This is a genomic window from Weissella sagaensis (assembly GCF_005405285.1).
GTDB lineage: Bacteria > Bacillota > Bacilli > Lactobacillales > Lactobacillaceae > Weissella > Weissella sagaensis.
Genome location: NZ_BJDT01000010.1, coordinates 1 through 57671, shown reverse-complemented (window position 1 = coordinate 57671; position 57671 = coordinate 1). Strand labels below are relative to the sequence as shown.

At 36.0% G+C, this 57671-nt stretch carries 47 protein-coding genes and 1 pseudogene (1 of these 48 running past the window's edge); 41 read left to right on the top strand and 7 right to left on the bottom strand.

What is annotated here, in order from left to right:
- Positions 1 to 509: the 3' portion of a hemolysin family protein gene (locus FFM55_RS08615; RefSeq protein WP_042494516.1), read on the top strand. Its footprint begins 859 nt before the window's first position; only the last 509 of its 1368 coding nucleotides appear in the window; its start codon lies off the left edge, out of view; it ends in the stop codon at positions 507 to 509.
- Between the two features lie 190 nt (positions 510 to 699).
- A complete protein-coding gene (locus FFM55_RS08610; protein WP_042494518.1) occupies positions 700 to 2043 on the top strand; it encodes a hemolysin family protein in 1344 nt (447 codons plus the stop codon).
- Between the two features lie 73 nt (positions 2044 to 2116).
- On the opposite strand, the gene FFM55_RS08605 is transcribed toward FFM55_RS08610, so the two are convergent.
- Positions 2117 to 2350 carry a Veg family protein gene (locus FFM55_RS08605; protein ID WP_042494519.1) on the bottom strand — a complete coding sequence of 78 codons (234 nt, stop codon included), beginning with the start codon at positions 2348 to 2350 and terminating at the stop codon, positions 2117 to 2119.
- Between the two features lie 246 nt (positions 2351 to 2596).
- On the opposite strand from FFM55_RS08605, the gene FFM55_RS08600 reads away from it, so the two are divergent.
- The 11 genes from FFM55_RS08600 (at position 2597) to FFM55_RS08550 (ending at position 18683) form a co-directional block, all read left to right on the top strand.
- Entirely contained in the window at positions 2597 to 3070 is a 474-nt protein-coding gene (locus FFM55_RS08600) for a deaminase (protein ID WP_042494521.1), read from the top strand.
- Positions 3071 to 3092: 22 nt separating this feature from the next.
- Positions 3093 to 4049 (top strand): thymidylate synthase, encoded by a 957-nt coding sequence (locus tag FFM55_RS08595; RefSeq protein WP_042494523.1) that lies wholly within the window; start codon positions 3093 to 3095, stop codon positions 4047 to 4049.
- A 178-nt stretch (positions 4050 to 4227) separates the two neighbouring features.
- Positions 4228 to 5502 carry an LCP family protein gene (locus FFM55_RS08590; RefSeq protein WP_042494525.1) on the top strand — a complete coding sequence of 425 codons (1275 nt, stop codon included), beginning with the start codon at positions 4228 to 4230 and terminating at the stop codon, positions 5500 to 5502.
- Positions 5503 to 6035: 533 nt separating this feature from the next.
- Positions 6036 to 12128, top strand: coding sequence for a DUF1542 domain-containing protein (locus tag FFM55_RS08585; RefSeq protein WP_170999686.1), 6093 nt, complete (start codon positions 6036 to 6038; stop codon positions 12126 to 12128).
- 249 nt (positions 12129 to 12377) lie between these two features.
- A complete protein-coding gene (locus tag FFM55_RS08580; protein WP_042494529.1) occupies positions 12378 to 13310 on the top strand; it encodes a phosphate/phosphite/phosphonate ABC transporter substrate-binding protein in 933 nt (310 codons plus the stop codon).
- A gap of 114 nt (positions 13311 to 13424) precedes the next feature.
- Positions 13425 to 14189 (top strand): phosphonate ABC transporter ATP-binding protein, encoded by a 765-nt coding sequence (gene phnC / locus FFM55_RS08575; RefSeq protein ID WP_042494531.1) that lies wholly within the window; start codon positions 13425 to 13427, stop codon positions 14187 to 14189.
- A gap of 3 nt (positions 14190 to 14192) precedes the next feature.
- Positions 14193 to 14975 (top strand): phosphonate ABC transporter, permease protein PhnE, encoded by a 783-nt coding sequence (gene phnE / locus FFM55_RS08570; RefSeq protein ID WP_042494533.1) that lies wholly within the window; start codon positions 14193 to 14195, stop codon positions 14973 to 14975.
- Positions 14975 to 15769 carry a phosphonate ABC transporter, permease protein PhnE gene (gene phnE, locus FFM55_RS08565; protein WP_170999685.1) on the top strand — a complete coding sequence of 265 codons (795 nt, stop codon included), beginning with the start codon at positions 14975 to 14977 and terminating at the stop codon, positions 15767 to 15769. Before phnE (FFM55_RS08570) ends, phnE (FFM55_RS08565) begins: the two co-directional genes overlap by 1 nt.
- Before the next feature lie 68 nt (positions 15770 to 15837).
- Positions 15838 to 17388 carry a bifunctional metallophosphatase/5'-nucleotidase gene (locus FFM55_RS08560; protein ID WP_137600919.1) on the top strand — a complete coding sequence of 517 codons (1551 nt, stop codon included), beginning with the start codon at positions 15838 to 15840 and terminating at the stop codon, positions 17386 to 17388.
- Positions 17389 to 17510: 122 nt separating this feature from the next.
- Positions 17511 to 18251: a threonine/serine exporter family protein gene (locus tag FFM55_RS08555; RefSeq protein WP_042494600.1), complete on the top strand. Its 741-nt coding sequence runs from the start codon at positions 17511 to 17513 to the stop codon at positions 18249 to 18251.
- Positions 18252 to 18683 carry a threonine/serine exporter family protein gene (locus tag FFM55_RS08550; protein ID WP_042494539.1) on the top strand — a complete coding sequence of 144 codons (432 nt, stop codon included), beginning with the start codon at positions 18252 to 18254 and terminating at the stop codon, positions 18681 to 18683.
- A gap of 51 nt (positions 18684 to 18734) precedes the next feature.
- Here the strand turns inward: FFM55_RS08550 and FFM55_RS08545 are convergent, their stop codons facing one another.
- Positions 18735 to 19022 carry a PspC domain-containing protein gene (locus FFM55_RS08545; RefSeq protein ID WP_042494541.1) on the bottom strand — a complete coding sequence of 96 codons (288 nt, stop codon included), beginning with the start codon at positions 19020 to 19022 and terminating at the stop codon, positions 18735 to 18737.
- Between the two features lie 118 nt (positions 19023 to 19140).
- Between FFM55_RS08545 and FFM55_RS08540 the strand changes: the two genes are divergently transcribed.
- The 3 genes from FFM55_RS08540 to FFM55_RS08530 are packed head-to-tail and all read left to right on the top strand — an operon-like array spanning position 19141 to position 21014.
- Positions 19141 to 19464 (top strand): PadR family transcriptional regulator, encoded by a 324-nt coding sequence (locus FFM55_RS08540; protein ID WP_042494542.1) that lies wholly within the window; start codon positions 19141 to 19143, stop codon positions 19462 to 19464.
- Positions 19454 to 20083: a DUF1700 domain-containing protein gene (locus tag FFM55_RS08535; protein WP_042494544.1), complete on the top strand. Its 630-nt coding sequence runs from the start codon at positions 19454 to 19456 to the stop codon at positions 20081 to 20083. The genes FFM55_RS08540 and FFM55_RS08535 overlap by 11 nt, the downstream gene beginning before the upstream one ends.
- Positions 20076 to 21014, top strand: a complete 939-nt coding sequence (locus FFM55_RS08530) for a DUF4097 family beta strand repeat-containing protein (protein WP_042494545.1) — start codon at positions 20076 to 20078, stop codon at positions 21012 to 21014. Before FFM55_RS08535 ends, FFM55_RS08530 begins: the two co-directional genes overlap by 8 nt.
- A gap of 257 nt (positions 21015 to 21271) precedes the next feature.
- On the opposite strand, the gene FFM55_RS08525 is transcribed toward FFM55_RS08530, so the two are convergent.
- Entirely contained in the window at positions 21272 to 22171 is a 900-nt protein-coding gene (locus FFM55_RS08525) for a YihY/virulence factor BrkB family protein (RefSeq protein ID WP_240006018.1), read from the bottom strand.
- Between the two features lie 113 nt (positions 22172 to 22284).
- Between FFM55_RS08525 and FFM55_RS08520 the strand changes: the two genes are divergently transcribed.
- The 7 genes from FFM55_RS08520 (at position 22285) to FFM55_RS08490 (ending at position 30413) form a co-directional block, all read left to right on the top strand.
- Positions 22285 to 22680 carry a LysM peptidoglycan-binding domain-containing protein gene (locus FFM55_RS08520; RefSeq protein WP_042494549.1) on the top strand — a complete coding sequence of 132 codons (396 nt, stop codon included), beginning with the start codon at positions 22285 to 22287 and terminating at the stop codon, positions 22678 to 22680.
- 129 nt (positions 22681 to 22809) lie between these two features.
- Entirely contained in the window at positions 22810 to 24195 is a 1386-nt protein-coding gene (locus tag FFM55_RS08515; protein ID WP_042494551.1) for an MFS transporter, read from the top strand.
- Between the two features lie 499 nt (positions 24196 to 24694).
- On the top strand, positions 24695 to 25438 hold the full coding sequence (locus FFM55_RS08510) for a hypothetical protein (protein ID WP_042494553.1): 744 nt from the start codon (positions 24695 to 24697) through the stop codon (positions 25436 to 25438).
- A 10-nt stretch (positions 25439 to 25448) separates the two neighbouring features.
- Positions 25449 to 26111, top strand: a complete 663-nt coding sequence (locus tag FFM55_RS08505; protein WP_052348465.1) for an ATP-binding cassette domain-containing protein — start codon at positions 25449 to 25451, stop codon at positions 26109 to 26111.
- Positions 26112 to 26375: 264 nt separating this feature from the next.
- Positions 26376 to 26744, top strand: coding sequence for a hypothetical protein (locus FFM55_RS08500; protein WP_042494555.1), 369 nt, complete (start codon positions 26376 to 26378; stop codon positions 26742 to 26744).
- Between the two features lie 1608 nt (positions 26745 to 28352).
- On the top strand, positions 28353 to 29297 hold the full coding sequence (rbsK, locus tag FFM55_RS08495) for a ribokinase (protein ID WP_042494559.1): 945 nt from the start codon (positions 28353 to 28355) through the stop codon (positions 29295 to 29297).
- A 294-nt stretch (positions 29298 to 29591) separates the two neighbouring features.
- Positions 29592 to 30413: an HAD family hydrolase gene (locus FFM55_RS08490; RefSeq protein WP_042494561.1), complete on the top strand. Its 822-nt coding sequence runs from the start codon at positions 29592 to 29594 to the stop codon at positions 30411 to 30413.
- Positions 30414 to 30487: 74 nt separating this feature from the next.
- Here FFM55_RS08490 and FFM55_RS08485 read toward each other — a convergent pair whose 3' ends face one another.
- Entirely contained in the window at positions 30488 to 31408 is a 921-nt protein-coding gene (locus tag FFM55_RS08485; RefSeq protein ID WP_042494563.1) for a hypothetical protein, read from the bottom strand.
- A gap of 270 nt (positions 31409 to 31678) precedes the next feature.
- Between FFM55_RS08485 and FFM55_RS08480 the strand changes: the two genes are divergently transcribed.
- A complete protein-coding gene (locus FFM55_RS08480) occupies positions 31679 to 32128 on the top strand; it encodes a DUF3290 family protein (RefSeq protein ID WP_042494564.1) in 450 nt (149 codons plus the stop codon).
- 3 nt (positions 32129 to 32131) lie between these two features.
- A complete protein-coding gene (locus tag FFM55_RS08475; protein ID WP_137600917.1) occupies positions 32132 to 32761 on the top strand; it encodes a DUF421 domain-containing protein in 630 nt (209 codons plus the stop codon).
- Between the two features lie 70 nt (positions 32762 to 32831).
- Here the strand turns inward: FFM55_RS08475 and FFM55_RS08470 are convergent, their stop codons facing one another.
- Entirely contained in the window at positions 32832 to 33803 is a 972-nt protein-coding gene (locus tag FFM55_RS08470; protein WP_042494568.1) for an AEC family transporter, read from the bottom strand.
- A 190-nt stretch (positions 33804 to 33993) separates the two neighbouring features.
- Here FFM55_RS08470 and FFM55_RS08465 point away from each other — a divergent pair, with 190 nt between their 5' ends.
- Complete coding sequence (locus tag FFM55_RS08465) at positions 33994 to 34416, top strand: cytidine deaminase family protein (RefSeq protein WP_042494570.1); 423 nt, start codon at positions 33994 to 33996, stop codon at positions 34414 to 34416.
- A gap of 295 nt (positions 34417 to 34711) precedes the next feature.
- On the opposite strand, the pseudogene FFM55_RS10195 reads toward FFM55_RS08465, so the two are convergent.
- Positions 34712 to 36124 (bottom strand): annotated as a pseudogene (locus FFM55_RS10195) (oligosaccharide flippase family protein).
- A gap of 269 nt (positions 36125 to 36393) precedes the next feature.
- On the opposite strand from FFM55_RS10195, the gene cbpA reads away from it, so the two are divergent.
- Positions 36394 to 37038, top strand: coding sequence for a cyclic di-AMP binding protein CbpA (gene cbpA / locus FFM55_RS08450; protein ID WP_042494573.1), 645 nt, complete (start codon positions 36394 to 36396; stop codon positions 37036 to 37038).
- A 73-nt stretch (positions 37039 to 37111) separates the two neighbouring features.
- On the top strand, positions 37112 to 37837 hold the full coding sequence (locus FFM55_RS08445) for a TatD family hydrolase (protein ID WP_042494574.1): 726 nt from the start codon (positions 37112 to 37114) through the stop codon (positions 37835 to 37837).
- Between the two features lie 64 nt (positions 37838 to 37901).
- Here FFM55_RS08445 and FFM55_RS08440 read toward each other — a convergent pair whose 3' ends face one another.
- Positions 37902 to 38504, bottom strand: coding sequence for a TetR/AcrR family transcriptional regulator C-terminal domain-containing protein (locus tag FFM55_RS08440; RefSeq protein ID WP_137600914.1), 603 nt, complete (start codon positions 38502 to 38504; stop codon positions 37902 to 37904).
- 137 nt (positions 38505 to 38641) lie between these two features.
- Here FFM55_RS08440 and FFM55_RS08435 point away from each other — a divergent pair, with 137 nt between their 5' ends.
- The 13 genes from FFM55_RS08435 to lysS all read left to right on the top strand — a co-directional run bounded on the left by FFM55_RS08435 (position 38642) and on the right by lysS (position 57130).
- Positions 38642 to 41164 carry a YhgE/Pip domain-containing protein gene (locus tag FFM55_RS08435; RefSeq protein WP_137600913.1) on the top strand — a complete coding sequence of 841 codons (2523 nt, stop codon included), beginning with the start codon at positions 38642 to 38644 and terminating at the stop codon, positions 41162 to 41164.
- Between the two features lie 123 nt (positions 41165 to 41287).
- Complete coding sequence (locus FFM55_RS08430) at positions 41288 to 42244, top strand: TerC/Alx family metal homeostasis membrane protein (RefSeq protein WP_042494580.1); 957 nt, start codon at positions 41288 to 41290, stop codon at positions 42242 to 42244.
- 227 nt (positions 42245 to 42471) lie between these two features.
- The gene (locus FFM55_RS08425) at positions 42472 to 44052 is read left to right on the top strand and encodes an amidase family protein (RefSeq protein WP_042494582.1); all 1581 of its coding nucleotides are present in this window, start codon (positions 42472 to 42474) and stop codon (positions 44050 to 44052) included.
- Between the two features lie 146 nt (positions 44053 to 44198).
- Complete coding sequence (pth, locus tag FFM55_RS08420) at positions 44199 to 44765, top strand: aminoacyl-tRNA hydrolase (protein WP_042494583.1); 567 nt, start codon at positions 44199 to 44201, stop codon at positions 44763 to 44765.
- 17 nt (positions 44766 to 44782) lie between these two features.
- Entirely contained in the window at positions 44783 to 48283 is a 3501-nt protein-coding gene (mfd, locus tag FFM55_RS08415) for a transcription-repair coupling factor (RefSeq protein WP_137600912.1), read from the top strand.
- A 4-nt stretch (positions 48284 to 48287) separates the two neighbouring features.
- The gene (locus FFM55_RS08410) at positions 48288 to 49877 is read left to right on the top strand and encodes a polysaccharide biosynthesis protein (protein WP_137600911.1); all 1590 of its coding nucleotides are present in this window, start codon (positions 48288 to 48290) and stop codon (positions 49875 to 49877) included.
- Complete coding sequence (locus FFM55_RS08405) at positions 49877 to 50155, top strand: RNA-binding S4 domain-containing protein (RefSeq protein WP_042494586.1); 279 nt, start codon at positions 49877 to 49879, stop codon at positions 50153 to 50155. Before FFM55_RS08410 ends, FFM55_RS08405 begins: the two co-directional genes overlap by 1 nt.
- Positions 50156 to 50285: 130 nt before the next feature.
- Positions 50286 to 50657, top strand: a complete 372-nt coding sequence (locus FFM55_RS08400) for an FtsB family cell division protein (RefSeq protein WP_042494588.1) — start codon at positions 50286 to 50288, stop codon at positions 50655 to 50657.
- A 110-nt stretch (positions 50658 to 50767) separates the two neighbouring features.
- Positions 50768 to 51742 (top strand): tRNA lysidine(34) synthetase TilS, encoded by a 975-nt coding sequence (gene tilS, locus FFM55_RS08395; RefSeq protein WP_042494590.1) that lies wholly within the window; start codon positions 50768 to 50770, stop codon positions 51740 to 51742.
- A gap of 95 nt (positions 51743 to 51837) precedes the next feature.
- Complete coding sequence (hpt, locus tag FFM55_RS08390; protein WP_081839349.1) at positions 51838 to 52434, top strand: hypoxanthine phosphoribosyltransferase; 597 nt, start codon at positions 51838 to 51840, stop codon at positions 52432 to 52434.
- Positions 52435 to 52491: 57 nt separating this feature from the next.
- On the top strand, positions 52492 to 54534 hold the full coding sequence (gene ftsH / locus FFM55_RS08385) for an ATP-dependent zinc metalloprotease FtsH (RefSeq protein WP_137600910.1): 2043 nt from the start codon (positions 52492 to 52494) through the stop codon (positions 54532 to 54534).
- Positions 54535 to 54640: 106 nt separating this feature from the next.
- Positions 54641 to 55534 (top strand): Hsp33 family molecular chaperone HslO, encoded by an 894-nt coding sequence (hslO, locus tag FFM55_RS08380; protein WP_042494594.1) that lies wholly within the window; start codon positions 54641 to 54643, stop codon positions 55532 to 55534.
- Positions 55535 to 55645: 111 nt separating this feature from the next.
- A complete protein-coding gene (lysS, locus tag FFM55_RS08375) occupies positions 55646 to 57130 on the top strand; it encodes a lysine--tRNA ligase (RefSeq protein ID WP_137600909.1) in 1485 nt (494 codons plus the stop codon).
- Positions 57131 to 57671: the final 541 nt, after the last annotated feature.

Sequence of the window (57671 nt, the reverse complement as noted above, 5' to 3'; positions counted from 1 at the left end):
GAACAGTCTTACGTAATTTGCCAGTTGTTTCTGAAACACAACCTATTACGGAAGTGCTACAAGAGATGATTGAACACCGTGCACCGATTGTTGTGGTTAAAGACGAATTTGGTGGTACATCAGGTATTGTGACGGACAAAGATATTTATGAGGAACTATTTGGTTCTGTTCGTGATGAAATTGATGATGTGGCTGATGATATGGTCGAGAAGATGGGATCAGATGATGCAGGCAATATGCATTATCGTGTATCCGGAAAAATGACGTTATATGATTTTGAGCGATTCTTTAAGACTGAACTTAAATCTTTTGAAAAATCAGAAAAGGTGACTTTGACTGGTTATGTGTTGGATGAACATCCAGATTTCCATGTTGGCCAAGCTATTCGTATTGCTAACTTTGAGATTACAGCACTTGATTTTAAAGATGCGTACATTGAAAAATTTGAAGTTGTTGCTTTTCCAGAATCAGAGATTGATATAGCAGATAATGATGATGAAAAACATTAAGATTAATGATTGATGTTTTTTGATAAAATAAAAGCGCTACTAAATTCTCCGGATAGAATTTAGTAGCGCTTTTATCAAATTGTCCAAATATTAGGTTTAATAAGTGTTATAACCTGTTATCAACACATATGATAAAGTTTGATATAATATGGATAATCGATACCATTATATTTGAAAGTAGGAAATTAATTTGAGTGAAGGAAGATTTATCATATCAATTATTGTGATAATCTTGGTGTTAATATTTGCGGCGTTATGTGTTTCTGCTGAATTTGCGCTAGTGAAGGTTAGAAGAAGTGCATTAGTAGAACTACAAGAGGCACGTGAACGACCATCACGCAAGATCGCAACAACGATTCACATGGTTGATAATTTAAACGAGTATTTATCAACGACCCAAGTTGGTATTACAGTGACTGGTTTGTTATTAGGTTGGATGGGTGAAGAAACAATTGCCCACTTACTATTAGCTGGTGGTTTCTTAAAAGAAATGACAGGGCCTAGTTCAGCAGCGATTGCATCAGTTATTGCGTTGATATTGTTGACTTATATTGAGGTTGTCCTAACGGAGTTGGTACCTAAAAATGTATCAATTGAATTCCCAGTTAAGGTAGCTTTGTTCGTTTCAGGGCCATTGCGCCTATTCCATGTGCTATTTTATCCATTTGTGTGGTTGTTGAACAAGTCCGCAACTGGATTTACGCACTTACTAGGGTTACGCACAGCATCTGAAGATAATGAAGTTTATTCAGAAGCAGAAATTTTGAGCTTATCACGTAATGCGGCTCGTTTAGGTCAATTGCAAAATGAAGATTATGTCTTTATGGAACGCGCATTTGAAATGAATGATAAGGTTGCAAATGATATTATGATTGATCGTACGCAATTATTTGTCGTCGATGTTAGAAGTGATATTGATGACGCATTGCATGCTTATTTTGAAACAAAACATTCACGTTTCCCAGTTGTTGCTGATGGTGACAAAGATAAAATTTTAGGTTACGTATTTAATTACGATATTATGCGTCAAGCAGAAATCGATCGTACCGTACCTGTACGAAAGATAATTCGTAATATGCCAACTGTACCTGAAAATATGCCAATCCAAGATGTTTTGAAATTGATGATTTCAAAACGAACACCGATGATTGTTGTCAAAGATGAGTATGGTGGCACATCTGGTATTATTACAGATAAAGATATTTATGAAGAACTTTTTGGCTCAGTTCGAGACGAAGTTGACTGGGTGGTTGATGATTTAGTTGAAAAATTGGGAACAGATAATCAACAACAAATGCATTATAAAGTATCTGGAAAAATGACAGTTTATGATTTTGAACGTTATTTTAAGACGGATATTAAAGCATTTGATAAATCAGATATGGTCACGCTAACTGGATTTATTTTGGAACAATTCCCTGATATTAAAGGTGGTGACACGGTTGAGTTGGCAGATTTTGCAATTAAGCCACTTGATTTTAAGGATGCTTATATTAATGAATTTGAAATTGTGCGATTAAACAAAGCAGAATAAAATAATAAAAAAGCGCCAGGTATAATTGATTTTAAATCATTATACCTGGCGCTTTTTTGGTTGCCTAATCAAATTAATCGAAAGAAATTTCAATATTTTCTGTTAAAAGATCAGTGTAACTAAATGAGGCACGATCAAATTCGTGACCATCTTGTTCTAAATCAAGGACGAAAACAGAACGGAAGGTGTTTCGTACGATTGCTTGGTGTTCAATGGTGCGGTGACGACTTTCATGGGTAGTCAAAGTGACTTGCTCACCGATGTGTTCATCTAATTGTTGCTTAATTTCTGCTAATGCTGCAGGCATAAGAACTCCTCTCATGGGGCACCCCCATAGCCAGCGACAAATGGAATCGCTGCATAAATCTATTATCTACATAAAGATAAAAATAGTTATTTATATTATATCATAATTTATTTTTTAAATCAATTATATATTTCGTCACGACTGTAATAAAATGTTTTATAAGTTGTAAAATATAAAACCTTTTATTTAATTGCAATCCTTGCTAATATTAGGAACAACTAATACAGATAGTAAAGGGGCAAGATAATGAATGATGAACGGATTACTTGGGAAAAGTATTTTATGCTACAAGCAATTATGTTAGCTGCACGTAGTACTTGCACACGATTGCATGTCGGCGCAGTTGTGGTAAAAGATGGCCGCATCATTGCTAGTGGTTATAATGGATCCGTATCTGGCACACCACATTGTACTGAGGTGGGTGATTTGTTGGTGGATGGTCATTGTATTCGTGCAGTGCACGCTGAACAGAATGCTCTGATGCAATTAGCAAAGATGGGTATTAGTGCTGATAGTGCTCAAGTTTTTGTAACCGATTTTCCTTGTGTACATTGTACAAAATTGTTACTACAAGCAGGGGTGACTAAAATTAACTATTTACGTAACTATCGTAATGATGATTTTGTAACAGAATTATTGGATGCAAAAAATGTCACAATTGCACAAGTAAAAGTAGATGGTACAGATTTAGATAAAATTGATTTTGAGGCTTATTTATAGAAAGGCTAGTAAGGTACTCATTATGAGTGAAAATGAACAAGGTTACTTAGATTTAGCGCAAGATATATTGGATAATGGTGCGGTTAAAAATGATCGCACTGGTACAGGAACAAAATCGGTCTTTGGGCGTCAATTACGTTTTGATATGAGTGAAGGGTTTCCGTTACTAACAACTAAACGGGTGCCATTTGGTTTAATTAAAAGTGAGTTATTATGGTTCCTTAAAGGGGATACCAACATCCGCTTTTTGTTAGAGCATAAAAATCATATTTGGGATGAATGGGCTTTTAAAAATTGGGTAACATCATCTGATTATAATGGACCAGATATGACTGATTTTGGCCGTCGTTCATTGATTGATGAGGATTTTAAAACACAATATGATGAGCAACATGCTATATTTGTTGAGCGTATTTTAAATGATGATGTATTTGCAGAAAAATATGGTGAATTGGGTGATGTATATGGTGCACAATGGCGACACTGGCGTCGCGTACAAGGTGGCTTTATAGATCAAATTCATGATGTCATAGAACAAATCAAGCATAATCCTGATTCACGTCGTTTGATTGTTTCCGCATGGAATCCTGAAGATGTGCCAACGCAGGCTTTACCACCTTGCCACACTTTGTTTCAGTTTTATGTGGCTGATGGTAAATTAAGTCTACAACTTTATCAACGTTCTGCAGATGTGTTTTTAGGTGTGCCATTTAATATTGCTTCATATGCTTTATTGTTACATATGGTTGCAGCGCAAACCGGACTACAGCCAGGTGAATTTGTACATACTTTTGGTGATACTCACATTTATTCAAATCATATTGAGCAAATCCAAAAACAATTACAACGCGACATGAAGGCATTACCAACGCTTACTTTAAATCCCGATGTAACTGATATTGCAGAGTATACAATGTCTGATATTAAATTAAATGGGTATGAACCTCACTCAAGTATTAAGGCACCAGTGGCTGTTTAATATTTATAATGGTGTCAGATAATGGCTAATGATATATTGCATGGCTAAAAAATATGGTAATATGGTAGGGTTGCTATAAGTTTTTTAAAAGGAACTTTTTATAAACTTACTAAGTATTTTTTCTTGAACAGAATATGAAATATATTATTAATCTTTATAGTTTAGAGAGGAGATGCTCATGGATAATGAGCCGAAAACTCGATTAGATCGACGCCAGGCTGAAAACGAATTAAAGAGGCGTAAAAAGCGTGAAGGTGGCCCACGTGATAAAAAGTTTCAATCAAATGGGAAACAGCCACGTAAACGCAGAATTCGTGGGGCTATTTTATTTGTGATTGCTGTTATTGTTTTGATTGTGGGGATGTTATTTGGTGTTGCTTATAACAAGACTAAAAATGCCATTGATGGTTCGTACCAAGAAACCGGATTGACGAAAGAGCGTAATGTTTCTAAAGTGATCAAACAAGGGAAACCATTTTCAATTTTACTATTAGGAACTGATACAGGTGAATTAGATCGAAAGTATAAAGGTCGGACAGATTCTTTGATGTTAGTTACGGTTAATCCAGACAAAGAAAAAGTAACAATTATGTCCTTGCCTCGTGATTCGGTTATTGCACCGGTTGGTTATGAAGAGGAATTCCCGCAAAAGTTGAACTCAGCATATGAATACGGATCTGCCAAGACAACGATTCAAACAATTCAAAAGTGGTTAAATGTGCCGATTGATTATTATGCATTGGTTAATATGGGTGGTTTAGAAAAGGTTATTGATCAAATGAATGGTATTAAAGTTAAGTCACCACTGACATTTGGGTATAATCCTTATACTGCTCATAATGATGGAGACTATATTTATAACTTTACTAAGGGTTCGTCAACATTTACGCTTAATGCAAAAGGTCAAACTAAGACATATAAAAAAATGGATGGTCAGGCTGCTTTAGCATTTTCACGTATGCGTTATGATGATCCACAAGGTGATTATGGCCGTCAGAAACGTCAACGAATGGTATTGCAGACGATTGTTGATGATGCTAAGAGTAATCCAACTAAACTAATTAATCAAAAGTTTTTGAATACATTGTCTGATTCGACACAAACTGATTTAACCTTTGGTGATATGCTGACTGTTGCTTCGCGTTATCTTAGTGCTGCCAAAACAATTAAACAAGATAATGCACAGGGAACCGAAGTCAATCTAACCTCTGGTTCATCTGAGCTAATTTCGCAAGATGAAAAACAACGTGTTACGAATGTTTTACGTAAGTCATTAGGACTAAAACATAAAAAAACTGGTACACTCTATGGTGGTAAGGTTTCTAACGCAACACTAATAATGAATGGCTTACCAGCTTCACAATCTGCAACTGAAGAAGCAGCTGATACTACTACAGATAGTACATACGGTACTGGTACTGTTACAGATACAGATACGTATGTGGGTTATTAGTGTAATCGTTACATTATAGAAAATAAGTTAAAAAGTTTATAGGTAATATACTTGTTACTGATAATAAATGTCGAAAAATATAATATGATAAAGCGACAAACATTTATATAATGTTTGTCGCTTTTTTTGTTTAAAACACGAACAAAACACAAAAAATTTATTTTTTTAAAGCTTTTGATAATGTAAAAAAAGCTGATTTAGGTTCTGTTTATCACATGAACATTTCAAAAGTATATATAATTAATTTTATTCATTTAATTTAGATTAATTGATTGCGTTAAATGTTGAAAACGATTTAAAATAGAGTTCATTAAATTCGATTTGATATAAAAATGATTGTTTTTAAAATATTGATTTTTTAAAAAATAAGCGTATTAATTTACTATATGTTAACTTATTGTGCTGTAAATCACTAACTTTATACCTATGCATTATTTTATAAAGATTTTTAATATATAATATATCTTTGAATTATATGATATTATTAATCAATAAAAGTTATGTCGCCTTCCATATGGGGAAAAGAGGATAATATGAAGCGTGTCGTAAAAGTGCAATTAGATATTCGTTCGCATTACAAGTCATATAAAATTGGTAAAATCTGGGTTACTGCCTTAGCAGGAATAACAATCGGGACAATGGGATTTTTGGGGACTGCTAATGCTGACCAAGTAACACCAGCACAACAAAGTTCAAACATACAAGTTAATGATAATAATATTGATAGATCTTATAAGTTAGCAAATACAACTGAAGTGACAAGTCAAGCAAGTGACGCAGTATCAACTAATTCATCATCAGATGAACAAATGTCGCCTGCAATGAATAGTGAAGCTATCAGTTCGGCAGTAAATAGCGAAGTGACAGTAGTTGATAATAAAAATGACAAAATGGATGCTGTAAATGAGCAATCACAAGCTACTTCTGAGACAGGCGAAGCGCAAACGTCATCATCAGCAGCAGGCATGGTGGATACAGAAACGACAACAGAAAAATCGCAAGTGGAAACGGAACAAACACCTGTAGCGACGGATGAAACAGTAGCTACAACAAAGACTGAACAAGAGCCAGCTAGTCAGGCTATGACTGAAACAACTATTTCTGACAACGAAAATGTAAGCGTTAACAAGAAAGAAGGCGCAGTGCCAAAGACAAAAGATGCTACTGAACAAGTGAAGCAACCCGCAGTTGCTAAAGTTAGTGTTAATGCCTCTGTGCCGGTTGTGCAACCAAAAGCGGATGATGAATTACCAGAGGGTGCAGTAGTCGTTAATACGGCAGAAGAGTTTGTTAATGCTATTGCAACCGGTACATCATCAGATATTTATATTAGTTCAGATATTGATTTAGCGGGTTATAAAAATGGTTTATTGAATTTACCAACAATAAGTGTGACAAGCCATCGTGATATGACAGTTCAATCTACCAGTGATAAACGATATAAAATTGATTTTAATAAATTCACATTTGATATGTCGTCAATTTTAATTCCGACGAATCGTATTTATTTAAAGAATTTAGATCTATTAGGAACTAATACAAGTGGTATTTTCAGTAAAGCCGATAGTTATGCAATCGAAGATGTTACTTATCAGGGTGGTACATTTATTTCAACTAATAATAGTGTTGATGTTTTAGGGACTGTCACTGTTAATACAACGGCTAATGGTTCGCCTGCTATCTCAGCAAATGAGATTAATTTCAAAGCGGGTAGCAATTTTACAGGAACTACTACTAATGGGGATGTATTGTATACAAATGTTGATATTACAAATATTACCAATGACCACAATGGAATCTTTCTAGAAAATCAATCAACGGTTACCTTAAATCCTCACGGGGAGGGTAAGTATGGTATTAATGCATCAGCAGCTGATGTCATCGTTAATGATGGTGCAGAATTACACATTAATTTAGATAGCATTAATAATGCGAAGACATCAGGTGCTATTCACTTACATGTGTTAATTGAATCAAAAATAAATGTTGAAAAGAATGCATTATTGGATATTCAATCTAATGGTGTTCCATCTGTATCGGCAATTAATATTAGTCCGGATAATTTGTTGAATTTTAGTGGGAAAGGCCAAATAAATGTTGATAGTGAGGGAACATTCAATTATGTTGGTCAAAACATGGGAGACTTTGTAGGTAGTGTATTTTACATTACTGGTGGATCAACTTTTAATGTTAATCCGAATGCCACTTTTACTGCTAAAATTGATGGAACAGGTGCCGTTAAGCTAATTGATTTAGGAAGTGCAGTTAGTAAAGGATACTTTAATATTGTGCAACCTAAGCATTTCTTAATTGATCGAACGGCTAATACTAATGACAAAACGTCATTTATGACTAACGGTACTTTGAATTTTTCAAAAATTAAAGTAATGGATGATCAAGGTAATTATTCGGATTCTCTTGATAAAATGAATTTGAATTTCTCACAATTTTTAGGATTCTATGCATCAAATGCATCAGATGTAGTTGGTAAAACTGAAGCAGTTGAAACACAAATTAACAATCAATTCCAGAATAATACTAAAGGTATTTTGGATGTTATTCGTTCTGGTGAAGATGTTTTTCAGGAAAATGTTGCATTAGATAAAAATAATCAATTGACAGCTAATATTTCAAATATTATGGCTGATAGTGATGCATCCGTTCAAATTCAAATTAAACATGCTGATGGCTCAATTGATACATTGCCAGCTATTAATATAATTGCCAGCCCTTATTGGCGTGATACAGATAAGTATGGTCAATTAACAGATGAAAATGGTAAATTCAGTTTTGATTTGAGCAATGCCAATTTACAAAATGATGACACCATTATTATTAAGACAACCCGTGAGTTTGTCACAGATAATCAAGAATATTCTGTTGATCAATTACGTTTAGCACAGGTTCAATCAGATAATAAAAATACTTTGATTGCTTATGGTGAAGCGCAAAAACAAGTTATTACAGATTTAGAAAATATATCAGATGAGCAACGTTTGGCAGCGCAAACAGCCATCGATTCAGAAGTTGCAGCAGGCATAGATAATATTGATAAGGCGACAACAACAGTTGAAGCTGATACAGCATTTAATACTGGAACGAATAATATTGATGATATTGTTACCGATGCTGTGTTGGTAGATAGTAAATTAGCAGCTCAAATAGCAATTGATAATGCAGCGCAATCTGTAAAAAATAACCTTGCAAATAATACTAATTTAACTGTTGATGAACGTAGTGCAATTTCGGCTAAGATTGATAATGTTGCGATGACTGCAAAGAATAATATTGATAGTGCAGCAACACTTGCTGAAGTAGCAGCTGCACAAGCAGCTGGCGAAGTGGCAATTAGCAATGTTGATCAAACAGGGGTAACAAAGCCAACGGCTTCAGCGGCAATTGACAGCGCAGCTGAAGCAGCGAAGGCAGCAGTAGCGGGGAATGCCGGATTAACAGCCGAAGAAAAAGCAACCGCAACGGCAGCAATTGATGCAGCTGCACAAACGGCAAAAGAAGCCATAACGAATGCGATAACGGACGCTGAAGTAGCAGCTGCACAAGTAGCTGGTGAGACAGCAATTGGCAACGTTGATCAAACAGGGGTAACAAAGCCAACGGCTTCAGCGGCAATTGACAGTGCAGCCGAAGCAGCAAAGGCAGCAGTAGCAGGAAATGCTGAACTAACAGCCGAAGAAAAAGCAACGGCAACTGCAGCAATTGATGCAGCCGCACAAACAGCAAAAGAAGCCATAGCTAATGCGATAACAGACGCTGAAGTAGCAGCTGCACAAGCAGCCGGCGAAGCGGCAATTAGCAATGTTGATCAAACAGAGGTAACAAAGCCAACGGCTTCAGCGGCAATTGACAGCGCAGCCGAAGCAGCGAAGGCAGCAGTAGCAGTCAACGCAAACTTGACGGAAGAAGAAAAAGCAACGGCAACTGCAGCGATTGATGCAGCTGCACAAACAGCAAAAGAAGCCATAGCTAATACGACAACAGACGCTGAAGTAGCAGCTGCACAAGCAGCCGGCGAGACGGCAATTGGTAATGTTGATCAAACAGGGGTAACAAAGCCAACGGCTTCAGCGGCAATTGACAGCGCAGCCGAAGCAGCGAAGGCAGCAGTAGCGGGGAATCCCGGATTAACGGAAGAAGAAAAAGCAACGGCAACTGCAGCAATTGATGCAGCCGCACAAACGGCAAAAGAAGCCATAACGAATGTGACAACGGACGCTGAAGTAGCAGCTGCACAAGCAGCCGGCGAAGCGGCAATTAGCAATGTTGATCAAACAGAGGTAACAAAGCCGACGGCTTCAGCGGCAATTGACAATGCAGTCGAAGCAGCGAAGGCAGCAGTAGCAGGAAATGCCGGATTAACAGCCGAAGAAAAAGCAACGGCAACTGCAGCAATTGATGCAGCCACACAAACAGCAAAAGAAGCCATAACGAATGCGACAACGGACGCTGAAGTAGCAGCTGCACAAGCAGCCGGCGAGACAGCAATTGGTAATGTTGATCAAACAGAGGTGACAAAGCCGACGGCTTCAGCAGCAATTGACAGTGCAGCCGAAGCAGCAAAGGCAGCAGTAGCGGGAAATACTGGACTAACAGCCGAAGAAAAAGCAACGGCAACTGCAGCAATTGATGCAGCTGCACAAACAGCAAAAGAAGCCATAACGAATGCGACAATAGATGCTGAAGTAGCAGCTGCACAAGTAGCCGGTGAGACAGCAATTGGCAACGTTGATCAAACAGGAGTGACAAAGCCGACGGCTTCAGCGGCAATTGACAGTGCAGTAGAAGCAGCGAAGGCAGCAGTAGCAGGGAATGCTGAACTAACAGTCGAAGAAAAAGCAACGGCAAACGCTGGAATCGATGCAGCCGCACAAACAGCAAAAGAAGCCATAACGAATGCGACAACGGACGCTGAAGTAGCAGCTGCACAAGCAGCCGGCGAAGCGGCAATTAGCAATGTTGATCAAACAGAGGTAACAAAGCCAACGGCTTCAGCGGCAATTGACAGCGCAGCCGAAGCAGCGAAGGCAGCAGTAGCAGTCAATGCAAACTTGACGGAAGAAGAAAAAGCAACGGCAACTGCAGCGATTGATGCAGCTGCACAAACAGCAAAAGAAGCCATAACTAGTGCAACAACGGACGCTGAAGTAGCAGCTGCACAAGCAGCCGGCGAAGCGGCAATTGACAGTGCAGCCGAAGCAGCGAAGGCAGCAGTAGCAGGAAATGCCGGATTAACAGCCGAAGAAAAAGCAACGGCAACTGCAGCGATTGATGCAGCTGCACAAACAGCAAAAGAAGCTATAACGAATGCGACAACAGACGCTGAAGTAGCGGCCGCACAAGCAGCCGGCGAGACAGCAATTGGTAATGTTGATCAAACAGGGGTAACAAAGCCAACGGCTTCAGCGGCAATTGACAGCGCAGTCGAAGCAGCGAAGGCAGCAGTAGCGGGGAATCCCGGATTAACGGAAGAAGAAAAAGCAACCGCAACTGCAGCAATTGATGCAGCCGCACAAACGGCAAAAGAAGCCATAACGAATGTGACAACGGACGCTGAAGTAGCAGCTGCACAAGCAGCCGGCGAAGCGGCAATTAGCAATGTTGATCAAACAGAGGTAACAAAGCCGACGGCTTCAGCGGCAATTGACAGTGCAGCCGAAGCAGCAAAGGCAGCAGTAGCGGGGAATGCCGGGTTAACGGAAGAAGAAAAAGCAACGGCAACTGCAGCAATTGATGCAGCTGCACAAACAGCAAAAGAGGCCATAGCTAATGCGACAACAGACGCTGAAGTAGCAGCTGCACAAGCAGCCGGCGAAGCGGCAATTAGCAATGTTGATCAAACAGAGGTAACAAAGCCGACGGCTTCAGCAGCAATTGACAGTGCAGCCGAAGCGGCAAAGGCAGCAGTAGCAGGAAATGCTGGACTAACAGCCGAAGAAAAAGCAACGGCAACTGCAGCAATCGATGCAGCTGCACAAACAGCAAAAGAAGCCATAGCTAGTGCGACAACGGACGCTGAAGTAGCAGCCGCACAAGCAGCAGGGGAAGCTGATTTGTCAGGTATTATGGAACAATGGCATAATGGTGGTGAGGAACAAACACCGATAACAGGTGGTGAGGAACAAACACCGATAACAGGTGGTGAGGAACCAACGCCGATAACAGGTGGTGAGGAACAAACACCAGTAACAAGTGGTGAGGAACCAACGCCGATAACAGGTGGTGAGGAACAAACACCAGTAACAAGTGGTGAGGAACAAGTACCTGTAATTGATAATGACATTGATCAAGAAAATGGTATTAATCATTCAACAGTTGCTGATGCGGATGTATTAGTCAATGATATGCAAACTGACACACCATTAAACACTGGTATTGATATGGCTGATGTTAATGCAAATACAACGAATGTATCAGTATCAATGAATCATAACCAAGCAATAGAACAAAATGAACATGTCGTAGCTGAAAATAAGCAAGATTTAGTTTTGCCAGAAACGGGCATTACTAATGAAACTGAAAATGATAACCTACTAGTTGTATTATCACTAGTAATGGCATCATTAATTGGTGGATTGAGATTAGCGAAAATCAAGCGACGTCATAATTAAGTATTAATCATTTGTTAAATAGAAAAGGCTATTAAATTCCAATGGGATTTTAATAGCTTTTTTTATAGCATTTAAGATAAAATCAATAAAACACGAACTTTAAAGACTTTTTATTCTTTTTTTAAAACGTTTAACTGAATTAAAATGAACTATTAATTTTGTTGACGATTTAATTGTTCGCTGTTATTATTTAAGTAACCTTTAAGTGTTGTAAGTGTATATGACTAAATTTTAAGGAGTACAAGGGTAATGTTTAAAAAAGTTGTAGCGGGAGCCACCGTAGCAATGTTGGCAACGACGATTGTCTCAGCCGTACCAGTAGTAACAGCTGATGCAGCGTCAAAGAAAGTTGATTTGAAAGAGTTGAACGTACAATTTGTACCATCATCTCAAGCAGATACAATTCAAGCAAAGGCTAAGCCATTGGAAAAGTTGTTGAAGAAGCAACTAGGAATTCCAGTACACGTTACAATTTCAACTGATTACAATACAGTTGTTGAAGCAATGGGTTCAGGTAAGGTTGATATGGGATTCTTACCACCTGATCCTTATGTACAAGCGCACAAGCAATATGGTGCGAAAGTTATTTTACAATCACAACGATATGGTATTAATGATAAGAAAAATGATGGTTCTGATACTGATAAATTAGTTGATTACTATCGTGCATTAGTATTGGTTAAAAAAGATTCAGGTATTAAGAATGCTAAGGATTTGAAGGGTAAGAAGATTGCTGTTCAAAATCCAACTTCTGATGCTGGGTATATTTTCCCTGTTGTGGACTTAAACAAAAAAGGGATGAACGTTATTAAAGATTCTGATCTAGTGACAGTTAAGGGTCACGATCAAGGGGTTATCTCAGTATTGAATGGTGATACAGATGCTGCCTTTATTTTTGATGATGCCCGTAATTTGGTTAAGAAAGATAATGCAGATGCATTTAAGGACACACGTGTCTTAGAATACACGGCTAAGATTCCTAACGATACGATTACGTTACGTAAGGGAATTTCAAAGGCTGATACCAAGACTATCCAAAATGCAATGTTAAAGGTCTCAAAGACGGACAAGGGTAAGAAGATTATGAAGGACGTTTACAGCTGGGCTGGTGTAAGCAAGTCAAAGGATTCAAACTTTGATACCGTTCGTAAGTACCAAAAGCAAGTAGAAGATATCAAATAAAAATAAGTTAATTTAATATTTTTTTAGAGTGGGGCCTGGCTGATATGTATATGCCAAGCCTCGCTTTAGTACATATTTTAGATAGATATATACAGAAGGTAGGATAGTAAAAATATGGGTAATGGTTTAGGTACCATCAAAATTAATGATGTTTCAAAGATTTATCCGAATGGCACAGTTGGATTAGATCACATTAATTTAGATATTAAATCAGGCGAATTCGTTGTCATTGTTGGATTGTCTGGTGCTGGTAAAAGTACGTTGCTACGCGCAATTAATCGACTACACGATATTAGTGAAGGTGAAATTTTACTAGATGATGTGGATATTACAAAATCAAAAGGGAAAGCATTACGACAACAGAAACGTAATATTGCAATGATTTTCCAAAACTTTAATTTGGTTAAACGAGCAACGGTTGCGCGAAATGTTTTGGCCGGACGAGTTGGGTATTATTCAACATTTAGAAGTACTTTTGGCCTTTTTTCTAAAGAAGACAAAGAAAAAGCAGCGATGAATTTGGACCGTGTTAATATGCTAGATAAATATTATACGCGAGCAGATGAATTATCAGGTGGTCAACAACAACGTGTGGCAATTGCTCGCTCAATGATGCAATCACCACATGTTGTACTAGCAGACGAACCGATTGCTTCTCTTGATCCAAAAACGACTAAGATGGTTATGGATGATTTACAACATTTAAATGACATGGGAATGACGGTCGTTGTTAACTTACATAGTGTTGAATTAGCAATGGCGTATGCAACTCGTATTATTGGGTTACGTGCTGGAAAATTAGTTTATGATAAGCCAATTGATCAAGTCAACGAACACGATTTTGATGATATTTATGCCGAATCTGGCGATGAGGAGTAGGATATGAACGCAACTTTACCTGAACGCCACTTCAGTGAAAAGTGGCATATTAAGGGCAGCCTAGCTGTTCTCCTATTTGTCGTAATTTTTATTGGATCTGGTTATAATACTGGTGCAACAACTAATTTTAGTTGGGATCAATTTTGGCAACTGTTAATTCGCATGATGCACCCAGATTGGTCATATGTGTCATCGATTATCACACCAATTGCTGAAACTATCCAAATGGCATTAGTCGGAACTTTGTTAGGGACGATTATAGCGATACCGTTTAGTTTATTAGCTGCACGTAACATTGTTAAAAATGTCTATTTACGAGGAATTATTCGTTTCTTCTTAAATCTGGTACGTGCTTTACCTGATTTGCTATTAGCAGCGGTGTTCGTTGCTATCGTTGGTATTGGACCAATGGCCGGAGTAGGTGCCTTAACAATTTTTAGTTTTGGAATGATTTCTAAGTTGTTTTATGAGGCCATTGAAACAATTGATGAAGGGCCAATTGAAGCGTTGACTTCAGTTGGTGCAAATGGAATTCAAAAAATTGTGTTTGCAGTTATTCCACAAGTTATGAATCAATTTTTGAGTTTTTTCCTATATACGTTGGAAATTAATGTTCGTGCATCAACGGTGTTGGGTTACCTAGGTGCAGGTGGTGTTGGATTGTATTTGGATCAAACATTATCATTATTCCGTTATGATCGAACAGCTATCGTTATTTTAGCAATTTTGGTAGTTGTCATAGTTGTTGATGGTATTTCTAATCGACTACGGGAGGCGTTGGCATAATGCAAAAAATACAACGAAATTCGTGGCAAAAATATGGTCCTTATTTAATAGCAATAGTAATTGCACTGATTTTTATATGGGCCTTTACTGGTATTCCGCTATCAACAGTCAAGCCACAAGCAGTGTCAGTAACAAAGTCAATTATTCATGGATTGTTTCATCCAGAGTGGTCATATGTTTACACAGGTGATGGTGAAGATTTAGTTAGTGCGTTAATTGAAACGCTAGCAATTGCTTTCTTAGGAACGTTTATTTCAGCTGTTTTAACGTTACCTTTTGCATTTTTGGCTGCACGAACTAAGAAAGGTTTCTTTACGCCACGTTCAACTATTGGGAAGGTAATCTTGACCATTATTCGTGTTTTCCCTGAAATTGTATTGGCAATTATGTTTATTAAGGCAGTAGGCCCGGGTGCGTATGCAGGTGTTTTGGCGGTGTCAATTCATTCTATTGGTATGCTAGGAAAGTTGTTCTCAGAAGCCATTGAAAATATTGATCGTGGACCTAATGAGGCGATTATTGCGGCAGGTGGTTCCACATTAGATGGGTTAACATTAGCAACAATTCCAGCGGTTATGCCAGAATTTATGAATTATACATTGTATCGTTTTGAAATTGCGGTGCGTTCAGCCGCTATTTTAGGAATTGTTGGTGCAGGTGGAATTGGTGCACCATTGATTTTCACGCTACAAACGCGACAATGGCCAAAAGTAGGAATCATTTTATTGGGAATTATTGTAATGGTCACAGTTATTGACTTCCTATCTGGGCAATTACGTAAACGCTTGGTTTAGTAATAAGATGAAGTGAAGGCTAACCTTTTATTGTTAATCATAAAATGAAATATCATAAGGAGAACAACATGCAAGTTTCAATTCTATCAACGTCAGATGTTCATGGTTATATACGTGCTGATGATTTTAGACGACCTTTGTTAAATAATCAGTTAGGTCTTACACGAGCAGCATCAGTTATTGCTGAACAACAAGCGCAAGTTGCTATAACAGACGATGTTGTGGTTACCGTTGAAAATGGTGATTTTATTCAAGGCTCACCATTAACTAATTATATTCAAAAAATAGTACCTGACCAAACAAATATATATCAAAAATTAGCTGATAAGATTTCATATGATGTGCGTATTTTAGGTAATCATGAATTTAATTTTGGTCGTGAATACATTGAGACAGTATTTGCAGATACTGACAATTTATTGAATGCCAATATTTTAGACAAACAAACACACGAACCATTTGTTGGCCAACCATATAAAATTATTGCACGTAAAGGTATCAAAATTGGAATAATTGGCTTAACAACACAGTTTATTCCGCATTGGGAACAACCAGCTCACATTACTAATTTAATTTTTCAAGATCCAGTGGCAACGGCAGAACAATATATTGCAGAATTACGACCACAGGTTGATGTTTTAATAATTGCTTATCATGGGGGCTTTGCTCAAGATTTGCAAACAGGAGAGCCTCTAGAAAAATTAACATCAGAAAATCAAGGGTATCAGCTATTACAATTACCAGGAGTTGATGCACTTGTAACAGGTCATCAACATCGTGAAATTGCAGAAGTTGTTAATGGTGTGCCAACAACACAACCAGGATATCGTGGTAATTATGTCGGATTAATGAAATTAACGCTGAATGAGGAACACCAGCGAGTTGCTGCAACAGCACAAATTTTGCCAACAGGCGAAAGCATTGAGCGTGAGGATATTGTGGCACTAATTAATCCATTACAACAGAAAGTTAATGATTGGTTGGATACGCCAGTTGGCCATGTTGGTGATAATATGGCAATTACCGATCATTTTGCTGCGCGTCTACATAACCATCCATTTATTGAATTGGTTAACCGCGTACAAATGGCAGCAACAAATACACAAATTTCTAATACGGCATTGTTTAATAATGAAGTACGTGGATTATCAGATGCCGTAACACAACGTGATATCATGACGAACTACATTTTTCCGAATACATTAGTAGTTGAAGCATTAACAGGACAAGATATTAAAGATGCGCTTGAAGTAAACGCACGTTACTTTAAGTTAGATGATCGGGGTGAAATCATTCTGAATCCACTATTTACGATGCCTAAAGTACAACATTATAATTATGATATTTGGAGTGGTATTGATTATACATTTGATCTGAATAAGCCGATGGGTCAACGTGTGGTTTCAGTTACTAAAGATGGTCAGCCATTAGATTTGAAGCAAACGTACGAAGTGACAATGAATAATTATCGGGCTGGTGGTGCTGGTAATTTTCCAATGTTTTCAATGGATAAAGCAGTACGTGAAGTGCAACGTGAAACGGCTGATTTAATTGGTGAATATATTATGAATCATCCACAAATTCATATTGAGCAACCAACCAATATCACCATTATTTAGTAACAAAACATGATAATATAATATTAGAAAGGCCAATAAACGATGTGCTTATTGGTCCTTTTTATTGGAATAATCCTTTAAAAGGAGGTGTTTTAGTGGCTGAAGAAGATTTAAATCACATAATGTATGTATGTGGGATGATGGCAAGAATTTTACTAGAAAGTGGGGCCGAAACAACTCGAGTTGAGTCAACGATTGATTATGTTGGTAAAGCTAGTGGTGTTGATTTAAATTGTCACGCCACAATGACGGCAATTTTTATTAGTACAGCTAGCGGCTCAAATACACATTTAGTAAAACCAAATGCGTCTTCATTTAATTTACAAAAAGTAGATGATATTAATACGGTATCACGCCGTTTTTTTGCACATGAAATTAATTTTATCCAATTGGAACAACAAGTGCGAACAATTGATCATAAAGTAATTGATTTTACATGGCCACAAAAGATTTTTGGGGCAGGATTAGTGTCGGTAGCACCCATGTTATTGTTTAAAGCCACATGGAGCGATTTAACGTTGGCTTTTTTTATAGGTATTCTAGGATACCTTGCATTAAAATGGGGTGATAGACATGCAGAAGCACCTTATTTTGGTGCGATTGTCGGTGGACTGGTTATTAGCTTGTTAGCAACCTTATTACAACAATTAGGCATTGCTAATAGTGCGGCTAATATTATTATTAGTGCACTAATGCCATTGGTACCTGGAGTACCGTTTACGAATTCTTTACGCGAAATTATTGATCGTGATATTATTTCTGGTTTGGTACGTGGTATTGATGCCGTTATGATTGCTGGTTCAATTGGACTTGGTGCTATTTTGGGCAGTTTTATCGTTCATCTTTTATTGGGAGGACTTTAAATGACAATATTAACAGGTTTTATTTTTAGTTTTTTGTCGACTGTTGGTTTTGGTATTATTACTAACGTCCCCCGCCGTGTGCTATTATATGCCGGTATGACAGGGGCTTTTGGTTGGACAGTTTATTTATTAGCTGAGAGTGTGACAAGTAATCTGATTTTACCTAATTTTTTAGCTGCACTAACCATTGGATTGTTAGGGAATGTAGCTGCAATTAGAGTTAAGGCACCCGTCAATATGATCTACGTACCAAGTTTGGTTTCATTAGTACCAGGAGTCATAATCTATACAAGTTTAAAAGAGTTTGCCTTAGGTAATTATATGCATGCAGGCCAAAATTTGGTTAAGACACTGGTTATTGCGTTAGCGATTGATATTGGTTTTGCTATTGCGGAATCATTGTTTAAGCGTGTATATCAATTTGTTAAGTAAAAAAACAATCACCAATTATGTACGGTGACTGTTTGTTGGTATTATTTATTTTTAAATTTCATCGCCATGATCATCTCTGTCAGGTGTTACATCACGTCGTTGACCGTTTGCTTCCTCATCAAAACGGTATTCATGACTATCATGATTTTTTGTTTCAGGCATAATAACTGCTGCGATGATATATAGAAATACGAATGGGAAGAAACCAGTGAAAACTGCAGCTGCAACAAATAATAGGCGAACTAATGTTGTATCTAAATCTAGATAATCCGAAATACCGCCTAAAACACCACTTAATACACGATCGTTTGATTTAGTTAATTTATTTTTCTTTGCCATAATGTTACTCACTTTCTAATTTTTATTACAGGAAAATTAAAACGCTTTACAGACTTGTTTTCATTCCCTATACTTGTATTATATTATACGTCTTATAGTATTGTAAAGGAAGATGACTATGGCAATGCAATTATCAAGTGATTTAATGGATGGTTTGGTATTAGCGTTACTGTCTAAAGAAGATTTATATGGATATTCATTAACAAAGCAAGTGCAGGAGCGTTTTGCAGTTTCTGAATCAACGATGTACCCAGTCTTACGCCGGTTAAAAAAGCATGACTGGGTTACGACTTATGATGAACCTTTTGAAGGACGTAACCGAAGATATTACAAAATATCTGATTTAGGGTATCAAGAAATGGCGCGCATTCAAGAAGAATGGCGTTATTTTAGTAGTAAAGTGAATGAAATTATATTGGCAGGAGATACTGATGGAAAATAGTATTTATTTTGCACAGGTCAAAAACTATTTGCAACAATTAACACCCAGTGAACAGGCAGATGTGATTCAGTTTTACCAAGAGTATGCGGTTGATGCGCAATTATCAGGAACACGTTTAATGTCAGAATTGGGAACGCCTAAGCAATTAGCACAACGTATTTTGGTTGATTATTCATTGCGTGTTGCTGATGAAGAAGAATTACCATTAGATGATGATACCCGACAAGGACATCAAAATTGGGTTAAACAGGAATTGAAATTGATCAGTACAGTATTAGAAGGTTTGCTATCATCAATTGTTTGGTTGCCAGCAATGTTGCTGATTTTAGTATGTTTGTTTGCAACGATTATTATCGCAGTAATTGTTATTGTTGTCTTAATTTATTATTTATTGACTGGTGTTTTTCAACTTATTGGCGGTCTAGCAGTATTGCCTAGTAATTGGGCAACTGGTTTATATCAAGGGGGCATTGGCCTGATTATTGTTGGATTACAATTAGTTGCTTGGCCACTTGGTGCGGCAATTATTCGTTCGGTATTTCAGATGTTAATGCAATTTGTTAAATACATAGGACGTAAGTTTTCACATAAAAATAGTGGGGTGACACGTCATGCGTAAAGGATTTCGGTATGTGTTAACAGGATTTATCGTCATTTCCTTTGGTGTTATTATCATGTTGGTTGGCTTAGCGCATGGTGGACAAAATAAATTAGGTTGGCATAATGGTCGTTTTGAGGTTTCACAAATTAAATCAATTCACCATAAAATTAAACCAGCGCAAAAGCTTGATGTTGAGACTGCTAATGTGCCGGTCATCCTCGAGACAGGTAAACAAAAGAAAATTGAAATTAAGGGACGTATCACTAATCCTGATTTTTTACATATTACACGAGCTGGTAAGCAACTTAAGATTCGTTATGTGCCAAATCAAGAAAAGGGATATGAAGTAAGTTTCAGTAAACGTGAACCTGAAAAAATTGTGATTAGTCTTCCTCAAAAAATGCGACTAGATGACTATCAACAATCAGCCGTGTATGGTGCAATGAATATTGCGAATATCGCTGCTAAGCACGTTACTTTAACAGCCACAAATGCGAATGTGCAGATGAATAATGTCAATACGGCTAATTTATCGACATCAGCACATGATGCAGAGATTGCATTACATAATATTAAATCTCAGCAAACGACAATTAATGTTAATGATAGTCGCTTAAAAACAGACAATGTACAAATGGGCCGTTTGATGTTATCAGCAGATGAAAGTGTCACTAATCTACAGCACACAGCGATGAATACAAGTGCAATTCAGGTAACCAGTGGGACATTAAAGTTGTTAGATACGAAAATACAGAATCAGAATATTATGACAATTATGGATGGCTCATTAAAAGCGAGCGGATTGCCAAATGTTGGTCTGCAAATGCAAACAACAGCAGGTAGAGTAAAAGTTGCGGGTGAAAACTATGGGAATAGTTACGCCAACGATTTGGGTACTAATAATCAATTAAATGTTTCTGTGTCAAATGGAAATATTACAATTAAATAAAAAAAACACTAGCAATGTGGGGTTGCTAGTGTTTTTTTATGTCATTAGACGTTAATCATGATGACATTAATCATAAACAACAGTCGACTGTGTGTTTATAATTATATTTTAAGGAGTAGGTTGTAGGTTAGTTAGGCCTACAATACTAAGCATCGCTACTTAGTGTTATGAGTTTTTGTACATATAGTCAGAGAAATATACTTTCTCGTAACACTTAATAATATAACGCAAAAAGTCCGATAATACAACGTTTTATTTTATTTTTTTCCTGAATTTCGGAAAAAAAGTTTAATCATATACCAATTACTAGCACGATCACTGATATGTGCTGGAAATAGTTCTTGCAAAATAGCAGTAATAATTGTGCCAACTAATGATGATAACGCAATAAAGTTAAGCCAAAGTAGTAAAATGATGGCAGAGCTCAAGGCTTGGTAAAAAGAGAAAGTGCGAGCAGCAATATTTATATACCATCCAAATGCTTTAGCTAACCAAATGACCAGTGTGATTTGGTTAATTGTACCCAAAAAATTCCAAATAAATCGCGGCTTTTCTCTAGGTAAGAAGGTATTAAAAAGGAAAGCACCAATAAATAAACCAACAATAACAATGAGACGTTTGGCAGATTCAATTTTATAAATAATTTGACTACTAATTGGTAGAGCATCTAAAATATTTGATCCAATTGAGGCGATGATTAGTAAGATACCAATAATAAACATAATAATAATTAACCAAAACATGGAAATGAAGCGATTAAAAATAGCAACATTATTTGGTTGAATATTATAAATCCCATTTTGAGCAACTCGAATTGCGGAGACAACACGAGATAATGACCAAAGGGTAATGATAATTGAGATAGATAGGGCACCAACACCATTTTGGCTTAGCACAGATCTAATTATAGGGTCAAGAAAGGTAAAGACAGATTCAGGTACGGCTGTTTGGACGTAATTTAATGCTGTATCAATTGTTAGTCCTAAATAAGGTAGAATAGTACTTAGGATGACAATACCAGGAAACAAAGATAGTAGCCCGAAGTAAGCAATCGATGAACTGGCAGTTATAATATCGACACGGGAAACAACATTAATAATAGTTGTAATGAATTTATTATTCATAAGATTTTTGAAAAGCAGTTTCACGATGTACATTCTCCTGATAAAATTAACAATAATCATCTAATTCTATCAAATATTACGATATGACGTGCAAAAAATTTTAGTTTTAGACGTAGATAAATAAAAAGATAAAGTGAGATTATAAAATGAAAACAAAAAAACCTTCTCGTATTAAATATTGGATTATCATTTTAGTTGGCTACGTCGCAATTTTTCTAATCGGTTTTTTCATACCGATTGCCTATGATAGGGTGACACATAAAGATAACCAAACTGACATGGCTGCTGATGCTGCTTCAGATAGCAGTAAACATAAACAAAAAAGTAAGCCAAAGTTAGCAACGTCAAAAAAAGCAGCCGTAAGTGCTAAATCGACTAAAAGTCATGCAACAGCCGCATTATCTAAAATTGAAGTGGCTGCAGGTGAGACAGGTTATGCAATAGCTACCAAATATGGCTTGAGTGTTGATGAATTACAATCCTTAAATCCTGATGTTGATGTCAATAATTTAAGGGAAGGTGAAACGTTAACAATTAAATAATCAAGATAAATGAGTTGTTTTTTAAGCTAACAATTCATTTATTTTTTTTTGTAACATAAAAGATACTTACACATAATTAAGAAATGTGTTTAAATAAAAATCAAGCACTTTTTTTATTTAGGAGGAGTTATGCAGGAGCAAAAAGTTTCACCCAAGGTTATTTGGTCGATTGTGGCCACTGCCATTTTGGGATTTTCAGGTATTCTAACAGAAACGTCTATGAATGTGACGTTTCCAGAATTAATTCAACAATTTCATCAACCAATGGGGACTGTACAATGGTTAACAACGGCTTATCTATTAGTCGTTGCTTTGATGATGTTAACGTCAGCACACTTTAATGCAATTTTGAGTAAGCGCCAAACATATATGATAGGTTGGCTTGCATTTGTTATTGGTGACGTTATTGCAATGGTTGCCCCTAGTTTTTGGTTACTATTATTTGGTCGCTTGATCATGGCAGTCGGGACTGGATTTGCATTACCATTAGTGTTTAACATTATCTTTACCAGTGTGCCAATGTCTCAATTAGGTAAATATATGGGATTTGGGACATTGATTATTTCATTGGCACCAGCATTAGGCCCTGTTTATGGTGGTGTAGTTGCCTATACATTAGGTTGGCGTGCTATTTTCATGATTATTTTACCAGTTGCACTTATTTCATTATTAATTGGTTGGTTTAATCTGGATACAAAAGTACCAAAGGCAACTAACAAGTTTGCTTTAGGTCAATTTTTGTTAGTTGGTGTGTCACTAACATCAGCATTATTGGCTTTGGGACAACTAGAGTCCGGTAAAATTACGGTCATGATTATTAGCTTGCTTGTAATTGCAGTTGTGACAATGATTGCATTTATCATGGTTGCTAAGAAAGCACAACATCAATTGATTGATTTAACCATTTTCCGTAGTAAAGCACTTGTCATGGCATTATTAATTTACGCTACATCACAAGCAATTAATCTAGCTGTTAATTTTGCATTACCACAATATACACAATTAACACTAGGTACGACGACAATGGTTGCAGGATTTATCTTGATGCCAGGTTCATTGTTAGGTTCTGCTGTTGCACCAATTTATGGGTCAATGTATGACAAAAATGGTGCTAACAAGCCATTAGCTTGGGGAACTATTGCGTTCTTGGCAGTTATGATTGTCTTTTCATTTATGGCACCAAATATTATGACGATTGGTTTGACAGTTGTTTACGCTTTGTTTACGTTAGCACGAAACTTGACCTTTAGTGTGTCAATGACTGCGGGAGTTGCTGAAGTTAAGCCACAACAGTCTGGGGATGTTAATGCAGTGTTCAATACAATGCAACAATTTATTGGTGCAGTAGGAACAACGGTTGCCGCTTTGTTTATTCAAACAACGGGCACAACAAAAGCGGCTGTCGCAGCACAAACAGCCACTGGTTTTGGTCACTTAATCGTATTTAGTACGGTTATTGTTGCTATTAGTTTGATTTGGTTAGTTATCTTTATGAAGACTAAGACGGCTAAGTAATGAAGTTTTTAATTAAATAATTTGTGAAATATGGCTTGTGAGACTGACAATTTTGTCAGACTTGCAAGCTTTTTTATATATAATTATATATGCGATTACAAGAAAATTATTATATATTCATTTTTCTAATTTTCTTGTAATTAAATCGTTGACAATGCTTTTGAAAAAGGGTTTAATGATTACATGTTTTAGGTGCAAAAAGGTGTATTTCATATGTTTAGTGAAGTTTTGAGCTGTAAACATTGGAAATATAGATAAAGGTTTAGCGGGGATGCTAAGCAGCAAAATTTTTAGTACATATTATGCAGGATTATTTAATACAAAATAATGATTCTATCCCGTTGTCGGGATATTGTACATATAAATGTTTGCTAAATTTAGAGATTGGGTCAGCAAAACTATTAGCTTTAATAAATAAAACAAATCATTAGAATGCAATTAATACTGATTATTTTGGCAATTAACCAGTTATTCAGTAATTAACGGAGGTATTGGAAAAATGGCCCACGATATTTTAGCAATTAATAAACTTTTTTTATCTAACCTACGGTATAACAAAATCTCTTTAATATTTAATTTATTATTTCCGACGCTATATTTTTTTTATGCAAACCCAGTAGGTAATGTAAAATCACAAAATATTTTTAGTAATATTAGTTTTTTTTGGACATATATTATTTTCGTAAGTATCCTTAATTTTATGATATTATCAGTTATTAATTATAGAGAAAATGGAACTTATAAACAGTTATGGTTAATTGTAACTAATAAAAATAGTATTATAGTGTCTACATTTATTGTATATATAACTATCATTATGCTAGAACTAATTATTTTCAATCTAACTATTATGATTTTTAATCATATGTGGCAATCACAGTTGTTTATAGCAAGTTTATTGCTCCTTTTGATATTTGGTATTGTAATCTATATGGAACTGATGATTTTGCTGATTTTAAAAATTAAACCAGAAACAATTAGTATATTAGCAACAATTTTAATTTTTACATTATTTTCATTAATAACAATAAATCCAGATAATTTTTATCTTCAAATCATATGTATGATAAATCCGGTACAATTTCTATTAGTTGCTTCAAAGTGGATTATAAGTATTATAACGGGTCAGGGATTTATGCCCGTACTTATGTGTCAGTTATTTATTGTTTCGATGATTATGGTTATAATCGGGATATTCGCATTAAAAAGATTTAATATTAACCCATTAGTTAAGCAAATGTAGAGGTATAAGGATGAAAATTAGCAACTATTCTGTTATGCATAATCAGCAATATATTCTTAAAGATCTTTCTGTTGAATTTACACCTAATCGATTAAATATTTTAATGGGAGAAAATGGTGCTGGTAAAACGACACTATTTGATAGTATTGCTGGAGTATTACATGAAAATAAGCGACCAATATTAGATGTTTCAGTTGCTTACAAGATACAAAATCCAGTATTTTTTTCTAATTTAACTGTTCAAGAAATTATTAATATGTTTAATGTGATTGGAGATGATAAATTAGAAACTGAGTCAGGGCGTTTGATTAAAGAGCAATGTTTACGTAAGATTTTTCATCGAAAACTAGGGCAACTTTCTGGGGGAGAATTACAGTTACTTTTTGATTATGGGACTCATTTATTGGATCGAGATTTGTATTTATTTGACGAACCCACTGCAGGTGTGAGTTTCTCAAATTCTCAGCTTGTATTACAAATGATGCAGGAACTAGTTGACGAGAGAGGAAAAACGGTTGTTACAACTCTTCATGACTTTCGAGAAGTTAATGATTTGAAAGCACATATTATTACCCTTAAGGATGGTAAGGTGTCTTTTTCTGGGACACGAGATCAGTTATTGACAAAAGACACGGTAACAAATTTAAAACAGGAAATTAATCCGTTAATATGATAAGAATTAAGTGTTTTGAGTGAAAATAAATACGATGATAATAATGGGCTTTATGGATATTGAAAAGAAATCCATAAAGCCTTTTCATTTTGCTTTAGTCAGTATTATTTGTTAATTTGAATATATAAACCTATATATTCAAAATATAATTAATTCGAATTAACTATTTTAGATTTTTTAATTTTATGGGTTATGCATTATCAACAACAAGCCTATTATTATGAACATAATGGCGTATGTGGTCGGTATAAAGGAGATAGTATTATGAAAAAAATAAATGAATGTTTAAAAAAGCACCCTTTGTCTGTGCTATTTGTTACAGCGATTATAGTCGGATTGTTAAAGATGTTTATTAATACTATTCAACGGCGTCCCATATATGAAGAGCTTGATGGTGTTATTTATATATTTGGTGTTTATCTTGTTTGTTGGATAATTGCAAAAATAATACACAATACTTATATTCGACTTGGTGTAGTAGCCTTCATAACTTTTATTTATTTAAGTATTCAAATGTTTTTTGATGGTAGTTATGTTAATTTCACCTCTTTTATTGTCACGGGTGGTGTAGCCATTTTGATAGCTGTAATAATTGTTTTTACTATTCATATAATTGAGAAACAAGTAAAATGATAGTTTCTCTTGCTTATATTATCCAGTTAATATTAGTGTTTAATTTAGGTAACAATGCAATATTCAAAAAATAGGAAAAACATAGTATGAAGTTGTAAGTAAGATGAGACTTATTCACATGCTAATAAAAACTTAGAAAGGAATTAACAAAGTTTTGGCATTACTGTTAATTCTAGTAGTGGCACGAAGTAGCCATGGTAAAGTAAGACTACTTTAAAACGAAGAGAAGATATTTATGAAAGAAAATAATAAAATATTCTTTTTATGGTTAAGTGTTTTTATTATTAGTTTGGCTATAGACATTTTCGTCAATCCGGGATGGAGAAGCTTTTTATATTTTGTTGTAAATATAATTAATCTCGTTTCTTTGGTTCTTTGTCTTGTCTATTTTCCGAAGAAAAAATAATCACACTTAATAGATCGAATATGATTTGATACTAAACATTTAACAATAAATGAAAATATTAACTATCCTTGCGATAACGTCATAAAACGGCATTGCAATATCTATCCATTGTGCTGTTTTTTTAGACACAAAATGTTGGTAATTATAGGCGGCCAGTATTTCTCTGACCGGGTAATTATATAATTACGTTACAACATGATTAATCAATTCATGGGTGCGAAGTTATACCCTTTTAAGTTCGACAGTGTCATCTGTTGGGCTCCTTTTTTTTCAAAAAAAGCCTCCGCTGATAAACGGAGACGTTGGTATTATCGGTGGTTAGTATCGTAAAAACACTTTTGGCACATGCTTGAAATAAAGATTAGATCGACTTGCCAAGCGAACCGAATAAGATATTAAAAGCCCTCTTTTCAAAGACAGTCAATTGAACACTGCTTTTGAGTTTGTAGCTCTATATGTTATCAGAGTCCTGATATTTGTTTTTATTAAATCAACGTTTCTTATTTCCCGTGAAAAAAGGAATTACAGAAAAGATTATGGATAAAATTAGTGACCAACCAAAAAGCCCTTGTATATGATTATGCGCAATAATTGGTGTAAGGCTCCATAAATCATGTTTAATTAAAGCATGTACAAAAATGATTAGTGTAAGTAACCACAAACATAAAGCTAATAATTTAAAAAAATTTTTCAAAATAATACCTCCAAAAATATTTAATTTGTTTATATTATTATTTTAAACTCATTTATTATTATTGCACGATTCAATAGCAGTGCATCGGACTATTGCTTGAATAGCAACAATTTCTGATAGAATTTAATGACCATGAACTGCAAAAGTGCATGAGTGATTATTTTCTGTCTAAAATTGCGCAAAAAATTATGGCGCAAGTCAAAGATTGGCTGATATATTGATAATAAGCAACGTATACAAACAAAATTAGGCGGTAAATCACCGAAAGAATTTCGACAATTTACCGCCTTGAAAAAACCAAGCTATTCATCTTTAACTTTTTGGGTACACCTCACGTCGGTATTGTACCCATGATGAAAATGTAAAGTCTGTATAAAAATTAATTTAGTAGTGTATTCAAATCAGTTATTTTGAGATGCACATAATGATTTATATCGATATAATAGGAACTATTAAGATTTGTCTGGATAGATAATACTGAATTATTGATAATATACGGAGAAAAATAATGACAAAAAAAATAACCGTGTTGGGTTCAACGAATATTGATCGTGTTGTATCAGTACCTAGATTTGCTCAAAGTGGTGAAACATTGCATACAGATAGTCATTTAACAAATGCAATGGGTGGTAAGGGATTAAATCAAGGTGTTGCAGTTGCCCGTTCAGGTGTACAGACGAATATGATTACTAAAGTTGGGCGTGAATTTAACATTGCTGAAAATATGGCAGTAAAAAATTTACTGACAGATCATGTGATGTTTTCAAAAACGGCTGAAACTGGGCAGGCATATATCACGGTTTCTGAAGAAACTGGTGATAATATGATTTATATTTATGGTGGTGCCAATGCTGATTTGACAGTATCTGATGTAAATGATCATAAAGAGGCAATTATTGAATCAGATTTTGTGGTGGCACAATTAGAAATTTCAATTGATGCAGTGATTGCAGCATTTAAAATCGCACATGAAAATGGGGTTAAGACGATTCTTAATCCAGCGCCAATGCCAGAAACAGGTGGTTTACCTGAGGAATTATTAGAATTAACGGATGTTATTGCTCCTAATGAACATGAAACGTTCTTGTTAACAGGTGTGGCGATAACGGATGAAGAGTCGTTGCTACGTAATGCTGTTTATTACTTCCAGCGGGGTATTGATACCGTTATTATTACTTTAGGATCACAAGGTGCCTTTTACATGCGAGATAATGGTGAAACAAAACTTGTACCTATCTTTAAAACAACAGCAGTTGATACAACGGCAGCAGGCGATACGTTTATTGGTGCAATGGCTACGCGTTTAAATAAAGATTTGAGTAATCTAGAAGATGCTATGGTATATGGATCGGCAGCCTCATCAGTTACCGTTTCGAGGCCAGGTGCACAACCAAGTATTCCGTTTGAAAATGAAGTGTTAGCAATTCTTGCAGCGCATGCAGACGTAATTTAAAATAAATAAATATGAAAACACGATTTTGTTAACAAAATCGTGTTTTTTTGTGTCATGTCTTCAATAAAATTCAGAACGTAACGCATAATAATGGAACATACAAAAAAGTTGAACATGTGGTCTGATATAATTGTAAAATAAGCCAATATTTATGGAAATTTCAGCCGAATACATTAGGTTTATGAATTTTAAATTACTAATAGCCAATATAGTGTTGTTAATTTTTATTTGAGGTGATTGTATGATTTAATAGGGTGAGTTAACGATTATGAATCATTTAGAGGGGAATTTTTAATGATTAAACAAATATTTTTAGATATGGATGGCACGTTATTGGATGCTAAGGGAGATGTCACCCAACAGACAATTGATACGATTAAGACGGCGAATATACCAGTTACTTTGGTTTCAGCGCGAGCACCACAAGAAATGACGGCAGCAATTGATCAATTAGAGTTGAATGCACCACAAGTTGCTTTTAATGGTGGTCTAATATATCAGTGGTATGCCAATAAAATGCATGTGTTAGGTGCTAATACGATTGCTCGAGAAGTTAGTAAGCAATTAATGGAGTGGTTGTTAGACAATTATCCAGCCATGAGTTTAAGTTACTACACACAGGATGAATGGATTGTTTCTGATATGTCACCAGAAGTGAGCCGTGAAATTGAATTTACTGGGTTGATGCCACGTCTACTAAATACGGCAACTTTTTCTGAAGATGTACAAAATGGTATTTTTAAAATTATGTTGATCGATTTAAGTGGCGAATTATTGGATGATATTCAAGCGGCTATTTTAGCCTTAGACTTGACAGGGGTTAATGTGCAACAGTCAGATAAGGAACATTTAGAAATAACAAGTCATGTGGCTGAAAAAGCACGCGGTGTTGCTTATATTGTTGAACAGGAAGGTTTAAATAAATCTGAAACAGCAGCGTTTGGTGATGGTCAGAATGATTTGTCGATGTTTGACGAAGTTGGTGTAGCCATTGCGATGGGAAATGCACCACTTAATGTTCGTCAGGCAGGCGATTATGTAACAAAAACTAATCGAGAAAATGGTGTTGCATATGGCATTCAGCAAATTTTGTTGCACCAAGATAATTTGGAATAAACAAGATTTAAACAGACATGAAAAAGGCAGGCGATAATCAATAATTGGTTACTTCCTGTCTTTTTGATTAGTACTTATATATCAAAACTTGATGATGTGCTAAAACTTGTATTGTCAAATTGTTGCCGACTGTAATCACGAATTTTATCTTGAATGATAGTAGTCAATTCTATTTCTGATTTAATTTTATTAGCTGCCGGCATTTTAACGCGCAATTTGTCATCACGTTTAGTGTTAGTCTGGAAAGTAATTCGACCTAATTTACCATCTTCTTTACCAGAAAAGTTCATCTTTAGTAAGTGACCATTTTTACTAGTAGTGATGCTAAATTTTAAATTATCAATGTCGTTAATGGATGACTTGTATGCTTGCCATTCTGATTTAGGAATTTCTTTACCAGATTTTGTTTTTGATATCTTGGTCATTAAGCGTTTCATATCAGTTTTGTTTAGATCAACCTTATAACCATCAGAAACTTTTTCAAATTTCTTGCCGTCTAAATCTTGGAACCATGCAGTTAGTGCACGAGTATCGGATTTAACTGTTTTTGGTTTAATCTTAGCTGTTTCATATGAAGTAGTATCTGAAGTTTTTAACCAATACTGATTAATTGATTTTGTGATTTTAGAGACCTCGTTATTATAACTAGATAGTCCTAAAGAACCTGTCACAAAGCTGGCTGACAAATAAGCATTATCGTTATTTGCTTTGATGTGCATTTTTTGTGCTTGCTTATTGTCAGACAAGTTCATCACTAAATCCATATTATTTTTATGCTTTGCATCAAACTTTATCTTACCATTAACGCGTTTATCAGACATGTCATCACCACTGACCTTTACCCGAAAGTCAGCTATGTTGTTTTTATTATCCGTCATTTTAGTTAGGCCGGAATTGAATTGTCGTTTAGGTGTGTGTAGTGCCATATATGAGCCACCACCGACAACTGCGACAACAATAACAGCTGTTGTTCCAATTACAAGCGTTTTTTTCATAATCCCTATCCCTCCCGTTACTGATTCTCTCCCCCATTCATTAGAATATTATGTTTACTTGAATGTAATATTCTAATTGTATTATAACAAAAATGGTGTATAGGTATATAAAAAGGGATTTATTGGTTAATTTTTAAATAAAATAGACTAAAATAATTGACTTAACAAGCATATAATGGTTTTTATAGCATAAGTAATTATCATGTATAGTGTTACTATACTTTATATTAATAATTTTAATTTTTCTTTTAAAAATAAGGAGTTAATATCATGACGTTTTATACATATCAGTATTTATTGGATAATCAGGCGCAGTTTCCTTATTTACGCTTAGCTATTATTGTTTTTTTGGCAATTATGTTTATTGGTCTATTAGTGCGGTATTTTTCGAATAAGGGTGATATTAAATATAAGGATTTAGCGGTAATCGTAGGTACGCTAATTGTCTTAGCGCTTGCAATTCAATTTAATGATTATACTAATTTTCAAACGAGTAGTAAGCAAAGTGGTCAGCAGGTCTCCTTAGTGGAGGATATTGCTAAGAAATTAGCTGTAAAACCACAAAAACTAAGTGTTAATAATTTACAAGAAGGTAATGGGGATATTTTGGTTCATAGTGCTAAAGGTAATTATCGCGTTATTTTTAATAGTGATAATTCTGAATATGTTTTAGAAAAAATAAATTTAACAAAAGAGACAATTAAGGTGGAGGATAAGTAAATTATGTTTTCGTATTCAGATGTGTTATTGAAACTGATTATTGGGTTCATTTTTATTACATTGTTAATTAAATTTAGTGGTAAAGGTAGTTTGGCACCAACTTCGCCATTAGACCAAGTACAAAATTATGTTTTAGGTGGTATTATTGGTGGTATTTTATATAATCAAGCAATTTCAATTGCGCAATATGTTGTTGTGTTATCAATTTGGGCTTTGTTGATGTTAACAACGCGTTATTTGAAAATTCATAACCATATTGTTGGAAAATTTATCGATGGGGAGCCAATGGCGGTCATCTATAATGGTAAATTATTGGTAAAAAATTGTTTGCAGGCTAATTTATCGGCTAAGGAAATTGATTTTAAATTACGTTCAGCTGGTGTTTTAGATATTACCACAGTAAAACGCGCTATTTTAGAGCAAAATGGTAGTATTACGATTTTAGGAAAATATGATGAAGATGTACGTTTCCCTGTGATTATCGACGGCAATATTGATATGGATGTATTATCGGTTATGAACAAAGATGAAGAATGGCTCCAAGAAGAGTTGGGTAAACAAGGCATAGAAAATGTAAAAGATGTTTATATGGCACGTTATCGTCATGATAAGTGGGAAATCGCAATTTATTAATATGAAATAAAAAAAGGGTGCGTAATCTATGATAGATTGCGCACCCTTTAAACATCTTTTGTTGTAAAAACTAAATAAATAACATAATAATGACAACAGCAAATGGGAAAATAAAGATACTTTCTGTTAAAATACGCGTTGAAAAATCGACATCCATATCATTTTGTTCAGCCAACATTGGTAGAACAGTTAACATTGGTGTTATCGATTGAATCATCAATGTTTTAACTAACAGATCTGGTAATGTAAACAAACCAACTAGCTGATTCATCCATAGCACAATTGCCATGGTAAGTGGTGTAATGACAAATTTACCCAATTGTGCAAAAATATCGACCTTTTCCATTTTAAGGTGTGACAATTGTGTCTTAGCAAGTTGTAAACCAATAAAAATAAGCGAAAGTGGTGTTACAACATTTGCAACATAATTAAGTCCTTGATATAAAAAACCGTTAACAGGTAATTTAATGTTAATGAAAAAGAAAATGATGCCGATAACGAATCCCCACATAGGTGGTGTTAAAAGATTAATTATTCGACGCCATAATGGTAATTGTACGGCGCTAGTGTTTTGGGGACCATCTTTATAAATTAATTTAACACCAACTGCCCAAGTCGTAATCGTATTTGCAACGAAATAAGCTAAAAAGTAAGGTAAACTTTTGCTACCAAATAATGCCAGGTTTAATGGTAAACCAACGAATAATGTGTTGGCATTAACAAAACCATTTAAAAATATACTATGGCGATCTTTATTAAGGTGTAGTAAACGACCAGTTGGGATAGCAACTAAAAAGCAAAGTCCAATGGCGATTAATGACAAAATAACACCAATTAATAAGATATGAAAATTTTGTCTATTGATGTATTTTTGTGCTGATATAAAGACTGAAACAGGTAGTGCAACGTTAACAACGATGGTTGATAAATCATTAATGAAATGTTGACTAACAATTTTGGACTTACCGATAATAAATCCGATAATAATAACCGTGATAATAATAAAAACACTATTTAATGAAATAAGAAAGGTTGGTAACATAAATAACTCCTAAAATAAATTGATTAATTAATGAACAAACTGTGTCAATTAATAGCAATCAAATTAATTCTACACTTATACAACCTTAAATGCGATGTGATTTCATAGGGAATACGATAAATTTGCAATAATATATGTAAGCAGTATCATATGTCTTATAAAAATAATTTAGAAATGTTGGGGAAATATAATGACTATTTGGCAAGAATTATATGAACAGGCAAAAAAGCAATATGATCCTAAAGATGTTACACCATTTATTTATGCACACAATGTTGTATGTGCATTAGAGGCAGAAAATGGACAAATTTACACGGGCTTTTGTGTAGAAAGTTGTTCAGGAGTTTGCAACTTATGTGCTGAACGAGTAGCAGCTTTGAACATGTATGTTAATAGTGGACAAACACACATTAAAAGACTAATTGCATTTAGAGATGCTGCTCCTAGTGGTGGTGGATCGGGAATGCCATGTGGTGCCTGCCAGGACTTTTTATTACAATTAGATCAAAAAAATCAAGCAACTGAAATTATGCTTGATTATAGCAAGCAAGAAACAACTACTTTAAATGATTTAATGCCTAATTGGTGGGGAAATGAACGTTATGGTGAATAAATAATAATTTTCACTAATAGTAGTTAAGATACTTGTGGTGCGAAATAGACTATGATTTATCATAATAAAAAATAATCGAGTAGCAGTTTTGTTACTCGATTATTTTGCATATGATATTTAGAATAGGATAGCTGACCGCTTACCAGTAAAAGACCTGTTTTTGATGATATCGAAAACAGGTTATGAGTAATTGAAAGTTATTAAAAAATAGCTTTTTTATTTTTGTCTTTCAGATACGTTAGTACCATTATGCGTTAGACCAAAAGAATCTTTTAAATCTAAGTGTAGAAGGTTTTTAAATTGATTTTATAATTGTTGCAATTTTTTTGTAGAAAAAAATTGCAACTAATAATACATAGACAACAACGCCAATTAAAATTTCTAAAAGTAAATTACCAGGACTAAATGGTAATTGGTCATTAATGAACAGAACTATTCCATACATGACAATAGCAGCTATTAAGAATTTTAAACTTCTCGAAAATATTTGTTTTATAGTAAAATGCTTTTTAATAATATAAAACTGAAACATGGTGACAGATAATTCAGCGGCGATGGTTGCATATACAACACCAATTTCTTGAAATAACTTAATACATGGATAGTTCAGTAATAAATTAATGCAAGCACCGATTACTACAGAATAAAAATAAGGTTTTATTTTTTTAGTCGGTATTAAAAATTGGACACCGATGATATTACTCCAACTAATTAAGATAATTAAAATTGCTTCTAATTCAATGTAAGTTGATATGCCATAAAACTTATTGGAAAAAAACCACAATGAGAAATCTTTTGATAAAGCTAATATGCCAGCGACTAATGGAAAACATAAAAAGTTAGTAATGATAAAACTATTTAAAATCAATTTTTTTAAGGGTTCAAATTGTTTTGTAGCATATAAATTATTTATTCTCGGAATAAACACTATACCGGAAGCAGTAATGAAAGTTATTAAAATTTTTATTAGTCGATCAGCATTTTCAAAGTAGGCAACAGCAGACATACTAGAAAATATCCCCAAGCAAGTTTTATTAATGGTGGCATATAAAGTAATAACTAATTCGGGTAGAAGTAAAAGAGTTGCTGGTTTAATATGCTTTTTAAAGCATAAACAGTGTTTTGTTGGTTTAGAAATTTCGTTGTGTAAATTTATATAAAAAGTTAAATTACTAATCAAAGTAGAACAAGATAAGATACAGATATATAATAGTAAATCTGATTGATTTTTTATAAGAATAAAAATACTAAGGGTTGTTGCAATGCGCATGATAAGATTGCGTATCGTGATTAATTTAAAGTTTTCAATACCTTGATAGTAACAAGAAATATCCAAGGCAAGTGCAATGATTTGAATAGATTGGGTTAAATAGAAGGGAAAGTATGTTGTCTGAGTTAAAAATAAAAAGGCTATAAAAATTATAAAGATAAACGTAGAGACAATTATTCGAAAAAAATAAAGTTCCCAAAATAGTTGAGTCTGTAATAATTTATTTTTTTAAGCTGTAGTAATCAGTTGGCAACCGTAAGTGACACCAATAGTGGCAATTAAGATAAAATATTGTGTGTTTGTTGCAGTGTAAGAATGAATACCCAGTTCGTGAGGACCTAAGGTGCGGGCTACATAGGGCATTGTCAATAAGGGTACAAACAAATTAAAAATGTGATATAAAACGTTCCAAAAATAGTTATATACTAAAGATGTCATATAATTTAACCAGGCTTTTTGAGAAATTATCTGTTAAAAAATATAGCATAATTTATTCAGGCAGACTTTAATGTAAATTCAACGTACTGAAATTGCAATTAAACGTCATTGAGTATAAAGCCCTACCGAAATAATAAATAACATTAATAAAAGTGCTAATTTTCTCATTTTAAAGTAAAGTTTACATTACGAGTTCCAGAAAATAGTGCAGTATAACAGGTTTCGTGGTATTATAATTGAATTAGAAACTAAGGATAGGAGTTGTCTAAATGTTAGCGACTTTAGTTAAGTCTCGAGACCTATTAACAACGCTCAGTGAAAATGCAACACTCCAAGATGCATTGGATGTCTTTGATAATTCCAACTTTCGAGCTATTCCTATTTTAGACGAAAGTGGACAATTGTTCCGTGGTGCAATCTATAAATTACATATTTATCAACACCTTATTCAAGGTGGTGATTTGAATGCACCAGTGACCAGTTATATGCGCAATATGACAAAGTTTGTTCGAGTTGAATCAACTTTTTATGAAGCCTTTTTTACGCTAAAAGATTTACCATTTATTTCGGTTCTTGATAATGACAACCATTTTATTGGTATCTTAACGCACTCACGCATGATGCGATTATTAGCTGATTCTTGGACAACTGATGGTGGCCGTTATAGCTTAACTTTGGTATCAGAAGGTGAGCGGGGAACATTGGAAAAAGCAACCCATATCATTTCTCGGTATACCACCATTTCATCAGCGATGACTTTAGATCCTGATAAGAATCCGCGTACCACGCGTCTTTTATTTACGTTACCGCGTACGGTTAGTGAAGGATCTCTATCAAAGATTATCAAGATTTTGTCTAGAAAAGGTTATCATCTTGAGTCGTTAGAAGATTTATCACAATCATCGTATGTGTAAGATATTAAAAAAAGTGACTAACTAGGCGGATGAGTCTGCCTAGTTAGTCACTTTTTTGTTAGGAGTTTAGATAATGTTAATCGATATGCATAGTCATAGTGATGGCAATGCAAAATTTATTGGTGCACAGCAAGCTAATCATATTGCTAGTATTTTAAATGCCACGACTACAGATGAATTTCAATTTAATCAGCAATATGCAGGTATGCAGCAGCTCGTTAGTTATGGTGTCCATCCGTGGGAATCAGAACGCCAAGTTGTTGATCAACAGTTGCTAGCTACAGCATCAATCATTGGTGAAATTGGTTTAGATACAGAGTGGACAGATGTTCCCTTAACCATACAACGACCAGTTTTTATGCAACAATTACAAGCGGCACAACAACAACATAAGCCAGTTATTTTGCATACGAAAGGTTGTGAAGCAGAAATCTTGGCAATTTTGAAAGCATACCCGCAATTAACCATTTTAGTGCATTGGTATTCATCTAAATTATATCAAGATGAGTATGTGCGACGACCCAATAGTTATTTTTCAATTGGACCAGATGTATTGACGGATCCAGTCGTTCAAAAATTTGCAAAAAAAGTTGCGCCAACACAATTATTTATCGAATCAGACGGATTAGAAAGCTTTACTTGGGTACTAAACCGTACTGTTGATATCAGTGAATATGCAATTATTCTCAAAAGTGTTTATCAAAAAGTTGCCCAATTACGCTCGATAACTTTAGAAAAATTAGAAGAACAAATTCAAATGAATTGGCAGCAACTATTAGCGACTAGCATAATAAATTAAGTGAAAACAATATGAAAGACCGTCAACTAACAACATGACGGTTTTTGTATTATTACCCTCTTTTTTAATTGAAAGCAATTAAATCATGGGGTGACATAAAACGACTACGCATTAAAATGTTGGCTAATTCATCAGGGGATTCGGGATTACGTTTATCAAGCCAATGACGAACGATGTTTAAGATACTGTTAATCGCAATTTCCTTGGTATAGTCAATGGGAATATCATTAACGAAATAGCCATTGTTTTTTGATAATTGGGTTGTAAAAAGATTATCCACGACAGTTTTGACCTGTGAAAAAAATTGTGAATCGCCATTAGCTGAAAATAATGCATGCATGGTTGCGCGTTCGCTGTCAACGTATTCTAAAGCTTGGCTAAAAACACGATACGTTGCACCGGAACGATCGGCATTATAATTGTTACTTAACGGTTCTTTTAGATTATTCTTTAATGCTGCCGTGATATTCATAATCAATTCGTCTTCAATTTTAGTTAATAACTCATACTTATCCGTATAGTGTACATAGAAAGTACCTCGGCTCACAGCCGCATCACGTGTGATGTCAGATACCGTGATATTACTAAATCCCTTATTTTCAATTAGTTTTATAAAGGATTGTTTGATGTTTTGTTTTGTACGTGCGTTACGATCAGCTTGTCTCATAATTTTTTTACTCCATTTATTGAACAACGTGTTTAAAATTGTACATTGTACTAATGCCCTATTAGCATTAATATAGTCCTCAGAGAAAAAATATTCAACAAGTTGTTCAATGATTTGTTATAGAAGGAGAAAAAACAATGTTGAAATCAGAGTGGCAATGGCTAAAAGCACATAAATTTTATATGTTAGTTCTTTTTGTTTTATTGTTTGTACCATCAATTTATGCTGTCACTTTCCTAGGTTCATTGTGGAATCCTTATGGCGAAGTCAGTAAATTACCAGTAGCCGTTGTTAATAAGGATAAATCGGTGACTTATGCAGGAAAAAAGTTAACAGTGGGTCATGATTTAAAAGAAGAATTACAAAAATCGGATGCAATGAATTTTAAATTTCCATCAGCAACGGCAGCCCAAAAGGGTCTAGATGATGGTAAATACTACACAGTCATTACGATTCCAAAGAACTTTTCACAAAATGCAACGACATTATTGGATAAACAACCTAAGCAAATGAAATTGCAATATGAAACGAGTTCTGGTCATAGTTTCATTGCTGGTAAGTTATCTGAATCAGGTGCTGAAAAGATTGGCAATCAAATTTCTGGTAAGGTTACAAAAATTTATACTAAGACATTGTTTAAAGAGATACAAAAAGCTGGTAAGGGGATGGATGAAGCCGGTGCTGCTAATAAAAAATTAGCTGATGGTGCTAATACGTTAAAAGATGGTAGTGACCAAGTGACTGCCAACCTTAATAAGCTAGCTGCTAGTTCATTAACTTTCCAGGATGGCGCTAAAACCCTAACACAAGGCGTTGGTCAATATACATCTGCGGTTAGTCAAGCAAGTACGGGAAGTAAACAACTTGCTTCTGGTTTGAATCAAATGAATCAACAGGCGCCAACGTTGATTAATGGTATTGGACAATTAAAGCAAGGAACGCAGCAATATACAGCAGCAGTTGGTAAAGCGGCTCAAGGTAGCCAAACATTGTCAACTGGGCTAAATCAATTAAATCAACAGGTACCAACGTTGCAGACTGGTGTTACACAGTTAAACAATGGTTTGGCAAAGTTAAATAAGCAGATGGTTGATAATGATGTAAAAGGTAATTTAGCCAAAGTTCAAAAAGAATTAACATCATTATCAGCTGTAATTGATGATACACAGGCTGCTTTACCAAATGATCAAGCAATTAATAGTCAATTTAATACGTTGCAGTCAGATATAAAGGCGTTAGAGCAAGCGAATGCAGCTGATCAAGGGATATTAACAAACAATGTGAATGCAGCCATGAATGATGCAGGTATTGAGCTAACAGCAGAGCAAAAGCAAAAATTTGTACAGTCATTGGCAACCAAACAAAGTAACACGCAGACTGCTAAAGTCTTAGCTACAATGACACAACATGCAACCGCATTGCAAGGTAATGTCAGTCAGTTAGTGCAAACAGTTCAAAAGCATCAAGGAACATTAACAGCATTAAATAAGACGCTACAAAATACAGATGTAAAAACAATTAATAATCAATTAACGGCGATGCAACAAGTGCCAGATGCTGTTTCACAACTAGCAGCTGGTTCACAACAGTTAAATGATAAATTACCAACACTAAAGGGTGCTGTTAATAAATTAGCGACAGGTGGTCAAACATTAAATACCGGTTTGCAAACATTACAAGGTAAGTCAGCAACATTGAATAGTAGTGTGGCAACATTACAATCAGGGGCACAAACATTAAGTGGTGGTGTCGGCCAATTAGCTAGTGGTGCTACAGAATTGAATGGTGGACTTCAGACCTTAAATGGTATGAGTGATCAACTAAACAGCGGTGCTAGCCAATTAAGTGGCGGTGCCGGTCAAATTAGTGACGGTTCAGAAAAGCTAGCAAGTGCTGCGCAACAGATGGGGCCAGCTTTGACGAAGATGAACACAGGAAATCAAACCTTAGCGGACAAACTAGCAGATGCCGGTAAGCAAGCTGGTCAGCTTAAGAGTACTAAGGGAACGCTAAAGCAAATGGCTACGCCAGCTAAGTTAGCACATACTGAAAAAGATAAGGTACCTAACAATGGAACTGGTATGATTCCATACATGTTTTCAGTAGGAATGTTCGTTGGTATGATGGCATTGAATTTGATGCTAGATATGTTGACACCACGAACAAAAATATCATCATTGGGTGCGTGGTTCGGTTCAAAGATGGCTATTTTGCTTGGTATTGCAACCTTGGCGCCGATGGTCTTGTATGCGCTAAGCGATTGGGTATTGGGTATGGATCCAATTAATCCAGGGCAAACATTCTTGGTCATGTTACTAACAAGTTATATGGATGCACTATTAGTTACGGCTATCTACATGTGGTTTGGCCGTGCTGGTGCTTTTGTCTCAATGGTTTTGTTGGTTGTTCAACTAAGTGTAGCTGCCGGAACTTATCCAATTGAACTATCAAATAAGTTTTATGAATGGTTACACCCATTGGTACCAATGACTTATTCAGTGAATGGCTTGCGTGAAACAATTATGATTGGTGGTGCAATTAATACTGAACTAATAGTTATCATCAGCGTTGCACTGGTTTCACTACTAGCATTATTTATCTATTTTGTTATCCGTCGTCGTAGTTTTAACACAATGAGTGATCCGGTAACAAAATCATAAAGAAATACGGAATCTGAAACAAATGACTGTTTCAGGTTCTTTTTTGTTATAAAATATAAACTAGTATAGTTCATTATTTGCAATGAATTATTTTGTAATAAAACAAAAAAGGAAGCGTACTAAATGGAAGTTAATATATGGGTTTGGGTTGGATTTTTTGCATTTGTGATTGCGATGCTTGTATTAGATTTGACTGTTTTTAATAAAAAAGGCGAGGTGCCAACTTTTAAAAAGTCTTTGTTACAAACAGCGGCATGGATTGCATTAGCGTTTATATTTGCTGGTGGTGTTTGGTACTTTGCTGGTAGTGGTCATGCCATTGATTTCATTACTGGCTATTTGCTTGAAGAGTCGTTGAGCATGGATAATCTGTTCATTTTTATCTTAGTCTTTGGATTTTTCGGTATTGAAGCACGTTATCAACACCGTGTGCTCTTTTGGGGAGTATTTGGTGCCGTGGTAATGCGTGTCCTATTTATCTTAGGTGGCGCAGCCTTATTGCATAAGTTTGAAGGGTTGATGTACTTATTTGGTATTTTCTTAGTTTATACTGGTATTAAAATGTTCTTCAATAAAAATGAGGATCAAAATTTGGATGACAGTAAAATTATTCAAGTACTACGCAAATTTTTACCTGTTAAAGATGATGTTAGTAAGCCGCATTTTATCGTTAAGGAAAATGGTAAGCATTATGTGACACCATTCTTAATCGCATTAATTTTCATTGAACTTTCTGATCTGTTGTTTGCGGTTGATTCAATTCCGGCAGTATTAGCAGTGACACAAGATACATTTATTGTCGTAACTTCTAACATCTTTGCCGTTCTAGGACTACGTTCATTATTCTTTGCATTATCAAAGTTATTGCCAATGTTCCGTTACATTAAGTACGCATTGGCTGGTATTCTAGCTTTTATTGGGGCAAAGATGTTAATTAATGAAGCCGGCAAAATGTTTGATTGGCAATTTGAAATTTCAAATGTTACATCATTAGTGGTGATTATTGGTTTATTGGCCATTGCAATCATTGCTTCAATTATCAAAACTCGTTGGGAAGACGAGCATAATCAGGCGAAATAGATAAATTAAAATAACTTCAATCCGATTATTATTTGGAATGAGGTTATTTTTTATTGCTGTGATTTAGTTTGTTGCGTCAGTAGTACATATGTGATTACAAAAGAGATTATAACTGGCGTAAAATTAATTTATAGATGCACGATTAAGCATCTTAGTTAATATCAGTATGTGGGATATTGGTAGTGTAGTCATTAAAATAGTAGTTTTAGTTCTTGGGGGGACATAAAATGAATAGCAAAAAAATTCTGAAATTTGCAGTACTTGGGATGGTGTTGAGCGCAGGGATAGGTGTGGTGATGCAAAATCAGCATGTGTATGCCAAGACAGACGTGCTACAACACAAAAAGGTTAATCAGGATGGTATTGATGCTGATGTCTATCGAAAAGCGTCAGCAAGTGAATTGGCTCAGATGATTCGTGATGGTAAAGTCACTAGTCAGCAATTAATTAAGCATGCAATTTCACAAATAAAAGCTGAAAATCCGCAATTAAATGCAGTTATTAGTTTACGTGAGTCAGCAGCATTAAAAGAGTCAGTAGCTTTGAAGGATACGGGGCAACCTTTCTTTGGTGTACCAATTTTAATAAAAGGTCTGGGTCAGCAATTAGATGGTGAATCGAATACCAGGGGGCTAAAAGATCTTAAGGATAATAAAGCAACTGAAACAAGTGACTATGTTAAGAAGTTGCAGTCAATGGGATTTGTGATTATTGGTCAAACTAATTTTCCGGAATTAGGATTAGTAAATATCACAGATTCAAAGTTGAATGGTGTTGCCCATAATCCTTGGCGTCTATCTCGTAATACAGGTGGTTCTTCGGGAGGAGCAGTCGCAAGTGTTGCGGCTGATTTTGTGCCAATGGCAACTGGTAACGATGCGGGTGGTTCGCTTAGAATTCCAGCATCATTTACAGGCGTAATTGGATTAAAACCAACACAAGGGGCAATTACTGGAGATAGCACGGTACCTTCAACGGTTAATTTTGCTAATGCTCGGCAAATTTCAGATTTACAAACTTATTTTAAAGGCATGCAGAATGCTGATCATCCAGAATTGATTAAAGATGCACCCACTGATTTAAAGCAGTTAAAAATTGCTTATTCAACTAAATCACCAGTCGGAACAAAAGTTAGCAAAGATGCTGTTAAGGCAGTGCAACAATCGGTAAAATTTTTAAGGTCGCAAGGTTATACTGTCGTTAAGCATGATGCGCCAGTTGATGGTAAGAAGCTTATGAAGATGTATTATACAGAATCAACACCAACTGGTACGGATGCGAATGAAATGATCAAGGAAAAAACTGGTGAAAACATGCAATTTAAGGATGTTTCTCCTATGACATGGGCCTTGTATCAAGCAGATAAGAAACAGACTAAACAAAGTGAACAATTTGTTACATCCGAAATGGCAAAAGTTAGTCAACAAATGACGGATTTTCATAAGACTTATCCGATCTATTTGACACCGACAACGGCAACACCAGCACCTAAAAATAGTGATCCAGCCTACTTACCTAAATATGTTAAGCAATTAAAGCATATTCAGAATTTAAATCATAAAAAACAAATTCAATTAATTTATGATGCATGGCTTCATGGTTTATCAAAAACACCGTTTACACAGTTAGCGAATGTTTCGGGGGAGCCGGCACTTAGCTTACCAACGTATGTGACAAAGCAAGGATTACCATTAGGTGTACAATTTGAAGCAGATAAGGGACAGGATCAATTGTTGTTACAATTAGGGAAAGAATTCCAAGATCATAATCAATTGCAGTTCTTTGATAGTTATCATGCCAACAAGTAAAATAGTTAAGACTATCAAAATGGCGTGATTTGGGTTAAAATTTATAGTCATTAAGTAAAAATAAATAACGTATTTGGGTGGGGGCTAAATCAGCCTCGACCCATTTCGTGCGTTAGTTAAAATGAAACAGTGAGGTTAAAAGCAAAATGAAGATGATTGTTGGTTTGGGTAATATTGGTAAAGAATATGATAAAACACGTCACAATATTGGCTTTATGACGGTGGATGTCTTGGCAGATAAGTACCAAGCAACATTTAAGCAAGACGGCCAACATCATGCATTTGTGGCAGATGTACGGATTAATAATGAAAAAGTTTTATTAGTAAAACCAACGACCTATATGAATGATTCTGGAGATGCTGTTCGTCCATTAGTTGATTACTATAAGTTAGATTTAGCTGATTTATTGGTTGTTCAAGATGATATGGACATGGATCTAGGTCGACTACGTTTACGTCAAAAAGGCTCTGCCGGTGGACACAACGGGATTAAAAGTATTGCAAATCAATTAGGGACACAAAAATTTAATCGTCTAAAGTTTGGTATTGGTCATCCAGCGCATGTTCATCAAGCAGTGGTGGATTATGTATTAGGACATTTTGGTCAGGATGAGCAACCCGATTTGTTGTCAGGACTAGATCAAGCAGTTGAAATTTTCGAAGGATTTGCTGCTGGTAAAGAAATGCCAATCTTGATGAATCAGTTTAATTAAAAGGATAAATAGGCGTTATGGAGTTAACGGAATTTTTACAACAAGATAAAGACTTACAGCAATTAGCAACTGGGCTGAAGCACGGTGGTCGTCATTTAATGACGGGTATTTCGGGGACAGCACGAACGGTTTATTTGGCTGCGCTACAAAAGAAAACGCAGCAACCAATGGTGATTGTGTCAGATAGTCAATTTCATGCTGATCAATTGACCGAAGATTTACAAGCGCTACTAGGTGATGAGCATGTCCGATCATTTCCAGCAGAAGAAAGTATCGCTGCAGAATTATCAGTGACATCCCTAGATACTCGCCTAGCCCGTGTTCAGGCCATGCAATTACTATTGACGGATCCGCAAGCAGTAGTGGTGACGGGCATTGCAGGTGCACAACGTTATTTGCCAACGGTTGATGCATTTAAAAAGGCACAAATCACGATTGACTTTGATCATGAATATGAACTAAATCAATTAGAAATGCAATTACATCAAATGGGATATCATCGAAATTCTACAGTTGAGCAACCGGGTGAATTTGCAATTCGTGGATCAATTATTGATGTTTACCCATTAGATGTTGGTAATCCAATCCGGTTGGATTTTTTTGATACGCAACTAGATTCAATGCGTTCTTTTGATGCGGAAACACAGCGCAGTATTGATAATTTGGATAGTTTAACTATTTTACCAGCAACCGATTTGATCATTGATGATGAAGAACGTGGACAAGCTAAAACGCGTCTTGAGTTAGCGATGACGAAATATCGTGATTCATTGGAAGGGGCCGATAAACGTCACTTAACGGAGGCGATGACACCATTGCTAACTACTTTAGCTGATGGTCAATTATTGCCGGATATTCGTGCCTATCTACATTTTTTGTATCCAGATGCAGTCAGTTTATTTGACTATCTACCAGAAAATGGGGTTGCGGTATTTGATGATTACCCACGCGCTGTGGAAAATGCTGCCCAAATGCGCTTAGATGACACCAATTGGTGGGCAGATAAATTATCAAAGCAGCAAGTATTACCAGTTGATGATTTTGGTTGGACTCTAACCGATCAGGCTCGCGATATTCAGCAAACCAGTTTAGTGTTATCACCATTACAACGAGGCATTGGGCAGTTACGACAAACCAGTTTAACAAATGTGACCGTTCGCCCAACACAACAATTTTTTGGGCAAATGCCACTGTTAAAGGGTGAGGTTGATCGTTGGCAAAAGCAAAATATGACGATTGTTTTCCTTACCAATTCAACTGAGCGTCAAGTTAAATTAGTTCAGACATTAAATGATTTTGGTGTCAAAATTAATCAGGTAGCTGTTGATGGTCTAACAGATGGTCGAACACAATTAACAACATTACCCTTGAGTGCAGGTTTTGAGCTACCAATGCAAAAGTTGGTTGTTTTAACCGAAAAAGAATTATTTCAACAAGTACGTAAACGAGCGCCGAAACGACAAACGTTATCAAATGCAGAACGGATTAAGAGTTACAATGAGTTAAAGCCGGGTGATTACGTTGTGCATGTTAATCATGGTATTGGTATCTATGAAGGGATGCAGACGATTGAAAATCGTGGTGTTAAACAAGATTATATTACGATTGGTTATCAAAAAGGTGCAAAGTTGTTTATTCCGGTTACACAGTTAGATTTAGTGCAAAAGTATGTTGGTGCTGCTGAAAAAGCCCCCAAGATTAATAAGATGGGTGGCCCTGAGTGGCAACGGGCAAAGGCTAAAGTTGCTAAAAAAGTTGAAGATATTGCAGACGATTTATTGGCATTATATGCAGAACGCGAAATTAAAAAAGGTTATGCTTTTGCCCCCGATGACGATGCCATGCATAATTTTGAAGAGGCGTTTCCTTATCCTGAAACACCAGATCAAATTCGGTCTATAAAAGAGATCAAAGCTGATATGGAAAAGGTGCGACCAATGGATCGTTTATTGGTTGGCGATGTTGGGTTTGGGAAAACTGAAGTTGCGATGCGAGCTGCTTTTAAAGCGGCACATGAAGGTAAACAGGTTGCGATGTTGGTACCAACGACTATTTTGGCACAGCAACATTATGAGTCATTTATTAATCGTTTTGAAGGTACTGATTTAAAAATTGCGGGGATGTCGCGTTTTCAAACGCCTAAGCAAAAGAAAGAAATCAAAGCTGGTTTAAAAAATCACACCATTGATATTGTCATTGGGACACATAGTTTGTTGGCTAAAGATGTGGTTTTTGGTGATCTTGGGCTGTTAATTATCGACGAAGAACAGCGCTTTGGGGTTAAACATAAAGAGCGCCTTAAAAGCTTACAAACAAATGTCGATGTTTTGACGTTAACTGCGACGCCAATTCCAAGAACATTAAATATGGCCATGGTTGGTGTGCGAGACCTGTCGGTAATTGAAACACCGCCAGCTAATCGTTACCCAATTCAAACGTATGTTATGGAACAAAATGGTCGCGTTATTGCAAATGCTGTTGAACGAGAAATGGCCCGAGGTGGTCAAACATTCTATTTGCATAATCGTGTCGCTGATATTGAAAAGGTCGCCGGGATGATTCAAAGTTTGGTTCCGGAGGCCCGAGTTGCCTATATTCACGGGCAAATGACGGAAGCCCAGATGGAGGGTATTCTGGTCGATTTTATTAATGGTGAGTATGACGTCTTAGTTACGACAACTATTATTGAAACGGGTGTGGATATTCCAAACGCTAATACGTTATTTGTTGAAAATGCTGATTACATGGGCTTATCACAACTTTATCAGTTGCGTGGTCGTGTGGGACGTTCACATAATGTGGCCTATGCCTACTTTACGTATCCAGGAACGCGTTCTTTGAATGAAGAAAGCGAAAAGCGATTAACAGCTATTCGCGATTTTACAGAATTAGGTTCTGGGTTCAAAATTGCGATGCGTGATTTATCAATTCGTGGTGCGGGCGATTTGTTGGGACAATCACAACACGGTTTCATTAATACTGTGGGGTATGATTTATATACGCAAATGCTTCAAGAAGCGGTGGCTGCAAAACAAGGTAAACAGGTTAAACAAGTGGATTCAGAGTTGGATTTGCAGGTTGAAGCATATTTGCCATCAAGTTATGTTGCTGATGGCCCACAAAAAATTGATTTATATCAACGTATTCGTAAGGCAAACAAAGCGGAACAGTTTGCAGAAATTACAGATGATTTAGTTGATCGTTTTGGTGATATACCGGCAGCGGCTAGTCGCTTGTTAGAAGTATCTAAGCTAAAGGCGCTAGCTGATCAGCTAGGTATTAAGCAAATCAAACGAACGATTAATCAACCAGAATTGGTGATGATTAATTTTTCTCAAGAGGCAACGGTTACAGCACAACAAGTTAAACAGGCGAGTGCCTTGACGAAAACACGCGGACAAATTAAAGTAAATGAACCCGTTTTATTTGCCATGGCAATTCAGCCTAAGCAAACAGACGATGATTGGTTAGAAAACTTAATGCAGTTTTTGACGGCATTATTACCAAAAAAGGACTGAGCATATGCGTAAAAGTGGTCAAAATTTAATGGTAGGCGCTGGTATTTTAACCTTAGCAGGAATGAGTGCGAAGTTATTGAGTGCTGTATATCGTATTCCATTTCAGAATTTAGTTGGTAATACTGGTTTTTATGTGTACCAACAGGTCTATCCTATTTATGGTATTGGCGTCGTGTTAGCCTTAAGTGGTTGGCCAGTATTTATTTCAAAAATCATTACTGAACAACCTGATGAAGCACATCAACAATTAGTTGCTAGGCGGTTGTTTTGGTGGTTGCTGTTCATTAGTTGTGGGTTATTTATTTTGGTTTATGGTGGGGCACCAATATTAGCATTGGGAATGGGTGGCAATTTAAAATTGACGCCAGTTGTCAAAGCGGTCGCGTGGATGTTTTGGTTTATGCCATTTTTGGCAGTTGGCCGTGGCTTTGCACAAGGGCAACTTAATATGATGCCCACAGCAATTTCACAAATTATTGAACAAATTGCACGCGTGGCAATTATTATTGCGATTGCGTGGTATGGTGTTTCGGCTAAATGGTCTGTCTACACAATTGGTACCTGGGCGATGGCTGCCGCTGCTGTTGCTGCTGCTGCTGCAACGTTGTATATGACGAATATTGTGAAATCAATTTGGCGGACCCCGACTACAAAATCTGTTAAAAAAGATAAATCAATTGGCTGGTTTAGAATTTTTCGTCGCCTTTGGAATGAAGGCAATTTATTGGCTATGTTAGCCGGATTATTGGTGCTATTACAGCTAGTAGATTCATTTTCAACTAAAGGATTATTAGAAATTCATGGTCTAAGTACGCAAGCAGCTGAATATGCTAAGGGTGTATATGATCGTGGCCAACCACTGGTGCAATTGGGGATGGTTTTAGCAACAGCGATTAGTACTTCATTGTTACCAGTTTTACGAAATCATGTTGTCCATCATGAACAAAAAGAATTTGTTAATGATTTTCAAATGATGTTTCGCTTATCGCTGATATTATCAGGAGTAGCAACGTGTGGGTTAATGGCAGTGATGCCGGTTGTTAATCAAGTATTGTTTAGTACACGTGAAGGTAGTCATGCCTTGATTGTATTTGTATTAACTGTCATACCAGCCACCTTAATTTTAATTGGTACAAGTGTTTTACAAAGTTTAAATAAAACACGAGGAATAAGCTGGTTAATTATTTTAACGATGGTTATTAAATACGGGTTGAATATCTGGTTAGTACCAAAATATGGCATCATCGGTGCTTCATGGGCCACGATGCTATCGTTATTGCCAATGTTATATATTGTGATGCATCGTTTACCTAAAACGGTGTGGCAACAATGGCATGCACCATACTGGTGGTTGAAGTTTATGATAACTTTGCTTGGTGTGTTAGTCAGTGCTGGTGGATGGTGCAAAATTAGTGACATTTTTATAGGATCATCGCGTTTAGCCAGTTTAATAATCCTGATTATTGCTATATTAATTGGTATAATAGTATTTATCATAATGCTATGGCGATTACGATTACTATCAGTAGCAGAGTGGTATGCTTTGCCTAAAGGATATAAAATATATAATTTTTTGGAAAGAAGAAACAAATAATGCGATTAGATAAATACTTAAAAGTAGCACGTTTGATTAAACGTCGATCAGTAGCGAAAGATATTGCAGACCAAGGACGGATTGATATTAATGGCAAAACAGCCAAGTCATCTAGTGATGTTAAAAGTGGCGATGAATTAACGATTCGTTTTGGAAATAAAACGACAACCATTGAAATTGAACGAATTGTTGAAACAACGAAAAAAGATGAAGCAGAACATATGTATCGAATCGTTTCTGAGACATATGCACAAGATTTTAGTAATAATAGTAAATAACGTAACGCTCTGTTATGTTTTTATATAAAATCATTAAGAAACGTTAATGAGAGTTAAGAATATTTAAGTTTAGCGTTAAAGTTAGAGTGATTAGAGATTACTTTTGTGTTGTTTTTGGGAGGCTGATGATATGAGAAAAGTTAGAAAACAATCAAATATTGAGCCGTTAAATACTGCCGGAAAACAACATATGCATTTTCAAATGCGCCAAGAGCAATATAGTCGATGGATTCACTGGCGACGTCGAGGCATTGCTGTAATTGCGATGTTAATTATTACCGTATTGGCGATGATTAATTTATATGGTCAACAAACCAAATATACAAATGCCTCAGCTGGATTACAACAGACTAATAAAGCTTTGATTAACGCTAAGCAAAATAATGCGGATCTAAAACAAGAAGTGCAAGATTTGCATGATGATAGTTATTTGCAAAAATTAATCCGTGAAAAATATATGTACACAAAAGATAATGAAATTGTGTTCAATATGCCAAATTAACGATATTAATGATCAGCAGACTTACATATTAGCGTAAGTCTGTTTTTTATATGCTGGTAGATTTTGTCATATAATAAGACTAATCAAGTAAAGATAATGGAGTATATCGTATGAAACCAAAAGTTTTGCGAGCTAATTTGATCCGTAAAATTCGTGAACAACAATTATTTAACGCCAATGATCATGTGTTAGTAGCCGTGTCAGGTGGACAAGATTCGTTACGGTTACTACGGTGGTTGACAGAAGGCGATTTACCTCAAGATATTCAACCTAAAGTCAGTGCTATTTATATTAACCATCAACTAAGACAAGATGCGATGCAAGAAGAAACCTTTGTACGACGCGTGTTATCCAATACGCCCAATTTAGTAGTGCGGGCAATAGAAAGAATCAATTGGGATGAAGTGCCAACGATCTCTGTTGAAGAACAAGCACGCGATAGACGCTATCAAACCATGTTTACGGTCGCCAATAAAATTAAGGCCAATATGATTGTCACGGCACATCATCGTGATGACCAGGCTGAGACGATTTTATATAAGTTAGCGCGTGGTAGTCGTTTGGATCAACTTACGGGGATGCCTGCTAAACAAACGCTAACGAATCATTTACAATTGGTGAGACCGTTTTTAGATCTTTCAAAAGTAGAATTACAAGGTTTGGTTAAAGAGCCTGTGCAAGAATGGATTGATGATTACACTAATGATGATCAAAAATATGCGCGTAATCGATTACGACATGCCATCATTCCTGATTTACAACAGATTAATCAACAAGCAATGCCACATATTATTGATTTTGCTGAGGAACTAGCGGCATTACAAGCATTGGCTGCTCCGCAAATCACACAATACGTAGCTGATTTAGAGCAAGGTCATTTAGACTGGGAATTGCCAACGTCTCAATTGGTGTTAGTGTTACAAAAGTGGTTGCAAAAGTATCAAATATTAGATGTAAAAAATCGTCAATTAGAGCAGGCGGTGCAATTAATGAAAAATAAAAATATTGCAACCGGAACAGTTCATTTACAGGGTAATAACCTACTTGTTAGAAGTCATGAAAATTTACAATTATTAAAAGGGTAAAATTATTGGTTATTGACTAAACATTTAAGGCTAAACATGTTATTCTTAAAGTTATGTAACAGTAGGGGAATCAAGATTTAGGAGATTAACAAAACATGAACCAACCAGATATGAATAATGATATCGAACGGGTATTGTATAGCGAAGCAGAAATTGCAAAAGCTGCAAAACGAGTAGGTGAGCAATTAGCTGCTGACTACGAAGGTCAAACGCCGATTATTCTATCAGTACTTAAAGGTGCTGTTTTGTGGACCGTTGATGTTATGAGACATATGCAATATGCAGAAGTTGAATTCATCGATGTTTCTAGTTATAACGGTGGTATCGCCTCATCAGGAAGTGTTGATTTGGTAACAGATTTACAAACTGATATTGCAGGTCGTGATATTATTATCATGGAAGATATCGTTGATACTGGTCGATCATTAAAGTTTATGGTTGAGTTATTAAAAGACCGTGGTGCAAAATCAGTAAAAACGGCTAGTTTGTTGGACAAAAAAGATGGTCGCGTTGTGGAAGCAACGGTTGACTATGTTGGCTTTGATGTACCAAAAGCCTTTGTGGTAGGATATGGGCTTGATTACAAGCAACTATATCGTAATCTACCATATGTGGGCGTTTTGAAACGTGAAGTTTATGATCCACAACATGCTGATATGGTTGACACGGTAGACATCACACCAAATCATTAAGCTAGTACATTATATGAGGTAGTAACTGCTATTACTACCTGTTCTTGGGAGGAATTGATGAAAAACCAACGAAACGGAAATTTTGTCCGAAATAGTTTGTTTTACGTAATTGTAGTCCTAGGTATTATGGGTTTGATTTATTGGGTAGCTGGGCCCACGCAGACTTCAAATACAAAGACTATTTCTACGTCAACATTCATGACGGAATTGCGTGACAAAAAGATTGATAAAGTCACGATTCAACCTGGCGATGGTGTCTATGACATTAAGGGTGAATACAAAAAAGCACAATCTGATAAAGATGCTAACAATGATGCATTTACTTCACTATTAGGTGGTAGTTCAAAGAAAGCTAATTCTTTTGAAACCAAGTTGGTTGGGAGCGATAATATTGTTGCTGATGTCCAAAAGGCTGCAGATGCTTCAAAGACAGACGTAACGACAAAACCACAACCTTCTAATTTCTGGGGTACACTTGCAGTAACCATGTTGCCATTACTTTTGATGGTCGGATTATTCTACCTAATGATGGGTGGTATGAATCAAGGCGGTCAAGGTGGTCGTGGTAACATGATGGGTATGGGAAAATCAAAAGCTAAGGCTGCTGACCCATCAGAAAACAAGAAGCGTTTTGGCGACGTTGCTGGCGCTGAAGAAGAAAAGCAAGAATTGGTCGAAGTTGTTGAATTTTTGAAAGATCCTAAGAAATTCTTGAAGTTAGGTGCCCGTATCCCGTCGGGTGTTCTACTAGAGGGACCTCCCGGAACTGGTAAGACTTTGCTAGCCAAAGCCGTTGCCGGTGAAGCTGGTGTGCCATTCTATTCAATTTCTGGATCAGACTTCGTTGAAATGTTCGTTGGTGTTGGGGCAAGTCGTGTTCGTGACTTGTTTGAAAACGCTAAAAAGTCTGCACCATCAATTATCTTTATTGATGAAATTGATGCAGTTGGACGTCAACGTGGTAACGGTATGGGTGGTGGTCACGACGAACGTGAGCAAACGCTGAACCAAATGTTGGTTGAAATGGATGGATTCGAAGGTAACGAAGGGGTTATTGTGATGGCGGCTACCAACCGTTCTGACGTTTTGGACCCTGCCTTGCTTCGTCCTGGTCGTTTTGATCGAAAGATTTTGGTTGGCCGTCCTGACGTTAAGGGTCGTGAAGCTATCTTAAAGGTTCATGCTAAGAATAAGCCATTAGACTCAAGTGTTGATTTGAAAGAAATTGCTAAGCAGACTCCAGGATTCGTTGGAGCTGATTTGGAAAACTTGTTGAATGAATCAGCTTTGTTAGCTGCACGTCGTAATAGTAATACGATTACAGCTAAGGACTTGGATGAGGCTGAAGATCGTGTGATTGCAGGACCTGCTAAGAAGGATCGTGTGATTTCAGCTAAGGAACGTAATACTGTTGCGTACCACGAAGCAGGACACGCTATTGTTGGTCTTGTCTTAAATGAAGCACGTGTTGTTCATAAGGTAACGATTGTGCCTCGTGGTCGTGCCGGCGGATACGCAATTATGCTACCACGTGAAGACCAAATGTTGATGAGCAAGACTGATGCTATGGATCAAGTTGCTGGTTTGATGGGTGGTCGTGCTGCTGAAGTATTGCTATTCAATCAACAATCTTCAGGGGCATCAAACGACTTTGAGCAGGCTACTGGTATTGCACGTGCGATGGTAACGCAATATGGTATGTCTGATAAATTAGGAATGGTTCAGTTGGAGAAGGATAATGGCCCACAATATGGTCAACCATTATATTCAGATACAACGTCGCGCCTAATTGATGAAGAAGTTCGACACATTACAACGCAAGGGTATGAAACAGCATGTGACATTATTCTACGTTATAAGGATCGTCATGAAGCAATTGCACAAGCATTGTTAGAATATGAAACATTGGATGAAAAGCAAATTTTGAGCTTGTTCAACACTGGTAAAATGCCAGAAAATGAGAACGAAGCAAAAAAAAATGATGGTACACCAATGTCATACGAGCAAGCAAAGCAAGCAGCAAATGACAAGCTAACAGAAGATGAAGCAGCAGCTTCATCAGAAGAAACGACAACGTCAGATGATGACGATAAAGCTTAATGTTTAATAAACTAAAAGAGTTTAGGGAGCTGCTCCCTAGGCTCTTTTTTTATATACTCTGTGTTACACTTGATAACGGGAAACAAATAGGAAAAGGAAAGATATTATGGCAGATAAATTAGTACGTGCGATTACGACAGATGGTAAGTTTCGTGCAATTGCAATTGATGCAACTGAGATGATAAAAGAAGTCGCAACATTTCATGATGCGACACAACTTGGCACAACAATCTTAGGACGTGCATTAATTGGTTCTTTGATGATGTCAAACGCAATTCTTAAAGGAGAAGAACGTTTAGCAGTTAGTATTGATGGTCAAGGCCCTGCTGGTAAAATTGTTGTTGAATCATCAGCACAAGGAGAAGTTCGTGGTTATGTAACCAATCCGCAAGTGACGTTGCCATTAAACGTTAAGCAACAACCTGATGTTGCAACTGCAGTTGGTGTGGACGGCTTTTTGACAGTCACAAAGGACTACGGGACCAATGAACCTTTCACAGGTAAAGTTGCTTTGGCAACAGGTGAAATTGGAGACGATTTAACTTATTATATGGCCAAGTCAGAACAAATTCCGTCAGCGGTTGCAGTTTCTGTATTAGTTGATCCAGATGGTAGTGTTGTGACAGCTGGTGGTTTTATGGTATCAACGCTACCAGATGCCACAAATGAAGATATTGAACAATTAGAAACCCGCTTAGCAAATTTTCCAGCTATTTCAACTCAAATGATGGAAGGGTACACGCCAAGTGATTTATTACAAAACTTATTTGGTGCTGAAGAATTGCAGGTTTTGACCACAACTGAAGTGTCATTGTATCCAGCGATTACTAGACATGAGTATGCACGTATGCTAGCGACGTTACCGTTAAGTGAATTGCAAGCAATTTTGGCTGAAGATCATGGTGTTGAAATTGTTGATCGTTTTACTGGCAAAGTTATCAATTTTGATGAAACGCAATTGCAAGCAATTATTGCAAGTAAAGATGCAAGTGGTTTATAAAAAGTAGCAGTTCGGACTTGCAAAATGTGTTGAATATTGGCAAACTTATAGATATGTATGGTAGAAACCAATTACGAATTAATTAATGAAAAATGAGGCAGGGATAGAAGAATGGCTGATCAACAAGTGTCATTAAATGACCAAATGATCAAGCGTCGTGAAAAAATGACCGAACTGCGCGAAGCAGGCATCGATCCATTTGGTCACCGTTTTGATCGGACACATATGGCATCAGAATTACATGCATTGTATGATGATGTTTCAGGCGAAGATTTGGAAGCACAAGCAAATGAAGTAACGATTGCTGGACGAATGATGACTAAGCGTCGTTCAGGTAAAATCAGTTTTGCTGATATTAAGGATCGTTCTGGACGTATTCAAGTATTCGTTCAAAAGCCAATAGTTGGTGAAGAAGTATATGATTGGTTTAAGAAGTCTGATTTGGGTGACTGGCTTGGCTTTAAAGGCACAATGATTAAGACACGTGCTGGTGAGTTATCATTGAGCGTGACTGAAATTGTTCACTTGTCAAAAGCTTTGCGTCCATTGCCTGACAAATTCCATGGTTTAACTGACGTTGAGACGAAATATCGTCAACGTTATTTGGATTTGATTGCAAACGATGATTCATTTGAGCGTTTCCAAAAACGTTCAAAGATTATTTCAGCTATTCGTGCCTACATGGATGGGGATGGTTTTACGGAAGTTGAGACACCAATGTTGCAAAATGCTGCTGGTGGTGCTGCTGCACGTCCGTTCATCACGCATCATAATGCTTTGAATATTGATTTATACATGCGTATTGCTTTAGAGCTACACTTAAAGCGCCTAATCGTTGGTGGTATGGAACGTGTATATGAAATTGGTCGTGTCTTCAGAAATGAAGGAATGGATCCAAAACACAACCCTGAATTTACTGTTATGGAGTCATATGCAGCATTTTGGGACTTGGGCGATGTAATGACTGAAACAGAAAACATCTTTAAAGCAGCTGCAAAAGTGGTGGCTGATGATATGATGATTACTTATCAGGGAACAAATATTGATTTGGCAAAGCCTTTTGCTCGTAAGCATATGGTTGATTTGATCAAAGAGAAGACTGGTGTTGATTTCTGGCAAGATTATTCCCTTGAACAAGCTCGTGCAATTGCAGACGAAAAAGGGGTTAAATATGAACAATACTGGGGTGTTGGACATATTATTAATGAATTCTTTGAGGATTTTGTTGAAGAAACATTGATTGATCCAACCTTTGTTTATGGCCACCCAGTTGAAGTTTCACCACTAGCTAAGAAAAGCGATGATGATAAACGTTTTGCACAACGTTTTGAGTTGTTTATTTCAGGTGGTGAATATGCCAATGCATTTACGGAGTTAAACGATCCAATTGATCAACGTGAACGTTTCGAAGCGCAAGCAGCTGAACGTGATGCTGGTAATGACGAAGCTGAAGGTATTGACGAAGACTTTATTGAGTCATTAGAATACGGTATGCCGCCTACTGGTGGATTGGGAATTGGAATTGATCGTTTGGTTATGTTACTAACTGATGCTGATTCAATTCGTGATGTTTTGTTGTTCCCAACGATGCGTTAATCAAACTGAATGTAAAAAAACATGTTTCAAAAGGTGTTATATTAGGATTTTGTGTCTAAGTAGGACGACAATCTACCATGGATAATGGTTAGATTGTCGTCCTTTTTCATATCAGTAAAGTGGTTTTGAGGAGTAGTTTGTTGCGTTGCGTTATTCTGATGCTAATTCTTTTTTAAATAAGATGATATAAAATGTGAATTAGGGGTTGCATTATGCTGTGTATAGTCGTATTATATAAAAGTTGGCTTTGAGGAAAGATTTTAAAAATCAATTCAAAAAGCATCAAAAAATATCTAAAATACAGTATTGACATTCACAAAAGTATACTGTAATATAGATTAAGTTGTGACGCACAACGGATTGATTATTTAATCTTAAAATTAGTTATTGACAAGCGTTTTGCTTGATGATATACTGATTAAGTTGTCAGCGAGACAGCAATGTAGGTCATTGAAAACTGAATATCGTTTCGATAGAACAAATGTGTAGGGTCTTCAAGCATTATGCTTGAAACAAAAACATTTGCGAAGTCAATTCGCTA

Bases quoted from the DNA above. Each gene is read 5' to 3' on its own strand.
- FFM55_RS08605 (WP_042494519.1), bottom strand. From the start codon at position 2,350: ATGCCTGCAGCATTAGCAGAAATTAAGCAACAATTAGATGAACACATC.
- FFM55_RS08600 (WP_042494521.1), top strand. From the start codon at position 2,597: ATGAATGATGAACGGATTACTTGGGAAAAGTATTTTATGCTACAAGCA.
- FFM55_RS08595 (WP_042494523.1), top strand. From the start codon at position 3,093: ATGAGTGAAAATGAACAAGGTTACTTAGATTTAGCGCAAGATATATTG.
- FFM55_RS08590 (WP_042494525.1), top strand. From the start codon at position 4,228: ATGGATAATGAGCCGAAAACTCGATTAGATCGACGCCAGGCTGAAAAC.
- FFM55_RS08585 (WP_170999686.1), top strand. From the start codon at position 6,036: ATGAAGCGTGTCGTAAAAGTGCAATTAGATATTCGTTCGCATTACAAG.
- FFM55_RS08580 (WP_042494529.1), top strand. From the start codon at position 12,378: ATGTTTAAAAAAGTTGTAGCGGGAGCCACCGTAGCAATGTTGGCAACG.
- phnC (WP_042494531.1), top strand. From the start codon at position 13,425: ATGGGTAATGGTTTAGGTACCATCAAAATTAATGATGTTTCAAAGATT.
- phnE (WP_042494533.1), top strand. From the start codon at position 14,193: ATGAACGCAACTTTACCTGAACGCCACTTCAGTGAAAAGTGGCATATT.
- phnE (WP_170999685.1), top strand. From the start codon at position 14,975: ATGCAAAAAATACAACGAAATTCGTGGCAAAAATATGGTCCTTATTTA.
- FFM55_RS08560 (WP_137600919.1), top strand. From the start codon at position 15,838: ATGCAAGTTTCAATTCTATCAACGTCAGATGTTCATGGTTATATACGT.
- FFM55_RS08555 (WP_042494600.1), top strand. From the start codon at position 17,511: ATGTATGTATGTGGGATGATGGCAAGAATTTTACTAGAAAGTGGGGCC.
- FFM55_RS08550 (WP_042494539.1), top strand. From the start codon at position 18,252: ATGACAATATTAACAGGTTTTATTTTTAGTTTTTTGTCGACTGTTGGT.
- FFM55_RS08545 (WP_042494541.1), bottom strand. From the start codon at position 19,022: ATGGCAAAGAAAAATAAATTAACTAAATCAAACGATCGTGTATTAAGT.
- FFM55_RS08540 (WP_042494542.1), top strand. From the start codon at position 19,141: ATGGCAATGCAATTATCAAGTGATTTAATGGATGGTTTGGTATTAGCG.
- FFM55_RS08535 (WP_042494544.1), top strand. From the start codon at position 19,454: ATGGAAAATAGTATTTATTTTGCACAGGTCAAAAACTATTTGCAACAA.
- FFM55_RS08530 (WP_042494545.1), top strand. From the start codon at position 20,076: ATGCGTAAAGGATTTCGGTATGTGTTAACAGGATTTATCGTCATTTCC.
- FFM55_RS08525 (WP_240006018.1), bottom strand. From the start codon at position 22,171: ATGTACATCGTGAAACTGCTTTTCAAAAATCTTATGAATAATAAATTC.
- FFM55_RS08520 (WP_042494549.1), top strand. From the start codon at position 22,285: ATGAAAACAAAAAAACCTTCTCGTATTAAATATTGGATTATCATTTTA.
- FFM55_RS08515 (WP_042494551.1), top strand. From the start codon at position 22,810: ATGCAGGAGCAAAAAGTTTCACCCAAGGTTATTTGGTCGATTGTGGCC.
- FFM55_RS08510 (WP_042494553.1), top strand. From the start codon at position 24,695: ATGGCCCACGATATTTTAGCAATTAATAAACTTTTTTTATCTAACCTA.
- FFM55_RS08505 (WP_052348465.1), top strand. From the start codon at position 25,449: ATGAAAATTAGCAACTATTCTGTTATGCATAATCAGCAATATATTCTT.
- FFM55_RS08500 (WP_042494555.1), top strand. From the start codon at position 26,376: ATGAAAAAAATAAATGAATGTTTAAAAAAGCACCCTTTGTCTGTGCTA.
- rbsK (WP_042494559.1), top strand. From the start codon at position 28,353: ATGACAAAAAAAATAACCGTGTTGGGTTCAACGAATATTGATCGTGTT.
- FFM55_RS08490 (WP_042494561.1), top strand. From the start codon at position 29,592: ATGATTAAACAAATATTTTTAGATATGGATGGCACGTTATTGGATGCT.
- FFM55_RS08485 (WP_042494563.1), bottom strand. From the start codon at position 31,408: ATGAAAAAAACGCTTGTAATTGGAACAACAGCTGTTATTGTTGTCGCA.
- FFM55_RS08480 (WP_042494564.1), top strand. From the start codon at position 31,679: ATGACGTTTTATACATATCAGTATTTATTGGATAATCAGGCGCAGTTT.
- FFM55_RS08475 (WP_137600917.1), top strand. From the start codon at position 32,132: ATGTTTTCGTATTCAGATGTGTTATTGAAACTGATTATTGGGTTCATT.
- FFM55_RS08470 (WP_042494568.1), bottom strand. From the start codon at position 33,803: ATGTTACCAACCTTTCTTATTTCATTAAATAGTGTTTTTATTATTATC.
- FFM55_RS08465 (WP_042494570.1), top strand. From the start codon at position 33,994: ATGACTATTTGGCAAGAATTATATGAACAGGCAAAAAAGCAATATGAT.
- cbpA (WP_042494573.1), top strand. From the start codon at position 36,394: ATGTTAGCGACTTTAGTTAAGTCTCGAGACCTATTAACAACGCTCAGT.
- FFM55_RS08445 (WP_042494574.1), top strand. From the start codon at position 37,112: ATGTTAATCGATATGCATAGTCATAGTGATGGCAATGCAAAATTTATT.
- FFM55_RS08440 (WP_137600914.1), bottom strand. From the start codon at position 38,504: ATGAGACAAGCTGATCGTAACGCACGTACAAAACAAAACATCAAACAA.
- FFM55_RS08435 (WP_137600913.1), top strand. From the start codon at position 38,642: ATGTTGAAATCAGAGTGGCAATGGCTAAAAGCACATAAATTTTATATG.
- FFM55_RS08430 (WP_042494580.1), top strand. From the start codon at position 41,288: ATGGAAGTTAATATATGGGTTTGGGTTGGATTTTTTGCATTTGTGATT.
- FFM55_RS08425 (WP_042494582.1), top strand. From the start codon at position 42,472: ATGAATAGCAAAAAAATTCTGAAATTTGCAGTACTTGGGATGGTGTTG.
- pth (WP_042494583.1), top strand. From the start codon at position 44,199: ATGAAGATGATTGTTGGTTTGGGTAATATTGGTAAAGAATATGATAAA.
- mfd (WP_137600912.1), top strand. From the start codon at position 44,783: ATGGAGTTAACGGAATTTTTACAACAAGATAAAGACTTACAGCAATTA.
- FFM55_RS08410 (WP_137600911.1), top strand. From the start codon at position 48,288: ATGCGTAAAAGTGGTCAAAATTTAATGGTAGGCGCTGGTATTTTAACC.
- FFM55_RS08405 (WP_042494586.1), top strand. From the start codon at position 49,877: ATGCGATTAGATAAATACTTAAAAGTAGCACGTTTGATTAAACGTCGA.
- FFM55_RS08400 (WP_042494588.1), top strand. From the start codon at position 50,286: ATGAGAAAAGTTAGAAAACAATCAAATATTGAGCCGTTAAATACTGCC.
- tilS (WP_042494590.1), top strand. From the start codon at position 50,768: ATGAAACCAAAAGTTTTGCGAGCTAATTTGATCCGTAAAATTCGTGAA.
- hpt (WP_081839349.1), top strand. From the start codon at position 51,838: ATGAACCAACCAGATATGAATAATGATATCGAACGGGTATTGTATAGC.
- ftsH (WP_137600910.1), top strand. From the start codon at position 52,492: ATGAAAAACCAACGAAACGGAAATTTTGTCCGAAATAGTTTGTTTTAC.
- hslO (WP_042494594.1), top strand. From the start codon at position 54,641: ATGGCAGATAAATTAGTACGTGCGATTACGACAGATGGTAAGTTTCGT.
- lysS (WP_137600909.1), top strand. From the start codon at position 55,646: ATGGCTGATCAACAAGTGTCATTAAATGACCAAATGATCAAGCGTCGT.